The following is a 57,671-nucleotide window of genomic DNA, read 5'->3' as shown; positions in this document are numbered from 1 at the left end:
TGCGGGCGCTGCTCGGGCTCGAACCGCACCGGGTGGCCCTCGTCCCCGGCGGCCAGGACGTCAACCAGGCGGCCTGCCAGGCCTACTTCAGCACGTGCGAGGCCGACGAGATGCCGCCCCGGCCGCCGTACTGGCCCAAGTGGCGGCACTTCGCCCGGCTGTTCCAGGAGCTGTACCAGGGGCTCGACGTCGTCTTCGACAGCGATCAGCCGTGGACCCTGTTTCCCGTGCCGGAGCTGCACACCGTGGTCGCGGGGCTCAACTCCTCCATGGCGTACAGCCATCGGCGCGACGACCAGTACGGGATGGTCGGGCGCGAGCAGGCCGCCTGGTTCGCGCAGGCGCTGCGGCCCCATGAGACCGAGGGGTGGCTGAGGATCGGAGTGGTGCGGCACTCGCCGGGTGCCGCCCGCGTGACCGCCCCCGGAGTGCGCCGCGCCGGGACGGCCGCCCTGGACGGCGCCGGGCCGCTGCGGGACACCGATGTGCTGACCCGGCTGACCGGGCCACGGCTGCATCTGCTCCTGCACGGTCCCGCCGAGCCCGGCGCGTCGCTGCCCCACCTGGCCACCGCCTCCGGCGAGGTGCCGGTGATCGGCGCCGGCAGGCCCGGTGCGCACCAGCTGGTGCGGGTCGGCCGCGAGGGGCTGGCCGTCTGGCAGGGGCCGGGGGAGCCACGGCGGCGGGCGGTCCAGTGGCGGCGGGCCGACCGGGCCTTCGGGACTGAGGCCGCGCCCGCCGACGACCGCGACGGCACTCCCGTGCCCGCCGCCGAGCCCGAGCCGCGCGCCGTACAGACCCCCGCCGAGATACTGCTCGCCCGGGTCGCCGAGGTCTGCCGCACCCGGCACGAGGGCGCCCAGATCCGCCCGGTGGACGGGCCGGTGCCACAACTACTCGTCACCTGGAGCCAGTCGGGCTTCGTGCGGCAGCAGCGGGTGGCGGTCCACACCGGCACCCCGACCGCGCAGGACGTCGACCGGTTCGTGGCCCTCGTGCACGCCGCCGACGCCGAGGCGGAGGCCGAACTCGTGCACGACGGGCCGCCGCCCGCCCGGGAGCTGCGCGACGCGGCCCGCCGGCGGGGCGTGCGGGTGCGCAGCTTCACCGAGTTCCAGGGGCTGCTGGACCTGCGCGGCTATGTCGCCGGGCAGAGCGAGCGGCTGCGCACCGATCCCCGCTATCCCCCGGGCATGTATCTGCCGCAGCGGTACCGGGAGGTGGAGCGCCTCGACGCCGAGGACCGCGACGGGCTGGTCGACGAGATGCTGCGGCTGCTCGACTCGGACCAGGGGCGCTTCCTGCTGCTCCTCGGTGACTTCGGGCACGGCAAGACCTTCGCGCTGCGCGAGCTGGCCCGCCGGATCCCCGGGGAACTGCCGCACCTCGTCCCGCTGTTGATCGAGCTGAACGCCCTGGACCGGGCCTATTCGTTCGAGGGTCTCGTCGCCGCGCACCTCGCCGCCCACGGTGTCGACAACATCGATCTGCGGGCCTTCCGCTACATGCTCCAGCAGGGGCGGATCGTGCTGCTCTTCGACGGCTTCGACGAACTCGTGAACCAGGTGACGTACGACCGCGCCGCCGAGCGGCTGCAGGTGCTGCTGGACTCCGCCGTGGACAGCGCCAAGATCGTGGTGTCCAGCCGCACCCAGCACTTCCGCTCCCAGGGCCAGGTGCTCACCGCGCTCGGCGAACGCGTCGGGCTGCTCCCGCACCGCCGGGTGCTGGCCGTCCAGGAGTTCAGCCCGCGGCAGATCCGCGCCTACCTGGTCAACCGCTACGACGGTGACGACCGCGCCGCCGACCACCGGATCCGGCTGCTGGACGCCATCCCCGACCTGCTCGCCCTGTGCCGCAACCCACGGTTGCTCGGTTTCGTCGCCGACCTGGACGACGACCGGCTGCGCGCGGTCGCCGGCGCCGGGCGCGCCCTCAGCCCCGCCGGGCTGTACGAGGAGGTCCTCACCGCCTGGCTGGGCTTCGAGGCGCAGCGCGGCAGCGGCAGCCCCGGCCGGGCGCCCGGGCTCAGCCTGGACCAGCTGTGGGACGCGGTCACCGCGCTCGCCCTGCGGCTGTGGGAGAGCGGCCAGGACTCGCTGCGGCTCGACGAGCTGACCGATGTCGCCGAGACCCTGACCGGGCTCGCGGACGCCCGGCTGTCGGTGCCGCAGACCGCCCACGCCATCGGCTCCGGCAGCCTGCTGGTGCGCAGCGACGACGGTGTGTTCCGGTTCATCCACGGCTCGGTGGTGGAGTGGCTGGTCGCCCGGGAGTGCGCCCGCAGGATCACCGACGGCGACAGCGGTCTGCTCGGCCGGCGCCAGCTCAGCCAGCTCGCCGTGGAGTTCCTGTGCGACCTCGCCGACCACCGGATCTGCCAGGCGTGGGCCGAGCGGGAGCTGTCCGGGACCTCCTCGGACACCGCGGCGGACGCCGCCCGCGCCAACGCCGTGAAGATCCTCAGCCGGCTCCGCGTGCCCGCCCACACCGATCTGCGCGGCGCCGCCCTGGCCGGGGAGGACCTGTCCCACCGCGACTTCTCCGGCGTGGACCTCACCCGCGCCGACCTCACCGACGCCCGGCTGGTCGGCGCCAACCTCTCCGGCGCCGTGCTGCGCGGCGCCCGCCTGGTCGGCGCCCGGCTCGACGGCGCCGATCTGACCGGCGCCGACCTGCGCGGCGCCGACCTCAGGCGGGCCCGGCTGATCGGCACCGACCTGACCGGCGCCCGGGTCGAGGGCGGCCGGTGGCGGCGGGCGGCGCTGATCGCTGCGACGACCGGCCCCCTGGACCGCAGCCCCGAGCTGGCCACCGCGGCGATCGCGCCCGGCATGGCCGTCGACTCCGGCTTCCGGCCCTCCGCGGTCGGTGTGCCGTACGGCTTCGACATGCGCACCAGCCGGCTGCCCGAACCCATCTCCTACAGCCCCGACGGCGAACTGCTCGCCGTCGGCAGCGAGGACGGCGGCGTCCTGGTCTGCGAGGCCGCCACCGGCATCCCGCTGCGCACCCTGCAGGGCCACACCGGCCGGGTCTACGCCGTCAAGTTCCGCGGCCGCGTCCTGGCCACCGGCAGCTCCGACGGCACCGTACGCCTGTGGGACCCGGTCTCCGGCCGCTGTCCGCACCGGCTGGAGATCCACGCCGACGGCGTCTGGCCGGTCGTCCTCGACGCCGAGGGCGCCCTGCTCGCCACCGGCGACGCCGACGGCGTGGTCACCGTCTGGGACACCGCCTCGGGCACCCCGCTGCACCGGCTGCCCGGTCACTCCGCGCCCGTCTACACCGTGGCGTTCGGGCCGGGTGACACCACCCTGGTCACCGGGGACGCCTCCGGGGCCGTACGCCTGTGGGACCTGGAGAGCGGGCGGCGGACCGGCGAACTGCCCGGCCATCGGGGCGCGGTGTACCGGGCGCGGTTCAGCCCGGACGGCACCCTGCTGGCCACCACCGATCAGGGCGACGACCGGGACGGTGGCACGGTCCGGGTGTGGGACCTCGCCACCGGCACCCCGCGGCACGAGTTCACCGGGCACTCCGGCCGGGTCTACACCCTGGACTTCCACCCCGGCGGCGCCCTGCTGGTCAGCGGGGACACCGAAGGGGAGGTACGGCTGTGGGACCTGGCCGGCGGGCGCTCCGCCGGGCTGCTCGGTGGCTGCCGCGGGGCCGTGTACCAGGTGCTGTTCGACCCCGAGGGGGGCCTGCTCGCCGCCGGGGACAGCGCCGGGGTGGTCCGGCTGTGGGGGGTCGACCCGGAGGCCGACCCGGTCGCGGCGCCGCTGCACCGGCAGCCCGCCGAGCACCGCGGCTCGGTGTGGGTGTGCAAGTTCCGTCCGCACGGCGACACACCCGTCCAGGGCCCCGGCGCGCTGCTGGTGACCGGCGGCAACGACGGTGTCGTACGGCTGTGGGAGCCGGCCACCGGCCAGGGCCGGCGCATTCTGCGCGGCCACGGGCGGCGCGTCGGCACGCTGTCCTTCAGCGCCGACGGCTCGATGCTGGCGGCGGGCGGCAACGACGGCGTGGTCCGGGTGTGGCACGCCACCTCCGGCCGCCGGCTGCGGGAACTCACCGGCCAGAGCGACCGCCTGGTGTCGGCGGCGTTCGGCCCGGCCGGGCCCCTGCTGGCCACCGCGAGCAGTGACGGCGACCTCTATCTGTGGAACGCGGCCACCGGCGAGTACGAGCGCGAACTGGACGTCGAGACCGACCATGTGTGGGCGGAGGCGTTCAGCGCCGACGGCGAACTCCTCGCCACGGCCAACGACGACGACACGGTCCGGCTGTGGTACCGCGCCACCGGGGCGCACGTCGCCACCATCACCGAGCACTACGGCCGGGTCCGCGCGATCGCCTTCCGGTCCGACGGCACGGTCCTGGCCACCGGCTGCGACGACCGCAAGCTGCGGATCTGGGACATGGACGGCCGCCGCATCACCGCCGAACTCGCCGGCCACGACGACCGGGTGTACGCCGTGGCCTTCGCCCCCGACGGCTCCTGGCTGGCCAGCGCCTCCTGGGACGGTACGGCGGTGATCTGGCGGGACGGCGAGATCGGCCACCGTCTCACCGGCCACACCGGCAAGCTCTGGACGGCGGCGGTGCATCCGTCGAGGCCTTTGCTGGCGACGGCGGGCGACGACCGGACCGTCCGCCTGTGGCACCCGGACACCGGCCGGGAGACGGCTCGGCTGAGGGGCCACACCGGCCGGATCCTCGCCGTGGCCTTCAGCCCCGACGGCTCCCTGCTGGCCAGTGGTGGCGAGGACGGGACGGTACGGCTGTGGAACGTGCCCGCCGACGGCCCGGCCACGCTGCGGGTCACCCTGGTCGGCATGCCCGGCGGCTGGGCGGCGCTGTCCGCGTCCGGTGGCTACAAGTACGAGGGAGATGTCACCGGCGAGTTCTGGCACGCGGTCGGTATGTGCCGCTTCGAACCGGGTGAGCTGGACGGTCATCTGCCGGGCATGTGGCAGGTGCCGCTGGACGACCCGCTGGAGTAGGGGAGGAGGGAGGGGCCTTTTTGAACGCGTTCAACTCTGGGCGTACGCTCCTCCCATGAGCGACAGAACCGCCCTGCTCAAGGGCATTCGCGTCTGGCTGGTCTTCTTCGTGGTGTGCCTCGTCCTCAGCGGGGCCACCGCCTTCCCCCTGGTGCACGAACTGCGCTGGACCGAGAGCGCGTTGCGCGCGCTGTCCGTGCCGGACCGACTGCCCGGGCTGATGGCCTGGATCTCCCGGGTGCGGGACGGGCTCGACACCGCCGACGCCGACTACCCGTTCCTGCTCTACGGCACCGACTGGCTGGCCTTCGCCCACCTGGTCATCGCCGTCGCCTTCTACGGTCCGTACCGCGACCCCGTCCGCAACATCTGGGTCGTCGAGTTCGGGATGATCGCCTGCGCCGGGATCGTCCCGCTCGCCCTGGTGTGCGGACCGATCCGGGGCATCCCCTTCTGGTGGTCGCTGATCGACATGTCCTTCGGGGTGTTCGGGGTCGTCCCGCTGTACGTCGTACGGCAGAAGATCAAGCGACTGGAGGCGCTCACGGCCGCTTGAACCGTGCCGTGATCAGCGGCAGAAAAACTGTTGTCCACCGGGCCCGCGCTCCGTCTCCTGCACGTCCCGCCTCCTCACGCACGGAGCCACTACGACGTGCTGCCGCCCGGCACCCAGCAGATGTGGCAGAACGAGTACTTCCACCTCGACGGGACCGTCACCCTCACCGTGAACGAACGCGGCGCCGACTACGGCCTGAGCGTGTTCCCGACGACCTGGGCCGCGGTCGAGAAGGACATCACGACCGGTCCCGCCCAGGGCGCCATCCGCTACGGTCTGGTCCGCGACACCGGCCAGGACTCCGCGCCCGTCCCGCAGTACCTCACCCGAGCCAGCCCGGCCGACGCGTCGACGGTGCCTCAACGCTCACGGGTGTAGTGCTCCTGCGCGGCCATGACCTCGTCCCCGTGCTCGAACGCCCAGGCGCCGAAGGCGTCGATCGGCCCGAGGAGCGTCCGCCCGAGCGGGGTGAGTCCGTACTCCACACGGGGCGGCGAGCCACCGTGGTCCCGCCGCTCCACCAGGCCGTTGAACTCCAGCCGCCGCAGCGTCTCGGTCAGCACCTTCTGGCTGATCCCGCCGATCCGCTCACGCAGTGCGACCGGCCGGCTGGGGCCGTCCCGCAGCGCCCAGAGGACCACCGAGTTCCAGGTGTTGGCGAGCAGGTCGAAGGCGAGCCGGGCCCGGCAGTCGGCGAGAAAGGCGTGGTCGTCGGTCACACACCGAATGGTGCCCGAGCGGCTTCCTACTGTCGTCCCCGTATCCAACAGGCGGGTAGAAGGAGGCACTTGTGCGCATAGGCATCATCGGGGCCGGCGCGATGGCGGCCGCGCTCGGCGGGCAGTGGGAGCGGGCCGGACACCAGGTGGTCGCGGCCGGCAGGTCGCGCGGCGAGGTGCGGGCGGCGGTGGAGCACGGCACCGACGCCGTTCTGCTGGCGGTGCCCTACGCGGCGGCCGTGGACCTGGCCACCGGGCTCGAAGCCGCCCTGCGCGGACGGGTGTTGATCGACTGCACCAATCCGGTGGGCGGCCCTGACTTCGGACTGCTCACGGCCGGCGGCCCGGCGGCGGCCCAGCGCATCGCCGCCGCCGCGCCCGCCGCCCACGTGGTCAAGGCGTTCAATCTGTGCCACGAGAGCGTCTGGCGCCTGACCCCGCCGGTGTTCGGGGGCCGCCCGCTCGCCGTACCGCTGTGCGGGGACGACGAGGACGCGCTCACCGTCGTACGACGGCTGGTGCGGGACCTCGGCTGCACGCCGCTGAACGCCGGGGGACTGCACCGGGCCGGGCTGCTGGAGGCGACGGCGGCGCTGCTGATCGGGCTGTGGGTGGGAGAGGGGGCGGACGCCCAGGCCATCGCGCCTCCACTGGAGTTCGCCGGTTCCTAACGGCTGCCGGTGCCGCCGATGCCGCCGCCGTTGCGCAGGGCGTGCAGGACGTCGACCCGGTTCGTGGTGATCGAGTCGACGCCCAGGTCCAGCAGGCGGCTCATCGAACGGCGGGTGTCCGGGGTCCAGACGGACAGCAGATAGCCGTCGTGGTGGACGCGGGCCGCCAGCTCCCGGCTCACCAGGGAGAAGCGGTAGTTGAGCCAGCGCGGGCGGACCACCTCCAGCAGCGCGGGCCGGGGCGGGGCGAGGCTCGTCCAGGTCAGCGCGATCTCGGCGGCCGGGTCGGCGGCGCGGACGGCGAGCATCGCCTCCGCGCCCGCGCAGTAGTAGACGCGGTCCTGGGCCCCGCTCTGCCGGACCACGTCCATGACCCGGTCCACCATCCGCCGCTCGACCCGCCCGCACAGGTCCACCATCACCCGGCAGTCGCCGGTCGCGGCCAGCGTGTCCGCCAGCGTTGGCACACCGCCCGCCGTGAGCTCGCGCACCTCTTCCGCGGACAGCGCGCCGAGCGGCCGGCCGAGTTCCCACAGCCGCTCCAGCGTCTCGTCGTGCAGCAGCACGGGGACGCCGTCGCGGGTGAGCCGTACGTCGATCTCCACCGCGTCCGCGCCCCGGTCGAGCGCGGAACGCAGCGAGTCGATGGTGTTCTCACGGACACGGTAGGGGTCGCCGCGATGGGCCACGGCGGTCACGGTCTGCATGCCCCCCATTGTGGGGGTGCCCCCTTGTGGGCCGTGTCAGGAGGCGAGCCAGGTACTGGTGTACGTGTCGATCTCCGCCGCGATCCGGGCCTTGCCGGCGGCGTCCAGGAACGACGCCTCCACGGCGTTCTTCGCGAGGTCGGCGAGGCCCCGCTCGTCCAGGTCGAGCAGCCGGGCGGCCACCGCGTACTCGTTGTTGAGGTCGGTGCCGAACATCGGCGGGTCGTCGGAGTTGATCGTCACCAGCACCCCGGCCCGGGTGAACTCCTTGATCGGGTGCTCGTCCAGGGTGCGGACCGCGCGGGTGGCGATGTTCGAGGTCGGGCAGACCTCCAGCGGGATGCGCCGCTCGGCGAGATGGGCGAGCAGCTTCGGGTCCTGCGCGGAGCTGGTGCCGTGCCCGATGCGTTCGGCGCGCAGTTCATTGAGCGCGTCCCACACGGTGTCCGGGCCCGTCGTCTCGCCGGCGTGCGGGACCGAGTGCAGACCGGCGGCGATGGCCCGGTCGAAGTACGGCTTGAACTGCGGCCGGGGCACGCCGATCTCGGGCCCGCCGAGCCCGAACGACACCAGTCCCTCCGGCCGGATCCGGTCGTCGGTGGCCAGCCGTGCCGTCTCCTCGGCGGACTCCAGCCCCGCCTCGCCGGGAATGTCGAAGCACCAGCGCAGTACGGTCCCGAACTCGGCCTCGGCCGCCTTGCGGGCGTCCTCGATCGCCGCCATGAAGCCCAGCTCGTCGATGCCGCGCCGGGTGGAGGAGAAGGGGGTGACGGTCAGCTCGGCGTAGCGCACCTGCTGCCTCGCCAGGTCGCGGGCGACCTCGTAGGTCAGCAGCCGGATGTCCTCGGGGGTGCGGATGAGATCGACGACCGACAGATACACGTCGATGAAGTGCGCGAAGTCGGTGAAGGTGAAGTAGTCGGCGAGGGCCTCGGGGTCCGTCGGCACCTTGGAGTCGGGGTGCCGGGCGGCCAGTTCCGAGACGATGCGCGGGGAGGCGGAGCCGACGTGGTGCACGTGCAGTTCGGCCTTGGGCAGTCCGGCGATGAAGGTCCGCAGATCGCGGTCGGCCGTGCCGACGGCGGGTACGGAACTGTCGGTCATGGGGTCCTCCCCGAGCAGGGCGCCGGCGGCCCGGTGCGGGCGCGGCGCGGGTGATCGGCTGATCGTGGTACGGACGACATCGTAGGCGGGCGGCGAGCGCGGACCGCTCAGCGGAGGGCCGGTGCGGCCGGTGCCGGCGCCGGGTGCGGTCCGAGGGGTGCGGTGTGGGGCGATCGGTGCGGGGGCGCCTGGTCGGCGGGTCGGTCACGTGGTGGAGGTGCTGTCTGTGGATGTCTGTGGGTGTGCCTGCCGGGGTCCGGTGTCGGGGCTCTGGTGACCTTGGTGGGGCGGGGCCGCGGGGGCGGGGCGGTGCGGCCGGTGCCGGCGCCGGGTGCGGTCCGAGGGGTGCGGTGTGGGGCGATCGGTGCGGGGGCGCCTGGTCGGCGGGTCGGTCACGTGGTGGAGGTGCTGTCTGTGGATGTCTGTGGGTGTGCCTGCCGGGATCCGGCATCGGGGCTCTGGTGACTTCGGTGGGGCCGGGCCGTGGGGGCGCCGCGGCGAGGCCTTAGCATGGCGGCACGAACGATCGAGGGGGACATGCCAGTGAGCGACGGAGCGCAGCCGAGTGGCGTCCCGGGGGGCGACCACAACCCGTGGGCGCCGCCCGAGCACCGCACTTCGCTGGAGAAGAAGCAGCCGGAGCCGCAGGACCAGCCTCCCGCGCAGCCGCCGTCCGTGCACGACCAGGCGACCATGACCTCCCTGCAGGCCGACGCCTTCGCCCCGCCCGCGGCTCCTCCCGGCTTCCCGCCGTCGGCCGCCTCCGGATTCGGTGTGCCTGGCACGGCCCCGCTGGGCGGCGAGGCGGTACCGCCCCCGCCGATCGCGCCCTCGGGACCCGGCATACCCGTACCGCCCGCTTCCGGTGGCTACGGCTACCCCGGCTACCCCGCGGGCTACGGCTGGCCCGGCATGCCGATGGCCCCGCAGAACGGCATGGGCACCGCGGCGATGGTGCTCGGCATCCTCTCCCTGTGCCTGTTCTGCATGTACGGCGTCGTCTCGGTGGTACTGGGCATCCTCGCGGTGGTCTTCGGCATCAAGGGCCGCCGGCGGGCCGATCGCGGCGAGGCCACCAACCACGGTCAGGCCCAGGCGGGTCTGATCATGGGCATCATCGGCATCGTGCTCGGCATCGCCGTGATCGTCCTGCTAGCTATCGGCATCACCGCCGCCATCCATGACACGCACTCAGGCCCCTACGACGACAACTCCGCCCGCGGCGCCTCGGTGACAGTAGCCGCCGACCGCTGAGTCCGGGGGGCCGTGGCCTTGCGGCACCCGTCGGCCGGAACCCGCCCCTCCCCTCGTGGGCGCCATTACGATGCCTTGATCGTCAACGGAGGGGAAACCGCTTCATGTCCAGCATCAACCCAGAAGCCGGTGGTTTCGGACAGCCGGCTCCGCAGCAGCCGCCGGGGTACGGACACCCGCAGCAGCCGGGGCCCGGCTACGGCTACCCCCAGTCGGGGCCGCCGTCCTACCCGCCCGCGCCGCCCGCGGCATATCCGCAGGCCCCCGGCTATGGGATGCCGATGCAGCCGAGCAACGGCATGGGCACCACGGGACTGGTGCTGGGCATCATCGGCGTGGTGTGCAGCCTCACCATCGCCATGGAGATCCTCGGGATGATCCTGGGCATCCTGGCCATCATCTTCGGTGCCATCGGCCGGGGTAAGGCCAATCGGGGTGAAGCCACCAACAGGGGCGCGGCGACCGCCGGTCTCGTCTGCGGCATCATCGCCACCGTGCTGCTGCCGCTGCTGGTCTTCCTGTTCTTCGCCAGCATGTTCAGCGCCGGCACGTTCTGACGAAGCCCGGCCCTGGTGCCGCGACGGACAGGGATCCGGCCCCGGGGGCCGCCCTTCAGGGCAGGCCCCCTCAGACCCCGGCCCGACGCTGGGCTCACGCCCACGCTGGGCTCACGCCCACGCTGGGCTCACGCCCACGCTGGGCTCACGCCCACGCTGGGCTCTGGCCCGCTCGGGCTCCGGCCCCCGCCAGGTTGCGGCCCGACGCAGGGTTCCCGGCCCCTCAGACCCCGGCCAGTCGCAGCGCTCCGGCCCGCAGTCGGGCCCCGGCCAGTCGCCGCGATCAGGCCAGTCGCAGAGCCCCGGCCCGTCGCAGCGCCCTGCCCCCCTTAGACCCCGGCCCCACACAGGGCCCCGACCCGCAAGCAGGACCCCACCCCCCTGCAGCGCCCTGGCCTCCTTCACGCCCCAGCCCGCTGCCGCGCCCCGGCCCCCGTCACGCCCCGGCCCCCGACAACCGCTCGCGCGCCTCCATGAGTGCGAACCCCAGCAGGTTCGGCCCCCGCCAGCGCTCCGGGTCCGAGGCCGCCTCGTCGTCCGCAGCGAGGCCGATGCCCCATATACGGTCCACCGGGCTCGCCTCCACCAGCACCCGGTCGCCCGTGCCCAGCAGGAACCCGCGCAGATCGTCGTCCGACGCGAACTTGTGCACGCTGCCCTCGACCACGATCCGGAAGCGCTCCCGCTCCCACACCCCGTCATCGAAACCTTGGACCAGCCGCCCCGCCTTCTTCGCCTCGGCGGGATGTCCCGCGGCGAGCACCCGGCGCTCCGCCTCCGCGTCCCCGAACAGCCGCGCCTTGCCGGCCATCATCCAGTGCTCGGCCGTCGCGTATTCGACCCCGTCCACCGTGAACGGTGAGGGCCACCACTGGCTCAGACAGCTCGCCCCGAGCCTGCCGTCCGGCCTCGGCCGGTGCCCCCAGAAGTGGAGGTACTTGATCCCAGACCCCGCCCGGACCTCTCTGATCAGGGATTCCACCCCGTCGATCTTTCCCATGCACGCGAGTCTGGCACGCACCACTGACAATCCGTCCGCCCTTTTCCACCCCCACTCGACATCTGGTCGACAGATTCCGTCGCGTAACCAAAAGGCAACAACGGAATCACTTGTTGGAGTCCTATTGCTCTGTCAGGATCGGCACTCAAATCGAGCTGGAGCTACGCCACCCACCCCCCGGGACGGGGCGAAACGGCGGAGGAGAGCGACATGCACAACCCGGGCACCGCCACCCCGGAACGATTCCCCGCCGAGGAGCGATTCGCCGAGGGCGCGCAGTTCATCGCGGGCCGGCCGACGAAGGGCACCTCGGGCCGTACCCACGCCGTGGTCGACCCCGCCACCGGCGCGGAGGTGTACACCTACGAGCTGGCCGGCACCGACGACGTCGACGCGGCCGTCGCCGCCGCGCGCGAGGCCTTCCCCGGCTGGGCCTCGGCCACCCCGGGCGAGCGCTCCGACGCCCTGCACCGGTTCGCCGCCGTGCTCGCCGACCGCGCGGAGGATTTCGCCCGCGCCGAGTCCCTGCAGTGCGGCAAGCCGCTGAAGCTCACCCGTGAGTTCGACGTGCCGGGGACCATCGACAACACCGCCTTCTTCGCGGGCGCCGCCCGGCACCTGCAGGGGCAGTCCGCCGGTGAGTACTCCGGGGACCACACGTCGTACGTCCGGCGCGAGCCGATCGGTGTCGTCGGGTCGATCGCGCCCTGGAACTACCCCCTCCAGATGGCCGCCTGGAAGATCCTCCCGGCGATCGCCGCCGGCAACACCATCGTGCTGAAGCCCGCCGAGCTGACCCCGCTCACCTCGCTGCTCTTCGCCCAGGCCGCCACGGACGCCGGCCTGCCCGACGGTGTCGTCAACGTCGTGACCGGGACCGGGAGAGAGGCGGGGGAGCACCTGGTCGGCCACCCGCATGTCGCCATGACCTCCTTCACCGGGTCCACCGCCGTCGGCAGGCGCGTCGCCGAGGTGGCCACCGCCACCGTCAAGCGCATCCACCTGGAGCTGGGCGGCAAGGCTCCCTTCGTCGTCTTCGACGACGCCGACCTGGAGGCCGCCGTCCACGGCGCCGTCGCCGGTGCGCTCATCAACACCGGGCAGGACTGCACGGCCGCCACGCGCGCGTACGTGCAGCGGCCGCTGTACGAGGCCTTCGTGGAGCAGACCGCCGCCCTGATGGAGAGCGTGCGGCTCGGCGATCCCTTCGCACCCGGCACCGACCTCGGGCCGCTCATCTCGCACGTCCAGCGGGACCGGGTCGCCGGCTTCGTGGACCGGGCGCGTGCCTACGCGCGCGTGGTGACCGGCGGCGAGGCCCCGAAGGGCGACCTGGAGCAGGGCGCCTACTACCGGCCCACCCTGATCGCCGACGCCGCCCAGGACAGCGAGATCGTCCAGTCCGAGATCTTCGGCCCGGTCCTGGTCGTCCTGCCCTTCGACAGCGACGACGAGGGCATCCGGCTCGCCAACGACACCCCGTACGGCCTCGCCGCCTCCGCGTGGAGCACCGACGTGTACCGCGCCAACCGGGCCACCCGCGAGATCAAGGCGGGCTGTGTGTGGATCAACGACCACATCCCGATCATCAGCGAGATGCCGCACGGCGGATACAAGGCATCCGGCTTCGGCAAGGACATGTCGGCGTACTCCTTCGAGGAGTACACGCAGGTCAAGCACGTAATGTTCGACAACACCGCGGTCGCCAGGAAGGACTGGCACCGCACGATCTTCGGGGACCGGTAGCAACCGGACATCAGCAGGAGCCGGCCGCCGCCGGGTGTGACGTTCCGGCCCTCGACCAGGCCGACCACCCATTCCTCCCGAAAGGGCACCACGCGCATGGAGCAGTACGAGCCCGACCGCTTCACACCGGTCGAACTGGCCGCCATACGGCGCAGCTTCCGCAATGGCCGGGCCGCGATGACCCGCCGGTCGCTGTTGCGCGCCTCCGCGGGCGGCGCGCTCGCGGTCGGCGGACTTGGGGCGCTGAGCGCCTGCGGCATCCCCGCGGCGACGAAGACACAAGGAGGCGTGTCCGCCGACGACCACTCGGCCAAGGAGAAGGTCGTCAACTTCTCCAACTGGCCCGAGTACATCGACGTGGACGACAAGACGAAGCGGCACCCCACGCTCGACGCCTTCGCCAAGCGGACCGGCATCCAGGTCAAGTACACCGAGGACATCAACGACAACGACGAGTTCTTCGGCAAGATCCAGCCGGAGCTCGCGGCCGGCCAGGACACCGGCCGTGACCTCGTCGTGCTCACCGACTGGCTGGCCGCGCGCATGATCCGCCTCGGGTATGTCCAGAAACTGGACCCGGCCAACCTGCCGCACGCCTTCGCCAACCTGTCGGACCAGTTCCGCGCCCCCGACTGGGACCCGGGCCGGGCGTACTCCTACCCCTGGCAGGGCATCTCGACCGTCATCGCCTACAACAAGAAGGCACTCGACGGCATCGAGGTGAAGTCGGTCTCCGACCTGCTCGACAATCCCAAGCTCAAGGGCCGCGTCGGCTTCCTGACCGAGATGCGCGACAGCATCGGCATGACCATGCTCGACATGGGCAAGGACCCGGCGAAGTTCACCGACGACGACTACGACGCGGTGATCGCCCGCCTGCAGAAGGCCGTCGACAAGGGCCAGATCCGCCGTTTCACCGGCAACGACTACACCTCGGACCTCACCAAGGGCGACTTCGCCGCGTGCGTGGCCTGGGGCGGCGACATCGTCCAGCTCCAGGCGGACAATCCGGACGTCGGCTACGTCATCCCCGACAGCGGCTACATGACGTCGACCGACAACATGCTGATCCCCAACAAGGCGCGCCACAAGACGAATGCCGAGCGGCTCATCGACTTCTTCTACGAGCCCGAGCCGGCCGCCGAGCTCGCCGCATACGTCAACTACGTGAGCCCCGTCGGGGGAGTGCAGCCCTATCTTGCGAAGATCGACAAATCGGCGGCGAGCAACCCGCTGATCCTTCCCGACAAGGCCATGCAGGCGAAGTCCCACGCCTTCCGCGCGCTGACGCAGAAGGAAGAGACGGCCTACCAGCAGAAGTTCTCGAAGCTCACAGGGGCGTGACGACGACGATGACGACACCAGACAACAGCGGCGACGTCCGCCTCTCCGGTATCTCCAAGACCTACGGCGCCTTCACCGCCGTACACCCGCTGGACCTGACCGTGCCGCAGGGCTCATTCTTCGCCCTGCTCGGCGCCTCCGGCTGCGGCAAGACCACCACCCTGCGCATGATCGCCGGCCTGGAGGATCCTTCCTCCGGCACCGTGCACCTCGGCGACCAGGAAGTGACCCATCTGCCGTCGTACAAACGGCCGGTGAACACGGTCTTCCAGTCCTACGCCCTCTTCCCGCACCTCGACATCTTCGAGAACGTCGCCTTCGGCCTGCGCCGACGCGGCATCAAGAGCGTGAAGAAGCAGGTCGAGGAGATGCTGGAGCTGGTCCAGCTCGGCGAGCAGGCGCGCAAGAAGCCGCACCAGCTCTCGGGCGGCCAGCAGCAGCGTGTCGCCGTCGCCCGCGCCCTCATCAACCACCCCAAGGTGCTCCTCCTCGACGAGCCGCTCGGCGCCCTCGACCTCAAGCTGCGCCGCCAGATGCAGCTGGAGCTCAAGCGCATCCAGACCGAGGTCGGCATCACCTTCGTCCATGTCACGCACGACCAGGAGGAGGCCATGACCATGGCCGACACGGTCGCCGTGATGAACGCGGGCCGCGTCGAGCAACTCGGCTCCCCGACCGACCTGTACGAGAACCCGAACACCACCTTCGTCGCGAACTTCCTCGGCACCTCCAACCTCATCGAGGCCGAGGTCGACACGAAGAACGGCGACGACATCGTGCTCAAGGCGGGCGACGGCAAGCTGGTGCTGCCCAAGGCGCGATGTTCGGCCCCGGCGACGGCCGGCGGCAAGGTGCTGGTCGGAATCCGCCCGGAGAAGATCTCCCTCACGCACGCCGACGACGCGGGGGACATCCCCGAGGGCCGCAACCGGCTGACCGGCAAGATAGCCGACGCGAGCTTCATCGGCGTCTCCACCCAGTACGTGATCGACAGCCCGGTCTGCTACGAACTCTCGGTGTACGTCCAGAACGTCGAGCGCGACGGCCGGCTCGTGCCCGGCGCCGACGTCGTCCTGCACTGGAGCCCGGCGCACACCTTCGGCCTGGACGCCACCCAGGACATCGACGCGGGCACCGAGGAAGAGGCGGCCGCCTGATGACGACCCTGACCGAAGCCGAGGCGCCCCCGCCCCTCGCGCCCGCGACCGAGGAGAAGAAGCCCCCGCGGGGGCGCGGCCGGTTCACCCCGTACTGGCTGCTGCTGCCCGGCCTGCTGTGGCTGATCGTCTTCTTCGCGCTGCCGATGATCTACCAGGCCTCCACGTCCGTGCAGACGGGCTCGCTGGAGGCGGGCTACAAGGTCACCTGGCACTTCGCGACCTACTGGAACGCGCTCAGCGAGTACTGGCCGCAGTTCCTGCGGTCCGTCTTCTACGCGGCCGCCGCCACGGTCCTGTGCCTGCTGCTCGGCTACCCGCTGGCCTATCTGATCGCCTTCCGCGCGGGCCGCTGGCGGAACCTGATCATGATCCTGGTGATCGCGCCGTTCTTCACCAGCTTCCTGATCCGCACCCTGGCCTGGAAGACGATCCTCGCCGACAACGGCCCGGTGGTGCACACCCTGAACTCGCTGCACCTGCTGGACCTCACCGCCTGGCTCGGCTGGACGTCCGGCGACCGCGTCCTCGCCACACCGCTCGCGGTGGTGTGCGGACTGACGTACAACTTCCTGCCGTTCATGATCCTGCCGCTGTACACCTCGCTGGAGCGGATCGACGGACGGCTGCACGAGGCGGCCGGCGACCTGTACGCCAAGCCCTGGACCACCTTCCGCAAGGTCACCTTCCCGCTGTCGATGCCGGGCGTGGTCTCCGGCACGCTGCTGACCTTCATCCCGGCGGCCGGCGACTACGTCAACTCCGAACTGCTCGGCTCCACCGACACCCGCATGATCGGCAACGTCATCCAGACGCAGTTCCTGCGGATCCTGGACTACCCGACCGCCGCGGCGCTCTCCTTCATCCTCATGGCCGCCATCCTGGCCATGGTCACGATCTACATCCGCCGGTCCGGGACGGAGGACCTGGTCTAAATGCCCTTCGTCAACTGGCTCAAGCGCCATCTCGTCGTCATCGCGGGAACCCTGACGCTCGCGTACCTGCTGCTGCCCAACGTCATCGTGACGGTGTTCTCCTTCAACAAGCCGAAGGGACGCTTCAACTACCAGTGGCAGCAGTTCTCCCTGGACGCCTGGAAGCAGCCGTGCGGTGTCGCCGACATGTGCGGTTCGCTGTCCATCAGCCTCCAGATCGCCGTGTGGGCGACGGCCGGCGCCACCCTGCTCGGCACGATGATCGCCTTCGCGCTGGTCCGCTACCGCTTCCGGGCCCGCGGCGCCGTCAACTCGCTGATCTTCCTGCCGATGGCGATGCCCGAGGTCGTCATGGCCGCCTCGCTGCTCACCCTGTTCCTCAACATGGGTGCTCAGTTGGGGTTCTGGACGATCCTCATCGCCCACATCATGTTCTGCCTCAGCTTCGTCGTCACCGCGGTCAAGGCGCGTGTGATGTCGATGGACCCGCGCCTGGAGGAGGCCGCCCGGGACCTGTACGCCGGCCCCGTGCAGACCTTCCTGCGGGTCACCCTGCCCATCGCGGCACCGGGCATCGCCGCGGGTGCGCTGCTGTCGTTCGCGCTGTCCTTCGACGACTTCATCATCACGAACTTCAACGCCGGCTCGACCGTCACCTTCCCGATGTTCGTGTGGGGTTCGGCGCAGCGCGGCACGCCCGTCCAGATCAATGTCATCGGTACGGCCATGTTCCTCGTCGCCGTCCTCATCACGCTGTTCTCGATGCTCGTCGGCAACAGCCGTAACAAGCAAAAGGCATAAGCCTTGTAGGGAGTTGAAATCATGGCCCCAAGCGCCATGAGTCGTGGCAAAGACAACTGGATCGCCTCTCTCTCCGAAGCCCAGCCGGTCCCGTACTGGCTGGAAGACCCCGGCAAGCCGCCCGCCGAGCCCGCCCTCACCGGCACCGACACCTGCGACCTGCTGGTCGTCGGCGGCGGCTACAGCGGGCTGTGGACCGCGCTGAATGCCAAGGAGCGCGACCCGCAGCGCGACGTGGTCCTGCTGGAAGGCCGCGAGGTGGGCTGGGCCGCCTCCGGCCGCAACGGCGGCTTCTGCGCCGCCTCCCTCACCCACGGCCTGCCCAACGGCCTCACCCGCTGGCCCGACGAGATCCAGAAACTGGAGGAGCTGGGCCGGCGCAACCTCGACGAGATCGAGGCCGCGCTCGCCCGGCACGGCATCGACTGCGACTTCGAGCGCACCGGCGAGATCGACGTCGCCACCGAGACCTACCAGGCCTGGGAACTGAAGGACTGGCACCGGGAGCTGGCGGAGAAGGGGCTCGCGGACGGCATCGAGTTCCTGGACGCCGACGCCGTGCGCGAGCAGGTGAACTCGCCCACCTTCGAGGCCGGCCTGTGGGACCGACGGGGCGTGGCGATGCTGCACCCGGCGAAGCTGGCCTGGGGCCTGAAGAAGGCGTGCCTGAAGCTCGGGGTGCGGGTGTACGAGCACACGCCCGCGCTGACCCTGAAGCCGTACGGCGCCGGCATGGCCGTACGCACGCCGTACGGCGCGGTCCGCGCCCGCCGGGTCGCGCTCGGCACCAACATCTTCCCCAGCCTGCTGCGCCGCGTGCGCTCCTACACCGTCCCGGTCTACGACTACGCGCTGATGACCGAGCCGCTGAGCGACGCGCAACTGGAGTCGATCGGCTGGAAGAACCGGCAGGGACTCGGCGACTCGGCCAACCAGTTCCACTACTTCCGCCTCTCCGCCGACAACCGGATCCTGTGGGGCGGCTACGACGCGATCCACCACTACGGCGGCCGGGTGCGCGCCGAGTACGACGACCGGCCGGAGACGTACGCCAAGCTCGCCGGCCACTTCTTCACCTGTTTCCCGCAGCTGGAAGGCGTCCGCTTCACCCACGCCTGGGGCGGCGCGATCGACACCTGCTCGCGCTTCTCGGCGTTCTTCGGCACGGCGCACCAGGGGAAGGTCGCGTACGCGGCCGGGTACACCGGCCTGGGCGTCGGCGCCACCCGCTTCGGCGCGGACGTGATGCTCGACCTGCTGGACGGGGAGCGCACCGAGCGGACCGAGCTGGAGATGGTCCGCAAGAAGCCGCTGCCGTTCCCGCCCGAGCCGTTCGCCTGGACCGGGATCGCCCTCACCAAGTGGTCCCTGGCCCGCGCGGACGCGCACGGCGGCCGCCGCAATCTGTGGCTGCGGACGATGGACCGGCTGGGGCTGGGCTTCGACAGCTGAGGCAGGGCCGGGGCTTTTACCCGCCCCTCATGGCTGCGTCAAGCCCCGAGATTACGGAGCATGACCCTGCTCCCGTGATCCGGCGTACTGGAAGCACGGGCCTCACCGGGAGGCACCGACTTCGACACACCGGATCAGCAGGAGAAGATCATGAGTCTCATCACTCGCGTCACCCGCAAGCACGACGACAGCCGGTCCAGGCGCCGCCTGGCCGGCCTGGCGACGGCGGTGGCCTCCGCCGCCGTCGTCGCCGGAGGCGTCATGCTGCCGGCGGCGGCCGCCACGGCGGCGCCGATGCACCCGGCGTCCGCGGTCTCCATGACTCCCCGGCACGACCATCACGACGGGGACTACTGGGACGACCACGATGGGGACCAGTGGGAGCACCACGACCACTGGCACTACTACTGGGACCACGATCACCACTGCTACTACTGGGTGTACGACTGGGGCCCGAACTACGACTAGGCCGTTTCTGACGGCTCTGCCGAGCGGGCGCGCACGGCGCGCCGGCTCGGCAGAGCCGGCGTTCGTGCGTGTGGGGGAACAGCAGTGACACCGCGGCCCTGCATCGTGCACGGGCCACTTGAACCTGCAGCGGACGCCCTGGTGGGGGAGCAGGTGCCCTGCGACCGGGCATCGGCGCTCGCCGTCGCGGCGGAACTGGCGGATGGTTCGGACGGTGAGGAGGCCGTCGAGCTGGGGAGGACGTCCGTCGTCTGCTCTCCCCGCCCCTCTCCGAACAGGTCCTGCACACCGTGTGGCCGGCAGCAGCCGGGGCACGCTTCGACCCGGCAGGCCACGGGATGGACACGCGTGCCTGGCTGGCGGAGCTCTCGGAGCTGTCCACGGACCGCATCCGGCGCGCCCAACGCTCCTACGTCCTGCCGCCAGTACGGCCGGTGCGGGACGAGGCACTGTGCCGGGCGGTCGAAACGGAGATACGGGATCACGCAGTCGGCCTGGACCGCACAACTTTGGGCCTGGCCTCCGCCCTGGAGCAGGTCGCCGTCCAGGCCGACGCCGATCTCGGCTTCCGTCTCTTCCTGCGGGCGCTGAAGGCGTCCGGCACGGAGATCGGAAAGGAACGCCACGACCGGTTCCTCGCCTTGGCCGAGCGGCTGGAATACCCACTCGCGGTCGTGCACGACGGACTCGACGTGCGCTGGCCGCCTGTCGACTCCCGGCGGCGGGATGCCTCGGGGGACTTCGGCCTGTCCGGACTCGCCGCGCGCTTCGCCGGTCCGTGGCACAGCCACACGGCCCGGGAGACCGTCAGTGACCACGTTGCCTTTGCCGCTATGGGACGGGGCAGGCCATCGAGCTGTCCGGCATCGACGCACGCCGATGGCTGGAAGAGATCGCCGAGGTGTGCGAGGAGCGGCTTCGCCAGGTCGCTCCGGCATACACCCCTGGCCTGCAACTCGTCGACGCCGAACTGGCCGAGATCGTGCCCAGTGCGAGGGCATCGCTCGGCGGTTCGGATACGGCGAGTTCCACCTCCTCCAGATCGAGCACCTGATCCGGCGTTTCCAAGCGAGCCCAGGGGACGGGGACGGCTAGCGTCCGGAAACCTTGACAACAGGATTGGTCTGGACCAAGTTGAGTGCGCTCCACCCTCCAACTCCCCCGACACCGGAGGCTCTTGTGGAACGCGCCCCCCTTGCCCCACGCGGCCCACGCCCCCCGCGCGCACGACGTCCCAGATCCGTCCTCGCCCTCCTCACGGCCGCCCTGCTGGCCGTGCCCGGCATCACCGCGCTCTCGGCGGCCGCCCGCGCGGCCGACGCGAACATCGCGCGGAACGGCGGATTCGAGTCCGGTCTCGACGGCTGGACCTGCACGTCGGGTACGACGGTCGACTCGCCCGTGCACAGCGGCAGTTCCGCGCTGCGGGCGACCCCGGCCGGCAGTGACGACGCCCAGTGCACACAGACGGTGACCGTCCAGCCCAACGCGCAGTACACGCTGTCCGGTTACGTCCGTGGCTCGTACGTCTACCTCGGCGCGAACGGCACCGGCACCACCGACGTCTCCACCTGGACCCAGTCCGCCCCCGACTGGCAGCAGCTGACCACCACCTTCACCACCGGCGCGACCACCACGCAGGTCACCGTCTACACGCACGGCTGGTACGGCACGGGCACCTACTACGCCGACGACATCTCCCTCGTCGGCCCCGCCGGCAGCGGCACCGGACAGCCGCCCGCCGCGCCCACCGGCCTGAGGACCACCGCGGTCACCTCGTCCTCCGTGGCCCTGTCCTGGTCGGCGGTCAGCGGCGCCACGAGCTACACCGTCTACCGCGACGGGACCAAGTCCCAGACGGTGAGCGGCACTTCGGCCACCGTGACCGGGCTGTCCGCCTCGACCGCGTACGGCTTCCAGGTCACCGCGAGCAACGACGCCGGCGAGTCCGCGAAGTCCGCCGTCGTCACCGCCACCACCAGCGCGGGCACCGGCACCGGCGGCGGCTCCGCCGACCTGCCCACCCACGCCCTCGTCGGCTACCTGCACGCGAGCTTCGCCAACGGCTCCGGCTACACCCGCCTGGCCGAGGTACCCGACAGCTGGGACGTCGTCGACCTGGCCTTCGGCGAACCCACCTCGCCCACCTCGGGAGACATCCGCTTCAACCGCTGCCCGGTCACCGAGTGCCCGAACGTGGAGAGCGACGCCGACTTCAAGGCCGCGATCAAGGCCAAGCAGGCGGCCGGCAAGAAGGTGCTGATCTCCATCGGCGGCCAGAACGGCCAGGTCCAGCTCACGACCACCGCCGCCCGGGACACCTTCGTCTCCTCGGTCTCGAACATCATCGACACCTACGGCCTCGACGGCCTCGACATCGACTTCGAGGGCCACTCCCTGTCCCTCGACACGAGCGACACCGACTTCAAGAACCCGACGACCCCCGCGATCGTCAACCTCATCTCCGCCCTGAAGACCCTGAAGGCGAAATACGGGTCGAAGTTCGTGCTCTCGATGGCACCGGAGACGTTCTTCGTGCAGATGGGCTACCAGTACTACGGCACCGGCAAGTGGGGCGGCCAGGACCCGCGCTGCGGGGCGTACCTCCCGGTCATCTACGCGCTGCGCGACGACCTCACGCTCCTGCACGTCCAGGACTACAACTCCGGGCCGATCATGGGCCTGGACAACCAGTACCACTCCATGGGCGGCGCCGACTTCCACATCGCCATGACCGACATGCTGCTCACCGGCTTCCCGGTCGCGGGCGACCCGAACAACGTCTTCCCGCCGCTGCGCCCCGACCAGGTGGCGATCGGCATGCCGGCGTCCACGAACGCGGGCAACGGCTATGTGGCCCCCTCCGAGGTCACCAGGACCCTGGACTGCCTGACGAAGAGGACGAACTGCGGCTCCTATCCGACTCATGGGACCTGGCCCGCGCTGCGCGGTCTGATGACGTGGTCGGTGAACTGGGACCGCTACTCGAACTGGGAGTTCCAGGACACCTTCGACGCGTACTTCGGCTGACGACCAGGCTCAGCGTGGTCAGCAGCACGGTGGACAGGCACCAGCTGGCCACCACGTCCAGCGGCCAGTGATAGCCGTGGCGGACCAGGCCGTACGACACCCCGAGGACCAGCAGCGTGCAGCCGGCCACCAGGAGCCGGCGGGTGACGGCCGACCGGAGCCAGGGGAGCAGCAGCAGGGTCGCGGAGCCGTAGGCGACCGCCGCCGTGGCCGTGTGCCCGGAGGGGAAATAGCCGACGGTCGGGGGCACCACGGGAGTCCCCGGCCGTGCGGTCCAGTCCTTGAGCGGTATGACGATCGCCGGGACCAGCGCCATCGCGACGGCTGCCGCGGCGGGCGGCAGCCACCACCGCGCCGTACCGGCCCTGCGGCCCCGGCCGGCGACGTGGCCGAGCGTGGTGGCGAGGACCAGGCCCGCGACCTGGATGTCGCCCAGATGGGAGAGCAGCCCGGAGAACCGGTCCGGGTGGACGAGGGCCCGGCTGAGCCGGGCGTCCGGGTGCAGCAGCGGGCCGTGGCTGACGACCTGCCAGGTGATCAGGACGAGGAGGACGGCCGGGACACCGAGGAGCAGGCAGCGGCGGGTTGAGGACGACACGGTGCCCAGCTTCGCAGGTCCGCTTCCGTTTCCTGAGCGTGTCACATGGTCCTGCAGGATGAAATTCTGCAGTTTCGTGCCCGTTCTGCTCCGGAGTCACGAGCCCATGTGAAGGGGCCCCGACCACTCGGCAGGAGTGGTCGGGGCCCCTTCGATGTTCACGGACCGGTGTTCACGGAAGAAGGAAGGAGGTCGGCCGCCCCGGAACAGGGGGGGTCGTTCCGAGGCGGCCGTCCGGATCGGAACGTCGCGCGCCCCGGGGGGTTTGGGGCGGCGACCGTCCGATCGGTGAGGAGATCCCGGAGCCGTCAGGCGCCGGTTGTGTGCGCGAGGGCACGACCAGGTCGAAGCTGGGGAGGCCCCGGCCTGAGATCGCCCACAGTCCCCTGTGGGCGGGGTGTATCTCTCATCTGGGTAGAACCTACGGCAGGCCGGGCCGCTTGGGCAGACGGAATCGGCTCCCGCCATCCACCTCGCACACCTTCTTCACACGGCCTGCCGCAGGCACCCCTCAGCGGGGCGGACCAGTCGCTCGGAGGCGCGGCCTCAGATGCGGGCGAAGGCCTGCTCGATGATGTCGAGACCCTCGTTCAGGAGGTCCTCGCCGATCACCAGCGGGGGCAGGAAGCGCAGCACGTTGCCGTAGGTGCCGCAGGTCAGGACCAGCAGACCCTCGGCGTGGCAGGCCTTGGCGAGGGCAGCGGTGGCCTCCGGGTTCGGCTCCTTGGTGGTGCGGTCCTTGACCAGCTCGATGGCGATCATCGCGCCGCGCCCACGCACGTCACCGATGACGTCGAACTTCTCGGCCATGGCGGTGAGGCGACCCTTCATGATCTCCTCGATGCGCTTGGCCTTGCCGTTGAGGTCGAGCTCCTTCATGGTCTCGATGGCGCCGAGCGCACCCGCACAGGCGACGGGGTTACCGCCGTACGTACCACCGAGGCCACCGGCGTGCGCGGCGTCCATGATCTCGGCGCGCCCGGTCACGGCGGCGAGCGGAAGCCCACCGGCGATGCCCTTGGCGGTCGTGATCAGGTCGGGAACGATCCCCTCGTCCTCGCACGCGAACCACTGTCCGGTCCGGCAGAAGCCGCTCTGGATCTCGTCGGCGACGAAGACGATCCCGTTGTCGGCGGCGAACTGCCGGATCGCCGGGAGGAAGCCCTTGGCCGGCTCGATGAAGCCGCCCTCACCGAGCACCGGCTCGATGATGATCGCGGCCACGTTGTCCGGGCCGACCTGCTTGGTGATCTGGTCGATGGCCTGCGCGGCGGCCTCGGGACCGGCGTTCTCCGGCCCGGTCGGCCAGCGGTACGCGTACGCCACCGGCACCCGGTACACCTCGGGCGCGAACGGCCCGAACCCGTGCTTGTACGGCATGTTCTTGGCGGTGAGCGCCATGGTCAGGTTGGTCCGGCCGTGGTACCCGTGGTCGAACACGACCACGGCCTGCCGCTTGGTGTAGGCACGCGCGATCTTGACGGCGTTCTCGACGGCCTCGGCACCGGAGTTGAACAGCGCGGACTTCTTGGCGTGGTCACCGGGCGTCAGCTCGGCGAGCGCCTCCGCGACCTCCACGTACCCCTCGTACGGGGTGACCATGAAACAGGTGTGGGTGAAGTCGGCGAGCTGGGCGCTCGCGCGCCGTACGACGGCCTCGGCGGAGGCACCGACGGAGGTCACGGCGATACCGGACCCGAAGTCGATGAGCCGGTTGCCGTCGACGTCCTCGATGATCCCGCCGCCCGCGCGCTGGGTGAAGACCGGCAGCACGGAGCCCACGCCCTGCGCGACCGCGGCGGTACGGCGGGCCTGCAGCTCCTGCGACTTCGGGCCGGGGATGGCGGTGACGACGCGGCGCTCCTGCGGAAGTGCGGTCATGGGGGCTCCTGATGATCTTGCGTACCGAGCGGTCTGATCTGGTGTCCCGGACAGTCCGGGGCGGTGAGTTTTCGGCCGCTTACCTACTCTTTCTTCGCAGGCTAGGGCCGGGGGTGGGGGGTGGGCATGCTCCATGTGGGCGTTGTCGGTCACCCTGGTTGTCCGTGATGGACATAGCCGCGTGGCCGGGGTACGCGCGGTCGGCGGGTGCTCTCGGCCGCGTAAGCGGTGAACTCCCCTTGCCGGGGCGTTAGATTGCTCGCTGATGGTGGACGGAACGGCTGGTCAGGGGGCAAGGGCGATGGACGGCGACGGCATGCGCGACGCACGCGGCACGCACGCGAATCCTGTACCCCGCCCAGCGGCACCACGCGAGGACAGCGCCGTACCACCCATGCCACCGATGCCACCCAGTGTGCCGCCGACGGCCGCTCAACCGGGGTACGCCCCCGATCCACGGCATCCCCGCTCGCCCCTCGCCGACTGGCTCGACGAGCCGCGCCCGTCCGTCGAGCCCGGTATCTGGCGCTTCGGCTACCGCCGGCCCGCGGCCGCACGCCAGGGACAGCGCCTGGCCCCCGTCACCATCGTCGGCTTCGTCGTCCCCCTGGCCGCGGGACTGCTTCTGTGGTCACTGTGGCGGCACGGCGGCCTCCCCTACCAGTGGACCATCCTCAAGCTGCTCACTCCCGACGACTGGTGGTGGCCCGGCACCACATCACCGAAGGGCTACCAGGGCCACGAGGTCAAGACGGTCGCCGACGGTGTCTTCTTTGCGATCCTCGTCTACGCCATGGCGCGCCTGGGCAGCTGGTCCGACGTCATCCGGCACTTCGTCACCCGGCGCGAACAACCCGCTCGCGCCCTCGTGGCCGCCCTCGGCGCGCTGATCGCGCTGGCCTTCGTCTTCCCGAGCTGGTTCGGCCTCGGCTGGGACGCCCTGCCCGTCCAGGATCCGCTGTTCTCCCTGATCGTCCTGCTCAACGGCGGCGACTACGGCGTGTTCGCGTCGAAGCTGCTCACGGACGGGCTGTACACGCTCATCAGCCTGCTGGTGCTGTGGCCGTTCGCCCGGATCGGCGGCTGGTGGCCCCTCGCGAAGGAGGCGCTCGGCGCGCGGGCGCGGGCCAGGACGGCCGAGGCCGCGGAACCGGCCGTGGACCGGCGGCCGTCGCAGTGGCCGGAACTGCGTGAGGCCGGTCAGCACGGGGCCGCGGACGTGCTGACCGCCGAGGTCGAGGCCGGCCGGATGAACGACGTGGACTGCGCCAGGGTCGGCCACATGTGGACCGTGGCGCGTGCCCGGGCCCGGCTGTCCTCCTTCACCGACACCGTTCTGCGCGAGGGCGCCGCCGCCTGGACCCACCCCTCCGGGGACCGCGACCTGCCCGGCCGGGCCGCCCGGCATGATCTGCTCGCCGGGCAGGTACGCATCGGGCAGTGGGTGGCGGGAGAACGCACCCCGCTCGCCTACGGCGGCGCCGGCGCGGCACTCGCGCCGGACACCCTGGGCACCTCGCTGCTGGCCGTCGGGCCCTCGGGCTCCGGCAAGACACGCCACCTGATCCGGCCCGTCGTGGAGACGCTCGGCCTGCAGGCACTGGCCGGACAGTGCGCCGTCGTGGCTGTGTGCGCGGCCGGCACCCCGCTGGGACCCGACTCGGCCTACGACGTGGTCGTACGCCTCGGCGACCCGGGGTCCGTGCACGACCTCGACCCGTACGCGGAGTCCGACGACCCCGACGAGGCGGCCGCCTTCCTGGCGGAGGGGCTGGCCGGCGACCTGGACACCGTGAGCGGCCAGCGCTCGGTCACCGCGCTCGCCCAGCTCCTCGGCCCCTACCGGGCGGCCTACGGACGCTTTCCGACCCTGCCCGTGCTGCGGGAGCTTCTCGAAGGCGATTCCTCGGCCCTGGCCGCGTTGCGTGACGCGCTCGCCGGGGACGAGCACGCCGTGATGCGCCGCGAACTCGAGGCGCGTGCCCGTCAGTCGGGCAGCGCCGGCGATCCCGGGCCGGTCCTGGCCGACCGGCTCGCCGTACTGGACCGGCCGGCGTTCGCCGAGTTCTTCGGCGGGGACGGCGCAAGCGCCCGGCCGTTCTCGTTGCGCGCCGTCGCCCACCATCCGTTGCGCGTCCGTATCGACCTGCCCGACCGCGGACACGAGGAGGCGTCCCGGATCGTCACCCGGCTGCTCCTCGCTCAGTTCGGCGCCGTGGCCTCGACAGGTGAACGGGCCCACTTCATCTGCCTCGTCCTGGACGATGCCACCGGCGCGGTGACCGCCGAGTCCGTCCGCCGTATCCAGCGCCTGCGCTCCCGCAACGCGGGCGTGGTGCTCGCCCTGCGCACGGTCGGTGATGTCCCCGAGGCGCTGCACGGGCCGCTGTACGCGGCCGTCGGCTGCCATATGGCGTTCTCCGGGGTGACCACATGGGACGGCGGCAGGTTCGCGGACGCCTGGGGCACCCAGTGGGTGGAGACCCGGGACGTGGCCCGGCACACGGTCTTCGCGGACCAGCCGATGACACGCGCCATCCATGCCCTGCGCAAGCTGGTGACCGGCAAGGCGGTGACGACCGAGGCCGTCACCGTCCGGCAGGTGGAACGCGAGCGTTGGTCGGCGTCCGAGTTGGCTCATGGGGTGCCCGCGGGGCATGCGGTGGTGTCGTTGACGAGTGTGCGGGGTGAGCACGCGCCGCCGTTGTTGGTGGATCTGAGGGGGTGAAGCGCGGCGGGGGACCGTTACGGTGAGGCAGAATCGGTGTAGGTCGTTCATACGGATCGGCCAAATGATCCATCCGGATGGACCCCGGTTCCCGTCACCTGAAGGCCCCATGCCCCCCACCCTCGCCTCGCTCGTCCACCACTCCGCGCTGAAGCTGACCGTGCGCGCGGGCGAGGACCGTCTCGACGTGCCCGTCCGCTGGGCCCACGTCAGCGAGCTGGCCGACCCCGTGCCGTACATGGAGGGCGGGGAGCTGCTGCTGATCACCGCGCTCAAGCTGGACGCGGAGGACCCGGAGGCCATGCGGCGGTATGTGAAGCGGCTGGCCGGGGCCGGTGTCGTGGGGCTCGGGTTCGCCGTCGGGGTCAATTACGAGGACATCCCGGCGGCCCTCGTCGACGCCTGCCGGCAGGAGGGGCTGCCGCTGCTGGAGGTCCCCCGCCGCACTCCCTTCCTCGCCATCAGCAAGGCCGTGTCCGCCGCCATCGCCGCCGATCAGTACCGGGCCGTCACGGCGGGGTTCGCCGCCCAGCGCGAGCTGACCAAGCAGGCCCTCAACGCCGGCCCCGAGGGGCTGCTCGGCGCGCTCGCCGCGCAGGTCGACGGATGGGCCGCCCTGTACGACGCCTCCGGCTCCGTCGTCGCCGCCGCGCCCGAGTGGGCCGGGCGGCGCGCCGCCCGGCTGACGGCGGATGTCGAGCGGCTGCGGGAGCGGCCCGCGCCGGCGTCGTCCGTCGTCGGCGGGCCCGAGCACGAGGACCGGGTCGAGCTGCACTCCCTGGGCACCGGACGGCGGCCGCGCGCCGCACTCGCCGTAGGCACCGCCGCGGCCCTCGGCACCGCCGAACGCTACGCCGTGCACTCCGCCATCGCCCTGCTCACCCTCACCACCGAACGCTCCCGGTCCCTGCACGCGGCCGAGCAGCGCATCGGCACGGCGGTGCTGCGCATGCTTCTCGCCGGAGAGCCCGACCACGCCCGGGCCGTGGCCGGGGACCTGTACGGCGGCCTGCTCGACGCGCCGTTCCGGATGATCGTCGCCGAGTCGGTGCCGGGCTCCGCCGCTCGGGCGCACGCCTCCGCACCCGCCGCCGGCCCGGGCGGCGATCCGCTGGGCGGGCTGACGGAGAGCGTGGAGTCGGCCGCCGCGCGCTCCGGCGAGGCCGTGCTGGTCGTGCCCGAGGGGGAGCGGCTGGTGGTGCTCGCCGCCGACGGAGGCGCGGCGGTGGCCGCCTGCACGAGTCACGCGGCGGCGCTGGAGGCCGCGCGGGCGGTGCCCGAGCAGGCCGGGGGTGACGAGGAGGAGCTGGTGGTCGGACTGTCCGCGCCGGCCGGGCCGATCGCCGCCGCGGCCGCCTACAAGCAGGCCGAGCAGGCGTTGTCGGTGGCGCGGCGGCGGGGGCGGGTGCTGGTGGAGCACGAGCAGCTGGCCGCGGGGTCCGTGCTGCCGTTGCTGGCCGACGACGCGGTGAAGGCCTTCGCCGACGGGTTGCTGCGGGCGCTGCACGAGCACGACGCGACGGGGCGGGGGGATCTGGTCGCCTCGCTGCGGGCGTGGCTGTCGCGGCACGGGCAGTGGGACGCCGCCGCCGCGGACCTGGGGGTGCACCGGCATACGCTCCGTTACCGGATGCGGCGGGTCGAGGAGATCCTCGGGCGCTCCCTGGACGATCCCGACGTCCGCATGGAGCTGTGGCTCGCGCTGAAGGCGACCAGCCCCGAGTAGTCGAAACCGATAGTCGAAACAGATCGGCGGCGAGTAGTCCAAACAGTAGTGCGCGGCCCGGCTACTGCTACGACTCGGACAAGCGACCCCCGGCCGGGCCCGCCCTACCGTGGACCACGAAAGCCAAGCACACCTCCAACGCGGAAGGGCCGGGACTCGCAATGACTTCCACCCACGCCTTCTGGCTCGCCGGCCGCCAGGTCACCGGCGAGGACAGCTTCGACGTCACCTCCCCGTGGGACGGCCGGCTCGTCGGCAAGGTCAGCGTGCCGAGCGACGCCCAGGTCGAGGAGGCCGTGGCCGCCGCGTACGCCGTGCGGGACGAGTTCGCCGCCACCCCGGCCCACGTGCGCGCCGCCGCCCTCGACCACGTCAGCAAGCGGCTGGCCGAGCGCACCGAGGAGATCGCCCAGCTGATCTCCGCCGAGAACGGCAAGCCCATCAAGTGGGCCCGGGGCGAGGTCGGCCGTGCCGTCTCCGTGTTCCGGTTCGCCGCCGAGGAGGCCCGGCGGTTCAACGGCGGCGAGGCCCAGCGGCTGGACACCGACGCCGGCGGCCAGGGCCGGCTGGCGCTCACCCGCCGCTTCCCGAAGGGTGTCGTGCTCGGCATCGCGCCGTTCAACTTCCCGCTGAACCTGTGCGCCCACAAGGTCGCCCCGGCGATCGCCGTCGGCGCGCCGATCGTGCTCAAGCCCGCCCCGGCCACCCCGCTCTCCGGCCTGATCCTGGGCGAGCTGCTGGCCGAGACCGACCTGCCGGCCGGTTCCTGGTCGGTCCTGCCGGTGTCCAACGACCGCATGCCCGCGCTAGTCCAGGACGAGCGCCTGCCGGTCATCTCCTTCACCGGTTCCGACAAGGTCGGCTACGCGATCATGGACTCGGTGCCGCGCAAGCACTGCACGCTGGAGCTGGGCGGCAACGGAGCCGCGGTCGTCCTCGGCGACTACGCCTCCGACGCCGACCTGGACTGGGCCGCGACCCGCATCGCGACCTTCTCCAACTACCAGGGCGGCCAGTCCTGCATCTCCGTGCAGCGCGTGATCGCCGACGCGTCGGTGTACGACCGCCTGCTGCCGCGTGTCGTCGCCGCCGTCGAGGCCCAGGTCACCGGTGACCCGTCCGACGCCAAGACGGACGTCGGCCCGCTGGTCAGCGAGGACGCCGCCAAGCGTGTGGAGTCCTGGGTGAAGGAGGCGGTCGAGGCCGGCGCCACGCTGCACACCGGCGGCGACCGCGACGGCGCCTCGTACGCGCCGACCGTCCTCACCGACGTACCGGCGGACGTCACCCTCGCCTGCGAGGAGGTCTTCGGGCCCGTCCTCACCGTGCAGAAGGTGGACGGCGAGGCGGCGGCCTTCGCCGCGGTCAACAACTCCAAGTACGGCCTCCAGGCGGGCGTGTTCACCCACGACCTGCAGGTCGCCTTCCGCGCCCACCGCGCCCTGGAGGTCGGCGGCGTGGTGATCGGCGACGTCCCGTCCTACCGCGCCGACCAGATGCCGTACGGCGGCGCCAAGCAGTCCGGCGTGGGCCGCGAAGGCGTGCGGTTCGCGATGGAGGACTACACCTACGAGCGCGTGCTGGTCCTGACCGGCCTCGCGCTCTGACCTGCCACGGACAGGTCGGAAACAGAACGGCCGGTGCCCACTGTGCGGGGGCACCGGCCGTTCACGTTTCCCGCCCCTTGTTTCCTGCCCCTGTTTCCTGTCCCCTGGTAAAGGATTCGGCATCGGCGGTTCAAGAGTCCTGCCCTGAGTCTTGTTCTGTCCATGACTCACCCGATGTGATGCGCCTGACCACTTCGTCCTGCTCAGGCTCGTCCTGTCCAGGACGTCTCCGGATCACTCAGGGGACCACATGCACATAGCCCGAACCGGGCGCGGCCTCGCGGCGTCCGCCGCCACCGCCGCACTCGTCGCCGCAGGACTGGCGACCCTTTCCTCGGCCGGCACCACCACCGCCGCGCCCGCCGGCGTACCGCACACCTTCGCGCAGCCGGCCATCACGGGGCACACCCTGGTCCACGGCGTGGCCAGCCCCCTGCCCATCGCCCAGTGCCAGGCGAAATGGCACATCAACTGCTACAACCCGCTCCAGTACAGGACGGCGTACGACCTCAACCCGCTGTACAAGAAGGGCATCACCGGCAAGGGGCGGACGATCGTCATCGTCGACTCCTTCGGGTCCCCCACCGTCCAGCACGACCTGGACGTCTACAGCAAGCAGTTCGGGCTGCCCAGCACCAAGGTCAAGGTCGTCAAGTGGGGCAACGTCCCGAAGTTCGACCCCAAGAACTCCGACATGACGGGCTGGGCCGGCGAGACCACGCTGGACGTCGAGATGGCGCACGCCGTGGCGCCCGGCGCGAAGATCGTCCTGGTGGAGACGGCGGTCTCCGAGACCGAGGGCACCACCGGTCTGCCGGAGATGATGTCCGCCGAGAAGTCCCTGATCGACCACGGGGTCGGCGACGTCATCAGCCAGAGCTTCGGTGCCACGGAGAACACCTTCCCGGGCTTCGACAAGGGCGACTTCTCCAGCATCAAGAAGCTCCGGTACGCCTTCGAGGCGGCGCAGCGCAAGCACGTGACCGTGCTCGCCTCCTCCGGTGACGGCGGCGCCACCGACCTGAAGACGGACGGCAAGACGTACTACAACAAGCGCGTCAACTCCTGGCCGTCGTCCGACCCGCTGGTCACCTCCATCGGCGGCACCCAGCTCCACCTGAACGACAAGGGCGAGCGCGTCAAGCCGGACAGCGTCTACAACGACTACGGCTCGGGTGGCGGCGGCCAGTCCCACGTGTTCACCCGCCCGGCCTTCCAGGACGGGGTGAAGAACATCGTCGGCACCCGCCGCGGCACCCCGGACATCTCGATGGCCGCCGCGGTCAACGGCGGTGCCTGGGTGTACTCCAGCTACGACCCGACCGCCACCGGCTGGGACGTCTCCGGCGGCACCAGCGAGGCCAGCCCGCTGTTCTCGGGCATCGTCGCGCTCGCCGACCAGGCGGCCGGCCACCGCGTGGGCGACATCAACCCGGCCCTCTACACCCTGCTGAAGCACAAGAACCCGGGCATCGTCGACGTCAACGACGGCACCGACAACAGCTACCAGGGCGTCAAGGGCTACAAGGCCGTCAACGGCTACGACATGGCCACCGGCGTGGGCACGCTGGACGCCCTGCGCCTGGTGCAGGCTTTCGCCGCCAAGCACTGACGGAAGCCGTCTCCACCGAGGCTGAACGTCCTGCAGAAGGGGCCCGGCACCGCTGCCTTTCGGTGCCGGGCCCCTTCCCGTCGTCGGTCTCCTCCGGACCCTCAACCGGAGAAACCGACGTGCGCGAGCCGCAGCGGGCCGCGCAGTCCGAGGCGGACGTCGTGCACACCGCCGGCGGCGAGGCCGGCGCCCAGGGTGGTGTAGTCGTAGACGCCGGCGGTGGGGGTGGCCGGCGCCAGGGTGGCCGGCACCGGGCCGCCGTCCAGGGACACCTCCAGTACGCCCTCGCCCGCCACCTGCGCCGTCACCTGGCTCACCCCAGCACCGAAGTCGCAGGCGCGGTAGACCAGTTCGGCCGTTTTGCCGTGCGCCGGTGTCACCGCGTCGCCCGCCGTCCTGGTCCGGTCCACGAGCGCGATGCCGGACTGCTCGTCGAAGTCGGCCGCCGCCAGACCGCGTTGCACGACCGGGCGCGGGGCCGGGCGCGTGCCGTCGAGGTGCACGCTCGTGCGCAGCCGGATGTCTCGCTGGACGCGCCGAGCAACAGGTCGTACGGCCCGCCCTCCAGCCGTCGGCAGCCCTGCGCCACGTCCCGGAACTCCAAGGTACTCAGCGGGACTTCGAAGGAGACCGGGGCCGACTCGCCGGGGGCGAGGGTGAGCCGGCGGTGGGCCAGTAGCTCACGGCGCGGCCGGACCACCGACGGGTCCACGGCCCGGCCGTAGAGCTGCACCACCTCGTCCGCCGCCCGGTCCCCGGTGTTCGTCACCGCGCACGAGACGCGCACCGAGCCGTCCTCGATGCGGGCCGTGAGGTCGGCGTAGCCGAAGGACGCGTGGGTGCCCCGGACGCACCGGAGCACGGGATGGTGCGGTCAGGAGGCGGCCGGTGCCGGTCCCGAACTCGCCCGTACCGTCAGCTCGGGCGCGAGCAGCACGACCTCGTCGCCGCCCCGTCCGTCCAGCTTGGCCACCAGATGCTCGACCGCGTACCGGCCCATCTCCTGCGCCGGGATGGCGACCGAGGTCAGTCGCACCGAGGCCTGCACGGCGACCTGGTCCGGGCAGATCGCGACCACGGACACGTCCTCCGGCACGGCCCGGCCCTGCTGGCGCAGCAGCGCGAGCAGCGGCTCCACCGCCGACTCGTTCTGCACCACGAACCCGGTCGTCGCCGGGCGCTCGTCGAGGATCCGGGCCAGCGTCACGGCCATCGCGTCATAGCCGCCGTCGCACGGGCGGTGCAGCAGCCGTACGCCCGCCTCGCGGGCCCGGGAACGCAGTCCGTCCAGGGTGCGCTCGGCGAAACCGGTGTGCCGCTCGTAGACGGCCGGGGCCTCGCCTATGACAGCGATGTCACGGTGGCCGAGTCCCGCCAGGTGCTCCACGCACAGCGCGCCGGTCGCCGTCCAGTCCAGGTCCACGCAGGTCAGACGTGCAGTGTCGGCGGGCAGCCCGATCAGCACCGAGGGCTGGTCGGTCCGCCTCAGCAGCGGCAGCCGCTCGTCCTCCAGCTCGACGTCCATCAGGATCATCGCGTCGGCGAGACCGCTGCCGGTCACCCGGCGCACCGCGTCGGGGCCCTCCTCTCCGGTGAGCAGCAGGACGTCGTAACCGTGCATGCGGGCCGTGGTGGCCACCGCGATGGCGATCTCCATCATCACCGGCACATACATGTCGGTGCGCAGCGGGATCATCAGCGCGATGATGTTCGACCGCTTGCCGGCCAGGGCGCGGGCGCCGGCGTTCGGGTGGTAGCCCAGCTCCCGGATGCTCTGCTCGACCCGCTGCCGGGTGGTCGCGGAGATGGACCGCTTGCCGCTGAGGACATAGCTCACCGTGCTCGCCGAGACTCCGGCGTGCTGGGCGACCTCGGCGAGGGTGACCATCCGTGCTCCAAGCTGTGTGAAGCGCTTCGACTACCGCGCGTTGCCGACCGGGGGTGAGTGAGGGTGAGATTGACACTAGACTCAGCCGGGGCGGGGTGTCCAGAGGCTATCGAAGCGCTTCGACACCTTTTCCCGGGCGGCGCAAAGGAGCGCGCCTCGGAGCACCAGTACACACCCGCGTGACGGGTCCCCGGCCGGGCTTTCGGCCGGATGGACGCGCGAGGGGTGGTGGGGTCGGCCCGTTTCGGGTACCAACGATCCAGTAGCACTGGTCGGTAACGAACGGTCCAAATCGTCCCTCTTCGCGGCGAGGTGAGCCTCAATGTCCGCCCCCACCAAGTCACGCACCACCGTCACCGAGCGCGAGGCACGCCGGGTGGCGGAGGCCGCCCGGCAGCAGGACTGGCACAAGCCCAGCTTCGCCAAGGAACTGTTCCTCGGGCGCTTCCGGCTCGACCTCATCCACCCCCATCCGCTCCCGGACCCCGAGAGCGTCCGGCGCGGCGAGGAGTTCCTCGCCAAGCTCCGCGCGTTCTGCGAGTCCACGATCGACTCCGCCCGCATCGAGCGCGAGGCCCGCATCCCCGACGAGGTCGTCACCGGCCTCAAGGAACTCGGCGCCCTCGGCATGAAGATCGACCCCAAGTACGGCGGTCTCGGCCTCACCCAGCTCTACTACAACAAGGCCCTCGCCCTGGTCGGCTCCGCGAGCCCCGCCGTCGGCGCCCTGCTCTCCGCCCACCAGTCGATCGGCGTACCCCAGCCGCTGAAGATCTTCGGCACCCAGGAGCAGAAGGACGCCTTCCTGCCCCGCTGCGCCCGCACCGACATCTCCGCCTTCCTCCTCACCGAGCCGGACGTCGGCTCCGACCCCGCCCGCCTCGCCACCACGGCCGTACCCGACGGCGACGACTACGTACTCGACGGAGTGAAACTGTGGACCACCAACGGGGTGGTCGCCGACCTGCTCGTCGTCATGGCACGCGTGCCGAAGTCCGAGGGGCACAAGGGCGGCATCACCGCGTTCGTCGTGGAGGCGACCGCGGAGGGCATCACCGTCGAGAACCGCAACGCCTTCATGGGCCTGCGCGGCATCGAGAACGGCGTCACCCGCTTCCACCAGGTCCGGGTCCCGGCCGCCAACCGGATCGGCCCGGAGGGCGCGGGCCTGAAGATCGCGCTCACCACCCTCAACACCGGTCGGCTCTCACTGCCGGCGATGTGCGCGGGTGCCGGCAAGTGGTGCCTGAAGATCGCCCGCGAATGGTCGGCGGAGCGCGAGCAGTGGGGCAAGCCGGTCGCACTGCACGAGGCCGTCGGCGCCAAGATCAGCTTCATCGCGGCGACGACCTTCGCCCTGGAAGCCGTACTCGACCTGTCCTCCCAGATGGCCGACGAGGACCGCAACGACATCCGCATCGAGGCCGCCCTCGCCAAGCTCTACGGCTCCGAGATGGCCTGGAAGATGGCCGACGAACTGGTCCAGATCCGCGGCGGCCGCGGCTACGAGACCGCCGAGTCGCTGCAGGCGCGCGGCGAGCGCGGCGTCCCGGCCGAGCAGATCCTGCGCGACCTGCGCATCAACCGCATCTTCGAGGGCTCCACGGAGATCATGCACCTGCTGATCGCCCGCGAGGCCGTCGACGCCCACCTCTCCGTCGCCGGTGACCTCATCGACCCCGACAAGTCCCTGACCGACAAAGCGAAAGCGGGCGCCAACGCCAGCGTCTTCTACGCCAAGTGGCTGCCCAAACTGGTCGCCGGACCCGGACAACTCCCCACGTCCTACGGCAGGTTCAAGCACGGCATCGACCTGTCCGGGCATCTGCGCTATGTCGAGCGCACCGCCCGCAAACTGGCCCGCTCCACCTTCTACGCCATGTCCCGCTGGCAGGGCCGGATGGAGACCAAGCAGGGCTTCCTCGGGCGGATCGTGGACATCGGCGCCGAACTGTTCGCGATGAGCGCGGCCTGCGTCCGGGCCGAGCTGCTGCGCAGCCGGGGCGAACACGGCCGCGAGGCCTACCAGTTGGCCGACGCCTTCTGCCGCCAGTCCCGCATCCGCGTCGAGGAACTCTTCGACCGGCTGTGGACCAACACCGACGCCCTCGACCGCAAGGTGGTCAAGGGCGTGCTCGCCGGGTCCTACACCTGGCTGGAGGAAGGCGTCGTCGACCCGTCCGGAGACGGCCCGTGGATCGCCGACGCGACCCCCGGAGCGTCCAAGCGGGAGAGCGAGCGCCGCCCCTTCGGGGACTGAGCCGCCCTCCCGCCTGCCGACCGGGCGCCTGGGGCCGGTCAGTTGCCCCAGGTGCCCTGGTCCACGGCACACGTCCAACCCGAGCCGTGCAGGGTGAACTTCACCTTGTAGGTGTGGGTGTTGAGCAGATGCGTCTGCACCTTCACCCCGAGACTCGCCTTCGTGTTGAGCGTGCCCGTGTAGACGGTCACCGTCGTCGACGTCTTGTGCGTGACCTTGCCACCCGTGGCCCTGGCCGAGCCGAAACGGATGTTCTTCACGTCCGTGACCGTGAAGCTGACCTTCTTGAAGCTCTTCGTCGTGCTCTTGTTCTTGATGCCGAAGTACAACCCCCCGTTGGTCACCCAGCCCTGCGAGTTGATGTAGAAGCTGCTCGGATAGACCAGGTCGACCGGGCAACCGGAACTCTGCGGCGTCTGCGGGGCGGCCGACGCCGCTCCGGCCAGACCGAGTTGAGCAGCGGTCAGCATTCCGGCAGTGGCCAGGACGGCCGCGGTCGCGCGCATGCGATTCATGATGGTGGTACTCCCCCTTTTTCGCCCTCCAAGACGGGCTGCACCGGAAGGATGCCATCGACGGCCACCGCGTGCGCGTGATTTCCCATGGTTGCGTCCCAATGGGTTGATCCCGACCGGACGGACCCCGATCTTCACGGTGACCACAGAACAGGAGAACCATCGCAAACAGTGACGAAGAGTACGGACACACCCGCGCGAGGGACGCCGTGTCCGTGCCGTCACCGGTTGGGGCAACAATGGGGGGATGACCGACAGCCCCGCCCATCCGGCACCCCTCGCCGATCCCCACCTCGTCTACGACCCCCTCGCGGGCGACAGCCCCAAGGACGTGGTGATCCTCGGCTCCACCGGATCCATCGGCACCCAGGCCATCGACCTCGTGCTGCGCCACCCCGACCGGTTCCGGGTCACCGCCCTGTCCGCGAACGGCGGCCGCATCGCCCTCCTCGCCGAGCAGGCCCGCCGACTGCGCGTGCGGACCGTCGCCGTCGCCCGCGAGGACGTCGTACCCGCCCTGCGCGAGGCGCTCGCCGCCGAGTACGGCCCCGGAGAGCCGCTCCCCGAGATCCTCGCCGGACCGGACGCGGCCACCCAGATCGCCGCCTCCGACTGCCACACCGTGCTGAACGGCATCACCGGCTCCATCGGCCTCGCGCCCACCCTCGCCGCCCTGGAGGCCGGCCGCACCCTGGCGCTCGCCAACAAGGAGTCCCTGATCGTCGGCGGACCGCTGGTCAAGGCGCTCGCCAAGCCCGGCCAGATCATCCCGGTCGACTCCGAGCACGCCGCCCTCTTCCAGGCGCTGGCCGCCGGGACGCGGGCCGACGTACGCAAGCTGGTCGTCACGGCGTCCGGAGGGCCCTTCCGCGGCCGTACGAAGGCCGACCTGGCCCAGGTGACCGTCGAGGACGCCCTCGCCCACCCGACCTGGGCGATGGGCCCCGTGATCACGATCAACTCCGCGACCCTCGTCAACAAGGGCCTGGAGGTCATCGAGGCACACCTCCTCTACGACATTCCCTTCGACCGCATTGAGGTGGTCGTGCATCCCCAGTCGTATGTCCACTCGATGGTCGAGTTCACCGACGGATCCACGATCGCCCAGGCGACGCCCCCCGACATGCGCGGGCCCATCGCCATCGGTCTGGGCTGGCCCGAACGCGTCCCCGACGCGGCGCCCGCCTTCGACTGGAGCAAGGCCTCCACCTGGGAGTTCTTCCCACTGGACAACGAGGCCTTCCCCTCGGTGAACCTCGCCCGGCACGTGGGGCAGCTCGCGGGCACGGCCCCCGCGGTGTTCAATGCGGCCAACGAGGAGTGCGTCGAGGCCTTCCGCAACGGCGCACTGCCCTTCAACGGCATCATGGAGACCGTCACCCGGGTGGTCGAGGAGCACGGCACCCCGGCCGCGGGAACTTCACTCACCGTGTCGGACGTCCTCGAAGCGGAGGCCTGGGCCCGCGCCCGGGCCCGCGAACTCACAGCCACGACGGCGACCGCGGAGGCGCGTGCATGACGACCTTGATGTTCATCCTCGGCATACTGGTCTTCGCGGTCGGCCTGCTCGTCTCGATCGCGTGGCACGAGCTGGGGCACCTGTCCACGGCCAAGCTCTTCGGCATCCGCGTGCCGCAGTACATGGTCGGCTTCGGCCCGACCATCTGGTCGCGGAAGAAGGGCGAGACCGAGTACGGCATCAAGGCGGTCCCGCTCGGCGGCTACATCCGCATGATCGGCATGTTCCCGCCCGACGACCAGGGCCGCGTCTCCGCCCGCTCCACCTCCCCGTGGCGCGGCATGATCGAGGACGCCCGCTCGGCGGCCTTCGAGGAGCTCCAGCCCGGCGACGAGACCCGCATGTTCTACACGCGCAAGCCCTGGAAGCGCGTGATCGTCATGTTCGCGGGCCCGTTCATGAACCTGATCCTCGCGATCGCCCTGTTCTTCACGGTCCTGATGGGCTTCGGCATCCAGCAGCAGACCACCACCGTCGCCTCCGTCTCGCCCTGCGTCATCGCCCAGAGCGAGAACCGCGACAGCTGCAAGAAGTCCGACCCGGCGTCCCCGGCCGAGGCCGCCGGCATGAAGAAGCGCGACAAGATCGTCTCCTTCGACGGCAAGCCGACCCAGGACTGGAACACCCTCTCGGACCTGATCCGGGACAGCGCCGGCAAGACCGTCCCGATCGTCGTCCAGCGCGACGGCAAGCAGCTCACCCTGCACGCCAGGATCGCCACCAACCTGGTCGCCAAGAAGGACTCCAGCGGCCAGTACGTCCAGGGCAAGTACGTCAAGGCCGGCTTCCTCGGCTTCAGCGCCGCCACCGGCGTCGTCCACCAGGACCTCGGTCAGTCCGTGACCTGGATGACCGACCGGGTCGGCGACGCCGTCGACTCCCTCGCCGCCCTGCCCGCCAAGATCCCGGCCCTGTGGGACGCCGCCCTCGGCAACGCCCCGCGCCAGCCGGACTCCCCGGTCGGCATCATCGGCGCGGCCCGCATCACCGGCGACATCGCCACCCTGAACATCCCCGCCTCCCAGCAGGTGGCGATGTTCGTGATGCTGCTCGCCGGCTTCAACCTCTCCCTGTTCCTGTTCAACATGCTCCCGCTGCTCCCGCTCGACGGCGGCCACATCGCGGGCGCCCTGTGGGAGGCCCTGCGGCGCAACGTCGCCCGGGTACTGCGCCGCCCGGACCCCGGTCCGTTCGACGTGGCGAAGCTGATGCCGGTGGCGTATGTGGTGGCGGGGATCTTTGTTTGCTTCACGGTCCTCGTCCTGATTGCGGATGTCGTTAACCCGATCAAGATCAGTTAAGAATCGGTCGATTTCTGTCGCGATGTCCATGGGATGCGCCCTTCACTCGTGTAACTCAGACGAGTGAAGGGCGCGGCTTTTTCGTACGACGCGAAGGCGGACTTCGTACGTTCTTGCTGTTCATGGGTGACCCCAGCGGTGCGGCAACACCCTGGGGTCTGGCCAGTCTTGAAGGGACTGACATGCAGCAAGGTACTGCGCCGCGCGCAGATGACAAGGTCAAGGACGCTGAGATCATTGCCGTCGCCGCATACCTGCGGGTCTCCACGGCTGAACAGAAGGGGAAGTACGGAATTCCGGCTCAGGCGCAGGCCATCCGCGCGTGAAGCTCCTCGAGGGGGAGGGGGTGGGCACACCGGTCTTGAGTTACGCGGCAGCGCCGGAGCTGGCCATCCGTACGGCGCTCGACGCTGAAGCTGCCCAGAGCGCCCAAGACGGTCTGGACGTGGTTAACGCGGCGCACATCTCGTAGCCGTACGACGTTCTCGGCGGCCCGGAGGAGGATCTTTCGGGCCGCGTTCCATCGGGTGTGTTTACCGGGTGGGATGTGCTGGAGCCTAGGGCCGTACCGTAATCTCGAAGCCTGGAGCCCGCCCGTAGACGGGACCGGACCTTGATCCACGACTTGGGGTTGCACAGCAGATGACTGCGATTTCTCTCGGCATGCCGTCCGTTCCGACCAAGCTCGCCGAGCGCCGGAAGAGCCGGCAGATCCAGGTCGGAAGCGTGGCGGTCGGCGGAGACGCGCCCGTCTCGGTCCAGTCGATGACCACGACCCGTACGTCGGACATCGGCGCCACCCTCCAGCAGATCGCCGAGCTGACGGCGTCCGGCTGCCAGATCGTCCGTGTGGCGTGCCCCACCCAGGACGACGCCGACGCCCTGGCGACCATCGCGAAGAAGTCCCAGATCCCGGTGATCGCGGACATCCACTTCCAGCCCAAGTACGTCTTCGCCGCCATCGAGGCGGGTTGCGCGGCGGTCCGTGTGAACCCCGGCAACATCAAGCAGTTCGACGACAAGGTCAAGGAGATCGCCAAGGCCGCCAAGGACCACGGCACCCCGATCCGCATCGGTGTGAACGCCGGCTCCCTGGACAAGCGCCTGCTCCAGAAGTACGGCAAGGCGACCCCGGAGGCCCTGGTCGAGTCGGCCCTGTGGGAGGCGTCGCTCTTCGAGGAGCACGACTTCCGGGACATCAAGATCTCCGTCAAGCACAACGACCCGGTCGTCATGATCGAGGCCTACCGCCAGCTCGCCGAGCAGTGCGAATACCCGCTCCACCTCGGCGTGACGGAGGCGGGCCCGGCCTTCCAGGGCACGATCAAGTCGGCGGTGGCGTTCGGTGCGCTGCTCTCGCAGGGCATCGGCGACACCATCCGCGTGTCCCTGTCGGCTCCACCCGTCGAGGAGGTCAAGGTCGGCCTTCAGATCCTGCAGTCCCTCGGCCTGCGCCAGCGCGGCCTGGAGATCGTCTCCTGCCCGTCCTGCGGCCGGGCCCAGGTGGACGTCTACAAGCTGGCCGAGGAGGTCACGGCGGGCCTCACGGGCATGGAGGTCCCGCTGCGGGTGGCCGTCATGGGCTGTGTGGTGAACGGCCCGGGCGAGGCCCGCGAGGCCGACCTCGGTGTCGCCTCCGGCAACGGCAAGGGCCAGATCTTCGTCAAGGGCGAGGTCATCAAGACGGTCCCCGAGTCCAAGATCGTGGAGACCCTCATCGAGGAGGCCATGAAGCTGGCCGAGCAGATGCAGGACGAGGGCGTGGAGTCGGGCGAGCCGTCGGTGTCGGTGGCCGGCTGATCTTTTCTGCTTTCGTGAGTCCCGTCACCGCTCGGTGGCGGGACTCAGCCATACCTCCGCCCAGACGGATTTGCCGGGCTGCAGCGGCGTGACGCCCCACTTGTCGGCGAGCGCCCCGACCAGGACCAGCCCCCGCCCGGACTCGTCGGTCGGGACCCGCAGCTCGGGCAGCCGCTCGGTACGGGTGTCGGAGACCTCCAGGCGCAGGGTTCCGGACGACTCGGTGAGCCGGAGACGGAAGTCCCGCCCTGGTACGTGCCCGTGCCGGACCGCATTTGCCACGAGTTCGGCGGCGATCAGTGTGACGGCTTCGTTCACGGGGCCGTCGTAGGCGTGCCCCCACTCGTCCAGCCGGAGGGAGACGAGCCGCCGGGCGAGGCGTGCGCCGCGTGGGGTGGACGTGAAGCGCATGGCGAATTCGCGGGTGGAGATTCCTGACTTCATGTCGCTTACGCTCGCGCACGCTCAGTAACGTTGAACAGCGGCCGCACCTTGACCAACACGCGTTGTACGAGCGTGGGGTGCGGGTGTACGCAGGCGCGCCGTGACCGGCGGTGGCGCGAGGGTATTGGGGGTGTATGTGAGCGAGGAAGCGCAGGCGGAGCCTGAAGTGACGGAGCCGGAGGGCGAGTCCGGCCCCGATTCGGCTGTTCCGCTCATCTTCGGGCGGTTGTTGAAGCGGCTGCGGACTCAGGTCGGCATGGAACGCGCCGAACTCGGCTCCCGTACCGGGTACTCGGCGGCGACCATCGCTTCGTTCGAGCAGGGGAGGCGCATTCCATCGGCGAGGTTCATCAGGCACGCTGATGAGGTGCTGGGTGCGCAGGGGGTGCTGGTCGATTTCATCGAGGAGATGGAGAAGGCGCAGTACCCGGGGTTCTTCCAAGATGCGGCGGCGCTGGAGAAGAAGGCTGTCGCGTTGCACTTCTTCGCCGTGCAGACCGTGCCCGGTCTGCTTCAGACCGAGGACTACGCGCGGGCGGTCTTCATCGTCCGGCGTCCCCCGCTGGATGAGGCGACGATCGAACAGCGCGTGACGGCCCGGTTGGCTCGTCAGGAGATCTTCGGGCGGAAGCCGATGCCCACCATCAGCTTCGTGATGGAAGAGGCGGTTCTGCGGAAAGGGCTGGGTGGACGGGAGGTAGTGCGGGGCCAGTTGGAGCAGATCCTGCTCATCGGTCAACGGACCAACGTGGAGATCCAGGTAATGCCGGACGCCCGCGAGGAGCATGCGGCCCTCTCCGGTCGATTCACCTTGATCGAGACGACGAAAGGGCGCAGGATCGCGTACGTGGAGGCATACAAGAGCAGCCGCCTCTTCATCGATCGCTCGACGGTCAGGGAACTGGAGGAGCGGTACGGTCTCCTGCGGGCGCAGGCCCTGTCCCCGCGCGAATCACTGGCGCTCGTAGAGAAGTTGCTGGGAGAGACATGAACGTCGAAGAGCCGACCGAGTTGGTGTGGTTCAAGAGCAGCTACAGCGACGGCGAGGGCGGCGAATGCGTCGAGGTCGCCATCCGCCCCACCACCATCCACGTACGGGACTCCAAGCAGAACCCCGCCACGGCCCCCACCCTCGCCCTGCCCCCCGCTGCCTGGCAGGTGTTCCTCGATCTTGTGCAATCTTGATCGGAGCTTTACCGCCCCTTTGGTGCCGCTCCCAATTGCGAACTCGTCTTGCCTACTAGTGTTTTCGGGCTGATGTGCAGGCTGGCGGGGAGGGACGCGGCACCATGGGTGACCAGGGCGGCAGCGGCGGCGACGGCAAGATACTCGATATCAAGATCGCAGATCTGAAGCAGACGGCTCCGCATTTCCAGACGCACAGCCAGGATCTCACCAAGGCGCTGAACAAGCTCAAGACGGCGCTGGCGGCGGCGGGTTCGCCGTGGGGCGACGACAAGCAGGGCAAGGAGTTCCACAACGCCTACGGCCCGAACGTCACGAAGATCGAGCACGCGGCGGACATCCTCGCCCAGGGCCTGGCCAGCATCCATGAGGCGATGAGCGACATGGCGGACGGTCACATCGACAACGAGCAGCTGGTCCGCTCGATGTTCAGCCGGATCCATGTGCAGGGCCACGGGCAGGGCGGGGGCCAGCCGAAGTGAGCGCGGCCGACAAGGCGAAGCAGATCGTCCAGGACATGACCGGCATGTGGTGGCCGGCGGCCGACGAGCACGGGCTGCGGGAGGCGGCCAAGGCCTGGCGGGCCTTCGCCGACGACATCGAGAACGTGCTGTCCGCGGCGAACAAGACGGCGCGGCACATCATCGAGGACAACAAGGGCGAGGCGATCTCCGCCTTCGACGACCCGTTCTGGCGCCGCTACTACTACGACGGGCACGGCTGGCTGAAGGACATGGCCGACGCCGCCCGGGACATGGCCAAGGCGCTCGACAAGTACGCCGACGCCGTGCACAAGGCGGTCAAGCGCCTGGAGCACGAGCTGGAGATCGTGGGCGCGACCATCGTCGCGGGCACCGCGCTGGCCATCTTCACGGCCGGTATCTCCGAGGGCGCGGCAGCGGCGGCCACGGCGGGCATCGTGGAACTGGCCGGGACCCTGGGCATCGAGGTCTCCACCGAGATCGCCACGATCGCGGGTACGACCCTGGCCACGGCCGCGATCGGCGGCGTGGAGTCAGTCACCGTGGACCTGGCGGTCAGCCAGCCGGTCGCCATCGCCACCGGCGAGAGCAAGGGCTTCAGCCTGGACGAGGCGAGCGACGCGGCAACGTCCGGGATGGTCTTCGGCGGCATGTTCGGCGGGGCCGGCGCCATGGCCAAGGTCGCGGGCGAGGCGGGCGGCTTCGGAGCCCTCTTCGACGGCATCTCGATCCCCGGTGCCCGTGCGCTGCCCAGCGAACTCGACGGCCTGGGCGACGTGGCCGCAGGCGACGCGCGGAGCACGGCCCGCCAGGCCGCGGGCGAGGACCCGGAGGGCGCGGCGGAGAACCCGGGCAACAAGGTCCAGGACGACAACACCGACCCGGTCGACCTGGTCACCGGCAAGATGTACCTGCCGCAGACCGATGTCGTCCTGCCCGGCGCCCTGCCACTGGTCTTCACCCGCCGGGTGGAGTCCGGTTACCGCCTGGGCCACTGGTTCGGCCCGTCCTGGTCCTCGACGGTCGACCAGCACCTGGCGATCGACACCGAGGGCGTCATCTTCGTCACCGAGGACGGCCTCCTCCTGACCTACCCCCACCCCCAGCCCGGCGCCCCCACGCTCCCCACCCACGGCAGCAACCGCTGGCCGCTGGCCCGGGTGGAGGGCGGTTACACGGTCACGGACCCCCGTTCGGGCCGGGTGTGGCACTTCGCCGACCAGGGCGAGGACCGGGCGGTCCTGGAGCAGATAGACGACCGCAACGGCAACTGGCTGACCTTCGAGTACGACGCCGAGGGCACCCCGCTGGCGATCGTCTCCTCCGGTGGCTACCGTCTGAAGATCACGACAGCCGACGACCGGGTCACGGCCCTCCATCTGACGGGCGCGGCGCCCGACGGCACGGACCAGGAGATCAAGCGCTACGCCTACTCACCCGAAGGCCACCTGACGGAGGTCATCAACTCCTCGGGCCTGCCCCTGCGCTTCGGCTACGACGACCGCGGCCGGGTGGTGTCCTGGACGGACACGAACAACCGCAGCTACACCTACGAGTACGACGACCGGGACCGCTGCATCGCCGAGAGCGGCTCCCACGGCCACATGGCCCTGCGCCTGTCGTACGACGAAACGGACCCGGCGACCGGCCACCGCGTCACCACCACGGTGACCGGCGAGGGCCACACCCGCCGCTATCTGATCAACGCCAACAGCCAGGTCGTCACGGAGACAGACCCGCTGGGCGCGGCCACTCACTTCACCCGCGACCGCTACAACCGCCTGCTGTCCACGACGGACCCCCTGGGTCACACGACGACGTTCCGCTACGACGACGAGGGCAACCTGCTCTCGGTCATCCGCCCGGACGGCCGCGAGGCGAGAGCGGAGTACAACGACCTGGGCCTGCCGGTGAAGGTGACCGGCACCGACGGCAACACCCACCGCCGTGCGTACGACGAGCGGGGCAACCGCACGTCGATGACGGACCCGGCGTCCCAGGCAACGCACTTCACCTACACGCAGGCCGGCCACCTGACATCCGTCACGGACCCGCTGGGCCACACGACCAGGGTGCTCTGCAACCGCGCGGGCCTGCCGATCGAGGTCACCGACCCACTCGACGCGGTCACCCGCTACACCCGGGACGCCTTCGGACGCCCGATCGCGATCACGGACCCCACCGGCGCGACGACCCACCTGCAATGGACGGTGGAAGGCCAACTGGCCCGCCGCACGGCCCCGGACGGCACGTCGGAGAGCTGGACGTACGACGGTGAGGGCAACTGCACCAGCCACACCGACCCCCTCGGTGGCGTCACCCACTTCGAATACACCCACTTCGACCTCCTGTCGGCCCGCACGGGCCCGGACGGCGTCCGCTACGAATTCGCCCACGACGCGGAACTGCGCCTGACGAAGGTGACGAACCCCCAGGGCCTGACGTGGGAGTACGACTACGACCCGGCCGGCCGCCTGCTGTCGGAGACGGACTTCGACGACCGCACGCTGACGTACGAATACGACCCGGCGGGCCTCCTGACCACACGCCGGAACGCCCTCGGCGAGGTGACGACCTTCGAACGCGACGTCCTGGGCCGCATCACCACGAAGAACGCCGCAGGCGCCGTCACTACCTACGCCTACGACTTCACCGACAACCTCGCCCAGGCCACGGGCCCGGACGGCACCACACTGAGCCTGCTGCGCGACCGCTACGGACGCCTGCACTCGGAGACGGTCAACGGCCGCACGGTGACGTACGCCTACGACACCCTGGGCCGCCGCACCGGCCGCACGACACCGACAGGTGCCGTCTCCACGCGGTCGTACGACGCAGCGGGCAACCGCACCCAGCTGACCACCAACGGCCGCACGATCGACTTCGCCTACGACGAGGCGGGCCGCGAACTGACCCGCCACATAGGCGAAACCATCACCCTGGCCCACACCTTCGACCCTCTTGGCCGCCTGACCACCCAGTCGGTGACCGGCACACAGGGCCGCACGCTGCAAAGCAGGGCGTACACCTACCGCGCCGACGGCAACCTGACCGCCATAGACGACCACCTCTCCGGCACCCGCCGCTTCGACCTGGACGCGACGGGCAGGGTCACAGCGGTCCACGCGGCGAACTGGACGGAGCGCTACGCCTACGACGAGGCGGGCAACCAGACCGATGCAACCTGGCCGACGAACCACCCGGGCACGGAGGCAACGGGCCCCCGCACCTACACGGGCACCCGCATCACCCGAGCCGGCAACGTCCGCTACGAACACGACGCCCTGGGCCGCATCACCCTCCGCCAGAAAACCCGCCTGTCGAGGAAGCCGGACACCTGGCACTACGAGTGGGACGCCGAGGACCGCCTGACCTCGGTAGTGACCCCCGACGGCACCCGCTGGCGCTACACGTACGACCCCCTGGGTCGCCGCACGGCCAAACTCCGCCTGGGCGGGGACGGCGAAACGGTCCTGGAACGGGTGGACTTCACCTGGGACGGCACCACCCTCTGCGAACAGACCACAACCTCTGAGCACCTCCCCAACCCGGTCACCCTCACGTGGGACCACCAAGGCCTCCGCCCCCTCGCTCAAACGGAACGCATCACGGCGGCGGATGCCTCACAGGAGGAGATCGACTCCCGCTTCTTCGCCATCGTCACCGACCTCGTCGGCACCCCCAACGAACTCATTGACGAACAGGGCGAGATCGCCTGGCGCACCCGCAGCACGCTCTGGGGAACAACGGCATGGGCGGCAAACAGCACCACCTACACACCCCTCCGCTTCCCGGGCCAGTACTACGACCCCGAGACCGGTCTCCACTACAACTACTTCCGGCACTACGACCCTGAAACCGCCCGGTACCTCACCCCCGACCCCCTCGGCCTCGCACCGGCGCCCAACTCCTCTACGTATGTGCCAAACCCCCTGTCGTGGACGGACTACCTGGGGCTGGCGCCGGACTACATTGCGATCTACCGGACCCCGAAGGGAGCGCATGCGGAATACGAACTCGCTAACGGCCCAAATCCGGCCAACCACCAGCCTGGGGTGGACATCGGCGGCGGCATCATGTCCGACGGGAAGATCTACTTTGGTGAACGGGCCGTCGCAGCGGAGTACGCCGGGCCGACAGGCGCCAACTTCGCCAAGGGGATGGTTAAATATGACATGGATCCGTCGTTCCTTGAGGAATTCGGCGAGCATGCGAAGATTCACGACTACAACGGCCCCAATGGGGCGCCTCGCCTGGAGTTCGAAATTCCGGTGGAAAAGCTGGATCGGTTCAACGAGCTGACCCGGGGGCGCAGTTGGGTTTCCATATTCGGAGGACCGAAATGACGTTCCGCAATCATCAGGAGCTTGACGTGACCGTGGTCGCGGTGGCCCCTGTGGGGGCAAAGGTCGACGCCGGCGGTGAGACCGGATTCATCGATCAGGTGAAGCATCCTTCCTGGTGGGATCAAAGCACCGCACCACCCCAGGTCGGAGATCGGCTGCATGTCGTCGTCCTCGACGCCAGCCGAGAGCCGCCTCGGCTCAGCGCACTCCAGCGGGACATCGACATCGCGCGGCGGCTTCGGGGCATTGACGCATGACCTGATGATTCCGAACTGGGCTGACACAGGCTCGAACGAATATTCACTTGCTCGCGGACGGAACCGTGTACGGGGTGACGTGTAATTCCATGGGTCGGTCAGGCAGGGCCCACGAATTGCATCAAGCTGCGGCACCGCCCGAGTCAATGGTCCATGGGGCGGCGACCATGGAACCCAGCACGAACTGCGGCTGGTCCGCAAAAACGGCCCTCACCGGCCTGATCCACTCGGCCCGAATGCAGGGCCAGGCGATGCGCGACTCCGACGGAGTGTTCACCCAGTTCCACGAGGCGCTGCGCCTCCCCGGCTACTTCGGCTGGAACTGGGACGCCTGCTGGGACTGCCTGTGCGATCTCCACTGGCTCAAGGCCGCACACTTCCTCGTCACCATCGATGACGCCGATGCCGTTCTCTCGGAAGCCCCGGAGGAGCGCGGGATCCTCTGGCGCGCCCTGGACGACGCCGTGACGTTCTGGGCGGGGAAACCCGACTACCGGGACAGGAGAAGATCACCTTCGGCGTTGTACTGCTGTGCCCGCGCGAGGCCCAGGAAGACCTCCGTCGAGAGCTTCCTCGCAGGTAGGTCCCCCTTTCCTCACCCTGAGGCGCCGCACAATCGCACGAGGTACAGTGCCGGGACCAGCAGAACCCCAGGGTGAGGCCCCGCACGTGTTGACCCAGACCACCTCACGGGTGCTCGAACCGAGCGACCTTGACGCCGCGCTCGCCGTCCTCGGCCGCGAGCCGGTCGCGAACGCCTTCGTGACCTCCCGGGTGCAGGTCGCGGGCCTCGACCCCTGGCGGCTCGGCGGCGAGATGTGGGGCTGGTACGAGGACGGCATGCTCACGTCCCTGTGCTACGCGGGCGCCAACCTGGTCCCGGTCTGCGCCACCCCGCGCGCCGTCCGCGCCTTCGCGGACCGGGCGAGAAGGGCCGGCCGCCGCTGCTCCTCGATCGTCGGGCCCGCCGAAGCCACCGCCGCGCTGTGGCGCCTGCTGGAACCCCACTGGGGCCCCGCCCGCGAGGTGCGCGCCCACCAGCCGCTGATGGTCACCGACCGCATGCCCGCCGACATCGCCCCGGACCCCTATGTCCGCCGCGTCCGCAAGGACGAGATGGAGGCGATCATGCCGGCCTGCGTGGCGATGTTCACCGAGGAGGTCGGCGTATCGCCGATGGCCGGTGACGGCGGCCTGCTCTACCAGGCCCGCGTCGCCGAACTCGTCGGCTCCGGCCGCTCCTTCGCCCGCCTCGACGAGCACGGCAAGGTCGTCTTCAAGGCGGAGATCGGCGCGGCGACCAGCCAGGCCTGCCAGATCCAGGGCGTCTGGGTGGCCCCCGAGTACCGGGGGAGGGGCCTGGCCGGCCCCGGCATGGCGGCGGTCCTGCGCTATGCCCTCGCCGACGTGGCCCCGGTCGTCAGCCTGTACGTGAACGACTTCAACACGGCGGCGCGAAGGACGTACCGCCGCGTGGGCTTCCAGGAGGTCGGCGCCTTCATGAGCGTCCTGTTCTGAAGCCGCTGTACGCTCCCGGCATGGACCTCGTGATCGGCCCCCTGGACCTCGTTGCCCGCGTCGACGAGGCCCTGGCCGTCCAGGCCGTAGCCTTCGGACTCGGCCCCGACGAGGTCGCCGTACGCCGGCAGATCGTCCAGCGCCATATGCAGTTCCCGGGCGCGCGAGCCCTCGGCGCCACCGTCGGCGGTCACCTCGTCGGCTTCGTCTACGGCATGCCGAACTCCCGCACCCACTGGTGGTCCACCGTCGTGGAGCCGTACCTCCGCGCGACCGGCAACGACTTCTGGCTGGACGACTCCTTCGTGATCACGGAGCTGCACGTCCACCCCCGTCACCAGAACCGGGGCATCGGGCGCCGCCTGATCACCGCGATCACCGACACCGCCGCCGAGCCCCGCTCGATCCTCTCCGCGATCGACACCGACAGTCCCGCCCGCGGTCTGTACTTCTCCCTCGGCTATGTCGACCTCGCCCGCCAGGTCCACTTCCCGAGCGCGCCGAAGCCGTACGCCGTGATGGGCGCCCACCTGCCGCTGCGCCGCAGATAGAGCGGGGGCGAATCCGATTTCCACCGGCACAGGCAGCCCGGCTAACCTCCTATGCCATCACCCTTACCCGGCAGGAGTACGAGAACCATGGCCAACGCACCGGTCCAGCGCATGTCCCAGTTGATGGCGAAGACGCTGCGCGACGACCCGGCGGACGCCGAGGTCCTCAGCCACAAGCTCCTCGTCCGCGCCGGTTACGTCCGCCGCACGGCCGCCGGCATCTGGAGCTGGCTGCCCCTCGGCAAGAAGGTCCTCTCCAACGTCGAGCGGATCGTCCGCGAGGAGATGGACGCCATCGGGGCCCAGGAGGTCACCCTCCCCGCCCTGCTGCCCCGGGAGCCGTACGAGGCGACCGGCCGCTGGGACGAGTACGGCCAGGAGCTGTTCCGCCTGAAGGACCGCAAGGGCGGCGACTACCTCCTCGGCCCCACCCACGAGGAGATCTTCACCCTCCTGGTCAAGGACCAGTGCACGTCCTACAAGGACCTGCCGGTGATCCTGTACCAGATCCAGACCAAGTTCCGTGACGAGGCCCGCCCCCGCGCCGGCATCCTGCGCGGCCGCGAGTTCCTGATGAAGGACTCGTACTCCTTCGACCTGGAGGACGAGGGGCTCGCGCAGTCGTACGCCCTGCACCGCGAGGCCTACCAGCGGATCTTCGAGCGCCTCGGTCTGGACTACCGCATCTGCGCGGCCACCGCCGGTGCGATGGGCGGCTCGAAGTCGGAGGAGTTCCTGGCCCCGGCCGAGGCCGGCGAGGACACCTTCGCCGACTGCCCGAACTGCGACTTCGCCGCCAACACGGAGGCGATCACCTACGCGCTCAAGCCGGTCGACGCCTCGGACGTGCCCGCGCTGGAGGAGATCCCCACCCCGGACACCCCGACCATCGAGACCCTGGCCGCCTCCCTCGGCGTCCCCGCCTCCGCCACGCTGAAGAACCTGCTGGTCAAGGTGGACGGCGAGATCGTCGCCGTCGGCGTGCCCGGCGACCGCGAGGTCGACCTGGACAAGGTCGAGGCGCACTTCGCCCCGGCCGTCGTCGAGATGGTCACCGAGGCGGACTTCGCCGGCCGTCCCGACCTGGTCCGCGGCTACGTCGGCCCGCAGGGCCGGGGCGAGAAGGTCAAGTACATCGCCGACCCGCGCGTGGCCCCCGGCACCTCCTGGATCACCGGCGCCAACAAGGACCAGACCCACGCCAAGAACGTCGTCGCCGGCCGTGACTTCGAGGTCGACGACTACGTGGACGTCGTCGTGGTGCGGGAGGGCGACCCCTGCCCCAAGTGCGGCACCGGCCTGAAGCTGGACCGCGCCATCGAGATCGGCCACATCTTCCAGCTGGGCCGCAAGTACACCGACGCCCTCAAGCTCGACGTCCTCGGCCAGAACGGCAAGCCGGTCCGCGTGACCATGGGCTCCTACGGCATCGGCGTCTCCCGCGCGGTCGCGGCCATCGCCGAGCAGAGCGCCGACGACAAGGGCCTGGTGTGGCCCAAGGAGGTCGCCCCGGCCGATGTGCACGTGGTGGCCGCCGGCAAGGCCCTGCAGACCGAGCTGGCCCTCGACGTCGCCGAGAAGCTGGCCGCCGCGGGCCTCCGCGTCCTGGTCGACGACCGGGCCGGCGTCTCCCCAGGCGTGAAGTTCACCGACGCCGAGCTGATCGGCGTCCCGCAGATCCTGGTCGCCGGCCGCCGCTCCGGCGAGGGCGTCCTGGAACTGAAGGACCGCAAGACCGGCGAGCGCGAGGAACTGACCGTCGAGGACGCGATCGCCCGTCTGGCGGCGTAGCACGCAAACGTCGACAAGCCCCCTGAGATGCGCTCAGGGGGCTTCGACGGCTCTACAGCCACCCGGCGAACTCCAGCAGAAGCTCCCCGTCCTTCGGCCGCCCGACCCGGCGCGCCCGCACCCCGGACTCCACCGCCCGGAACAGCGTCCACCCCCGCAGCCGCTCCTGATCCACCTCAAGCGACTCGGCGAGCCGCTTGATGCGGCGCCGCGTCGTCGCCGCACCCGCCGGTGCCGCGATCAGGTCCTCCACCCGGTCCCGCACCAGCCGCGCCAGGTCGAACGCGCACTCACCCACCACCGGATCAGGGCCCACCGCGAGCCACGGCCACCGCTCCCCGGCCAGCACCTTGCTCTGCCGGAACGTGCCGTGCAGCAACCGGTGTTCGGGCGGCGCCGCCAGCAGCTCCTCACGGGCCGCGAGCGCCGCGTCGACCAGCGGCGCCACCTCGGGGTCGGCCGCCGCGCCCGCCCGCATCGCCGCCGCCTGGCGCCCCGTGCGCTCGGCGACGGTCTCGAAGGCATGACCGGCCGGCGGCTCGACCCACAGCCGCCGCAGCGTGCCCGCGGCCTCCAGCAGCGCCTTCGCCTCCGGCAGCGACCGCACGGACACATCCGGGTGCAGCCGCTCCAGCAGCAGCACACCGTCCTCCGCACCGGCTTCCAGCAGCTGTACGGCGCTCAGCCCGCCCCAGTGCGCCAGCGCCGCCCGCTCGCTCTCCGGGCGGGCCCGGGGCGGGGCCAGCTTCAGCACGGCCGGAGTCCCGTCGGCCCGCCGCACCAGCACCACCAGGCTGCTGCGCCCGCCCGGCACCTGAACTCGCTCCACCGTCAACTCGCGCCTGGCAACGGCCTGTTCGGCGATCGTGGGCAGCCGGGCGAGCCAGTCGTCCCCGGCCGGTGCCGTCTCACCGAGCGCCCGTACCAGGCGCGGCGGCGGTTCGAAAGCCATGCGCGAGTCGTTTCCTTCCAGTCCGGGTCCTGTCGTACGAGGTGTCTACGGCCTCACGGGCTCACGGGGTCGCCGAGGCGGAGGCAGAGGGTGTCGTACCGGCCGCGCCGGTCCCTTCGCCGGAGGACCGCTCGGCGAGCCCAGGGAAGGCTACGCTCTCCCCGCTCCAGCGCACCGCGCGCACCGCGGCCTCCCGCAGCGCGGCGGCGGCCGCACCGCGCCGCGCGCCCGTCGCCGCCCGCACCAGATCCGCGTAGACGCCCGCCACCCGCTCCTCCAGCCGGGCGGCGAGCCGCACGGCCGCCGTCGCGTCGGGCACCGGGAACGGCAGCGCGTACGCGGCGTTCGCGGCGACCGGCTGCCCGCCCAGATCGCGGACCTCGCGGGTCAGCGCGTCCCGGCGCGCCCGGTGGGCGTCGTACGCCGCCCGTGCCTCGGTCCGGCGGGCCGCGCTGATCTTGCCGCCGACGACACCGTAGCCGTACACCGCCGCGTGCTCCGCCGCCAGCGCCGCCTGCAGCGCCCTCAGCTCGGCCGACCTCGCCTCGCCGCTCACTTCGCCCCCTCCGTCAGCAGGTACGCGTGCGTGGCCCCGGCCGCCGCCACCGACGCCAGCAGCCGCGCCAGCTCGCCCGGCACCTCCAGCAGGGCCTTGGCACGCCGGTCGGCCAGCGTGCGCTCGGCGGCGGCGAGGCCGGCGAGGGCGTCCTTCTCGGCGGCCGGGACGGCCGGCCCGGCGGACGGGGAGGCCGAGGACTTCGCGGGCGTGGGCGTCGTACCCTCCGTGAACGCCCGGACATGCGCGGCCACCTGGGCCCGCAGCGGGCCCAGCCGCTGCGCCAGCCCCGGGTGCGCGGCGAGCACGGCGTCGTACCGCTCCAGCAGCGCCTGGCTGTCCCGCGCGGCACGCGCGCGTGCCCGCTCAGAAGCCGACAGGGCGCTGCTGCCACCGGAGTCCGGCTCAGCCGAACACCCCACCAGCAGGGCGGCCCCGGCGGCCGAGGCGAGCAGGGTTCTTCTGCGCGGCCCCGAGGGGGCGCGCAAGGGCGGGGGGTACGGCACGGCTGACGTCCTCGGGGGGCTCGTACGAACACACGGGCGGGAGGGCAGCCCGCCGTGATCACGGTACCCGCGCATTCCCCCGCCTCATGTCACCGGCTCAGCGGACCCACCTCGAGGGGCGCGGGGCTGTATCGATATCGGGCTCCGCCGCGTGGGCGCGACCAGCCCCCATGACCCGCACCCGCCAACGAACAACAGCCTCCCGAGCTGGAAGGCGCCCGCCCCACCGCCGGAGGCACACGCACGCAACAGTGCCCGCGACCGGATACCCTTTGACCAGACACGCGACCCATCCCACAACAGCACACGCGGCCGAGGAGTCACCCGGATGAGCACCACCCAGAGCGAGAGGCTGCGAGAGCTGCTCGAACCGCTCGTCACCTCCCAGGGACTGGATCTCGAAGAGATCGCCGTGGACTCCGTCGGACGCAAGCGGGTGCTGCGCGTGGTCGTCGACTCCGACACCGGGGCCGATCTGGACGCCATCGCCGATGTGAGCCGTGCGCTCTCGGCGAAGCTCGACGAGACCAACGCGATGGGCGACGCGGCGTACGACCTGGAGGTCGGCACCCCCGGCGCGGAGCGCCTCCTCACCGAACACCGGCACTTCGTGCGCGCCACCGACCGGCTCGTGAAGTTCCAGCTGACCGAGGGCGGCGAGCTGATCGCCCGGATCCTGACGGTCGACGAGGACGGTCTCGACGTCGAGGTTCCCGGGGTCAAGGGCCGCAAGGCCACCAGCCGCAGGCTCGGCTTCCCGGAGATCGCCAAGGCGCGCGTGCAGGTCGAGTTCAGTCGCAAGGACGACAAGGTCAAGAAGGACATGACGGAAGAGGAGGAGGCGTAGCCGTGGACATCGACATGAGTGCCCTGCGGGGCTTGGTTCGGGAGAAGGAGATCTCCTTCGACCTGCTGGTCGAGGCGATCGAGTCGGCCCTCCTCATCGCCTACCACCGCACCGAGGGAAGCCGCCGACACGCGCGCGTGGAGCTCAACCGGGAGACCGGGCATGTGACCGTGTGGGCGAAGGAGGACCCCGAGGACCTGGAAGAGGGGCAGGAGGCCCGCGAGTTCGACGACACCCCGTCGGGCTTCGGGCGGATCGCCGCCACCACCGCCAAGCAGGTGATCCTGCAGCGGCTGCGCGACGCCGAGGACGACGCCACGCTCGGCGAGTACGCCGGCCGCGAGGGCGACATCGTCACCGGCGTGGTCCAGCAGGGCCGCGACCCGAAGAACGTGCTGGTCGACATCGGCAAGCTGGAGGCCATCCTGCCGGTGCAGGAGCAGGTGCCGGGCGAGACGTATCCGCACGGCATGCGGCTGCGCTCGTACGTCGTCCGGGTGGCCAAGGGCGTCCGCGGTCCGTCGGTCACCCTGTCCCGTACGCACCCCAACCTGGTGAAGAAGCTCTTCGCCCTGGAGGTGCCGGAGATCGCCGACGGCTCGGTGGAGATCGCCGCGATCGCCCGTGAGGCCGGTCACCGCACCAAGATCGCCGTACGGTCCACCCGATCGGGCCTGAATGCCAAGGGCGCCTGCATCGGCCCGATGGGCGGCCGGGTGCGGAATGTGATGGGCGAGCTGAACGGCGAGAAGATCGACATCGTCGACTGGTCGGACGACCCGGCCGAGATGGTGGCGAACGCCCTGTCACCCGCTCGGGTGAGCAAGGTGGAGGTCGTGGACCTGGCCGCCCGCTCCGCCCGGGTGACCGTGCCGGACTACCAGTTGTCCCTCGCGATCGGCAAGGAGGGGCAGAACGCCCGCCTCGCCGCCCGGCTCACCGGCTGGCGGATCGACATCCGGCCGGACACCGAACAGGTGGCCGAATAAGAGCGAGTAACAGCCGGTAACCGGGTGACTCCGGGAATAGATCCAAGCCGCGGGTCGCTTGGTTTACGACAACAACCGTTCGATCTTTCCCCCGAAGGGGTGAGGTCGGTACGGGGAGGTAGACTTAACTGTGTCTGGCCGGACGCACGCCCGAGCATGCCCTGAGCGCACCTGTGTGGGGTGTCGGGAGCGGGCGGCCAAGGACGATCTACTGCGGATCGTGAAGATCGAGGACGCGTGCGCCCCCGATCCTCGCGGTACGCTGCCCGGCCGGGGTGCCTATGTACACCCCGCACTGGTCTGTCTCGACCAGGCGGTACGCCGCCGGGCGTTCCCGCGGGCACTGCGCGCCCCGGGGCCGCTCGACACAAAGGCGTTGCGCCGATACGTCGAGCAGACAACAGTTGCCGAGCAGGCAACACCGTAAGACGTGCCGTACGGAACCCCGTGCGGCCTGGTACCTCGCGAGTCGAAAGCAGGTCGAGATTGCGATGAGCACTCGATGAGTACGCGATGAGTACGCCCATGAACTAGCGACGGTCCGGCTTCACCCGGACCTCAAAGGAGCGAAGTGGCTAAGGTCCGGGTCTACGAACTCGCCAAGGAGTTCGGCGTTGAGAGCAAGGTCGTCATGGCCAAGCTCCAGGAGCTCGGTGAATTCGTCCGTTCGGCGTCTTCGACCATCGAAGCGCCCGTAGTACGCAAGCTGACCGACGCCTTCCAGGGCGGTGGCAACGGCAAGTCCGCCGCGAAGCCCGCCCCGCGCAAGGCTGCCCCCAGGCCCGCGGCGCCCTCTCCGGCGCAGGCGGCCCGTCCGGCTGCCCCGAGGCCGGCCCCCAAGCCTCCGACGGCGCCCGCTGCCCAGCAGCCGGCCGCCCCGGCGGCCGCTGCGGCGCCCGCGCCCGCCCCGGGCCCGCGTCCGGTGCCGGGTCCCAAGCCCGCGCCGCGTCCGGCTCCGGCCGCCCCGGAGTTCACCGCTCCGCCGGCCGCCCAGGCCCCGCAGGCCCCGGCCGCGCAGGGTCCGCGTCCCGGCGCCCGTCCGGGTGCCCCGAAGCCCGGCGGTGCCCGTCCGGGCGGTCCCGGTCAGGGCCAGGCCCGTCCGGGCCAGGGTGCCCCGCGTCCCGGTGGCCAGGCCCCGCGTCCGGGTGCCCGTCCGGCCGGTCCGCGTCCGGGCAACAACCCCTTCACCTCCGGTGGCTCCACCGGCACGAGCGCGACCCCCGATGATCAAGGTTGTCGAAGCCGCGCCCTCACCCCCGAGCTCTGCGTGGTGGTGCCGATCTTTGAGCCGGGACAGCCGGC

Annotated in this window: 46 protein-coding genes and 4 pseudogenes (1 of these 50 running past the window's edge); 36 read left to right on the top strand and 14 right to left on the bottom strand. The window is 70.8% G+C overall.

The annotated features are described in order from the left end of the window. From ACWCQS_RS42875 to ACWCQS_RS42865, 3 genes and pseudogenes are all read left to right on the top strand, one after another. Positions 1 to 5,009 carry the 3' portion of a WD40 domain-containing protein gene (locus ACWCQS_RS42875; RefSeq protein WP_451009546.1) on the top strand. 823 nt of this gene lie to the left of the window's left edge, so only the last 5,009 of its 5,832 coding nucleotides appear in the window; the start codon falls outside the window, past its left edge; the stop codon is at positions 5,007 to 5,009. 55 nt (positions 5,010 to 5,064) lie between these two features. Further along, complete coding sequence (locus tag ACWCQS_RS42870) at positions 5,065 to 5,565, top strand: hypothetical protein (protein ID WP_451009545.1); 501 nt, start codon at positions 5,065 to 5,067, stop codon at positions 5,563 to 5,565. 90 nt (positions 5,566 to 5,655) lie between these two features. Next, positions 5,656 to 5,943 (top strand): annotated as a pseudogene (locus ACWCQS_RS42865) (sigma-70 family RNA polymerase sigma factor); the annotation flags it as partial. Here ACWCQS_RS42865 and ACWCQS_RS42860 read toward each other — a convergent pair. Further along, the gene (locus ACWCQS_RS42860) at positions 5,925 to 6,284 is read right to left on the bottom strand and encodes a winged helix-turn-helix transcriptional regulator (protein WP_451009544.1); all 360 of its coding nucleotides are present in this window, start codon (positions 6,282 to 6,284) and stop codon (positions 5,925 to 5,927) included. The pseudogene ACWCQS_RS42865 and the gene ACWCQS_RS42860 sit on opposite strands and share 19 nt — an antisense overlap. 71 nt (positions 6,285 to 6,355) lie before the next feature. On the opposite strand from ACWCQS_RS42860, the gene ACWCQS_RS42855 reads away from it, so the two are divergent. After that, positions 6,356 to 6,955 carry an NADPH-dependent F420 reductase gene (locus ACWCQS_RS42855; protein WP_451009543.1) on the top strand — a complete coding sequence of 200 codons (600 nt, stop codon included), beginning with the start codon at positions 6,356 to 6,358 and terminating at the stop codon, positions 6,953 to 6,955. On the opposite strand, the gene ACWCQS_RS42850 is transcribed toward ACWCQS_RS42855, so the two are convergent. Continuing rightward, positions 6,952 to 7,662: a glycerophosphodiester phosphodiesterase gene (locus ACWCQS_RS42850; RefSeq protein WP_451009542.1), complete on the bottom strand. Its 711-nt coding sequence runs from the start codon at positions 7,660 to 7,662 to the stop codon at positions 6,952 to 6,954. The genes ACWCQS_RS42855 and ACWCQS_RS42850 overlap by 4 nt on opposite strands. 36 nt (positions 7,663 to 7,698) lie before the next feature. After that, positions 7,699 to 8,766 (bottom strand): adenosine deaminase, encoded by a 1,068-nt coding sequence (locus tag ACWCQS_RS42845; protein WP_451009541.1) that lies wholly within the window; start codon positions 8,764 to 8,766, stop codon positions 7,699 to 7,701. A gap of 537 nt (positions 8,767 to 9,303) precedes the next feature. Between ACWCQS_RS42845 and ACWCQS_RS42840 the strand changes: the two genes are divergently transcribed. Next, positions 9,304 to 10,020, top strand: a complete 717-nt coding sequence (locus ACWCQS_RS42840; protein ID WP_451009556.1) for a DUF4190 domain-containing protein — start codon at positions 9,304 to 9,306, stop codon at positions 10,018 to 10,020. Between the two features lie 104 nt (positions 10,021 to 10,124). Next, positions 10,125 to 10,577, top strand: a complete 453-nt coding sequence (locus ACWCQS_RS42835) for a DUF4190 domain-containing protein (RefSeq protein WP_451009540.1) — start codon at positions 10,125 to 10,127, stop codon at positions 10,575 to 10,577. Positions 10,578 to 11,013: 436 nt separating this feature from the next. Here the strand turns inward: ACWCQS_RS42835 and ACWCQS_RS42830 are convergent, their stop codons facing one another. Then, positions 11,014 to 11,577 carry an NADAR family protein gene (locus ACWCQS_RS42830; protein ID WP_451009539.1) on the bottom strand — a complete coding sequence of 188 codons (564 nt, stop codon included), beginning with the start codon at positions 11,575 to 11,577 and terminating at the stop codon, positions 11,014 to 11,016. Positions 11,578 to 11,787: 210 nt separating this feature from the next. On the opposite strand from ACWCQS_RS42830, the gene ACWCQS_RS42825 reads away from it, so the two are divergent. From ACWCQS_RS42825 to ACWCQS_RS42790, 8 genes are all read left to right on the top strand, one after another. Further along, positions 11,788 to 13,323: a gamma-aminobutyraldehyde dehydrogenase gene (locus ACWCQS_RS42825; protein ID WP_451009538.1), complete on the top strand. Its 1,536-nt coding sequence runs from the start codon at positions 11,788 to 11,790 to the stop codon at positions 13,321 to 13,323. A gap of 96 nt (positions 13,324 to 13,419) precedes the next feature. Next, a complete protein-coding gene (locus ACWCQS_RS42820) occupies positions 13,420 to 14,667 on the top strand; it encodes an ABC transporter substrate-binding protein (protein WP_451009537.1) in 1,248 nt (415 codons plus the stop codon). Between the two features lie 8 nt (positions 14,668 to 14,675). Further along, positions 14,676 to 15,824, top strand: coding sequence for an ABC transporter ATP-binding protein (locus ACWCQS_RS42815; RefSeq protein ID WP_451009536.1), 1,149 nt, complete (start codon positions 14,676 to 14,678; stop codon positions 15,822 to 15,824). Further along, positions 15,824 to 16,759: an ABC transporter permease gene (locus tag ACWCQS_RS42810; RefSeq protein ID WP_451009535.1), complete on the top strand. Its 936-nt coding sequence runs from the start codon at positions 15,824 to 15,826 to the stop codon at positions 16,757 to 16,759. The genes ACWCQS_RS42815 and ACWCQS_RS42810 overlap by 1 nt, the downstream gene beginning before the upstream one ends. Continuing rightward, positions 16,760 to 17,560 (top strand): ABC transporter permease, encoded by an 801-nt coding sequence (locus ACWCQS_RS42805; RefSeq protein ID WP_451009534.1) that lies wholly within the window; start codon positions 16,760 to 16,762, stop codon positions 17,558 to 17,560. It begins immediately after the preceding gene. Between the two features lie 21 nt (positions 17,561 to 17,581). Next, a complete protein-coding gene (locus tag ACWCQS_RS42800; RefSeq protein ID WP_451009533.1) occupies positions 17,582 to 19,012 on the top strand; it encodes an NAD(P)/FAD-dependent oxidoreductase in 1,431 nt (476 codons plus the stop codon). 150 nt (positions 19,013 to 19,162) lie between these two features. Then, positions 19,163 to 19,480, top strand: a complete 318-nt coding sequence (locus ACWCQS_RS42795) for a hypothetical protein (protein WP_451009532.1) — start codon at positions 19,163 to 19,165, stop codon at positions 19,478 to 19,480. A gap of 1,179 nt (positions 19,481 to 20,659) precedes the next feature. Beyond that, positions 20,660 to 22,510: a chitinase gene (locus ACWCQS_RS42790; RefSeq protein ID WP_451009531.1), complete on the top strand. Its 1,851-nt coding sequence runs from the start codon at positions 20,660 to 20,662 to the stop codon at positions 22,508 to 22,510. Between the two features lie 49 nt (positions 22,511 to 22,559). On the opposite strand, the pseudogene ACWCQS_RS42785 reads toward ACWCQS_RS42790, so the two are convergent. The 3 genes and pseudogenes from ACWCQS_RS42785 to gabT all read right to left on the bottom strand — a co-directional run. Beyond that, positions 22,560 to 22,826 (bottom strand): annotated as a pseudogene (locus ACWCQS_RS42785) (phosphatase PAP2 family protein); the annotation flags it as partial. A 469-nt stretch (positions 22,827 to 23,295) separates the two neighbouring features. Continuing rightward, a pseudogene (locus ACWCQS_RS42780) lies at positions 23,296 to 23,518 on the bottom strand (phosphatase PAP2 family protein); the annotation flags it as partial. Positions 23,519 to 23,654: 136 nt separating this feature from the next. After that, positions 23,655 to 24,989: a 4-aminobutyrate--2-oxoglutarate transaminase gene (gene gabT, locus ACWCQS_RS42775; RefSeq protein ID WP_388627882.1), complete on the bottom strand. Its 1,335-nt coding sequence runs from the start codon at positions 24,987 to 24,989 to the stop codon at positions 23,655 to 23,657. Positions 24,990 to 25,290: 301 nt separating this feature from the next. Here gabT and ACWCQS_RS42770 point away from each other — a divergent pair, with 301 nt between their 5' ends. The 4 genes from ACWCQS_RS42770 (at position 25,291) to ACWCQS_RS42755 (ending at position 32,662) form a co-directional block, all read left to right on the top strand. Next, on the top strand, positions 25,291 to 27,717 hold the full coding sequence (locus tag ACWCQS_RS42770) for an ATP/GTP-binding protein (RefSeq protein ID WP_451009530.1): 2,427 nt from the start codon (positions 25,291 to 25,293) through the stop codon (positions 27,715 to 27,717). A gap of 109 nt (positions 27,718 to 27,826) precedes the next feature. Continuing rightward, entirely contained in the window at positions 27,827 to 29,443 is a 1,617-nt protein-coding gene (locus tag ACWCQS_RS42765) for a PucR family transcriptional regulator (protein WP_451009529.1), read from the top strand. A 161-nt stretch (positions 29,444 to 29,604) separates the two neighbouring features. Then, a complete protein-coding gene (locus ACWCQS_RS42760; protein WP_451009528.1) occupies positions 29,605 to 31,050 on the top strand; it encodes an aldehyde dehydrogenase family protein in 1,446 nt (481 codons plus the stop codon). Between the two features lie 250 nt (positions 31,051 to 31,300). Beyond that, entirely contained in the window at positions 31,301 to 32,662 is a 1,362-nt protein-coding gene (locus ACWCQS_RS42755) for a S53 family peptidase (protein WP_451009527.1), read from the top strand. Positions 32,663 to 32,763: 101 nt separating this feature from the next. Here the strand turns inward: ACWCQS_RS42755 and ACWCQS_RS42750 are convergent. After that, positions 32,764 to 33,503, bottom strand: a pseudogene (locus ACWCQS_RS42750) (fibronectin type III-like domain-contianing protein); the annotation flags it as partial. 33 nt (positions 33,504 to 33,536) lie between these two features. Continuing rightward, on the bottom strand, positions 33,537 to 34,550 hold the full coding sequence (locus ACWCQS_RS42745) for a LacI family DNA-binding transcriptional regulator (protein ID WP_451009526.1): 1,014 nt from the start codon (positions 34,548 to 34,550) through the stop codon (positions 33,537 to 33,539). 322 nt (positions 34,551 to 34,872) lie between these two features. Between ACWCQS_RS42745 and ACWCQS_RS42740 the strand changes: the two genes are divergently transcribed. Continuing rightward, positions 34,873 to 36,810 (top strand): acyl-CoA dehydrogenase family protein, encoded by a 1,938-nt coding sequence (locus ACWCQS_RS42740; protein ID WP_451009525.1) that lies wholly within the window; start codon positions 34,873 to 34,875, stop codon positions 36,808 to 36,810. 38 nt (positions 36,811 to 36,848) lie between these two features. Here the strand turns inward: ACWCQS_RS42740 and ACWCQS_RS42735 are convergent, their stop codons facing one another. Further along, entirely contained in the window at positions 36,849 to 37,316 is a 468-nt protein-coding gene (locus ACWCQS_RS42735) for a hypothetical protein (RefSeq protein ID WP_451009524.1), read from the bottom strand. A 256-nt stretch (positions 37,317 to 37,572) separates the two neighbouring features. On the opposite strand from ACWCQS_RS42735, the gene dxr reads away from it, so the two are divergent. The 4 genes from dxr to ispG all read left to right on the top strand — a co-directional run bounded on the left by dxr (position 37,573) and on the right by ispG (position 41,945). Beyond that, positions 37,573 to 38,844, top strand: a complete 1,272-nt coding sequence (gene dxr / locus ACWCQS_RS42730; protein WP_451009523.1) for a 1-deoxy-D-xylulose-5-phosphate reductoisomerase — start codon at positions 37,573 to 37,575, stop codon at positions 38,842 to 38,844. Then, entirely contained in the window at positions 38,841 to 40,145 is a 1,305-nt protein-coding gene (locus tag ACWCQS_RS42725) for a M50 family metallopeptidase (protein WP_451009522.1), read from the top strand. The genes dxr and ACWCQS_RS42725 overlap by 4 nt, the downstream gene beginning before the upstream one ends. 122 nt (positions 40,146 to 40,267) lie before the next feature. Then, positions 40,268 to 40,471, top strand: coding sequence for a hypothetical protein (locus tag ACWCQS_RS42720; protein ID WP_451009521.1), 204 nt, complete (start codon positions 40,268 to 40,270; stop codon positions 40,469 to 40,471). 316 nt (positions 40,472 to 40,787) lie between these two features. Then, positions 40,788 to 41,945 carry a flavodoxin-dependent (E)-4-hydroxy-3-methylbut-2-enyl-diphosphate synthase gene (gene ispG / locus ACWCQS_RS42715; protein WP_451009520.1) on the top strand — a complete coding sequence of 386 codons (1,158 nt, stop codon included), beginning with the start codon at positions 40,788 to 40,790 and terminating at the stop codon, positions 41,943 to 41,945. Between the two features lie 24 nt (positions 41,946 to 41,969). Here the strand turns inward: ispG and ACWCQS_RS42710 are convergent, their stop codons facing one another. Further along, positions 41,970 to 42,389, bottom strand: coding sequence for an ATP-binding protein (locus ACWCQS_RS42710; protein WP_451009519.1), 420 nt, complete (start codon positions 42,387 to 42,389; stop codon positions 41,970 to 41,972). A 136-nt stretch (positions 42,390 to 42,525) separates the two neighbouring features. Between ACWCQS_RS42710 and ACWCQS_RS42705 the strand changes: the two genes are divergently transcribed. From ACWCQS_RS42705 to ACWCQS_RS42665, 9 genes are all read left to right on the top strand, one after another. Beyond that, the gene (locus tag ACWCQS_RS42705; protein WP_451009518.1) at positions 42,526 to 43,380 is read left to right on the top strand and encodes a helix-turn-helix domain-containing protein; all 855 of its coding nucleotides are present in this window, start codon (positions 42,526 to 42,528) and stop codon (positions 43,378 to 43,380) included. Then, positions 43,377 to 43,574, top strand: a complete 198-nt coding sequence (locus ACWCQS_RS42700) for a DUF397 domain-containing protein (RefSeq protein ID WP_451009517.1) — start codon at positions 43,377 to 43,379, stop codon at positions 43,572 to 43,574. Before ACWCQS_RS42705 ends, ACWCQS_RS42700 begins: the two co-directional genes overlap by 4 nt. Positions 43,575 to 43,678: 104 nt before the next feature. Next, the gene (locus ACWCQS_RS42695) at positions 43,679 to 44,056 is read left to right on the top strand and encodes a WXG100 family type VII secretion target (RefSeq protein WP_451009516.1); all 378 of its coding nucleotides are present in this window, start codon (positions 43,679 to 43,681) and stop codon (positions 44,054 to 44,056) included. Further along, positions 44,053 to 48,402, top strand: coding sequence for a DUF6531 domain-containing protein (locus tag ACWCQS_RS42690; protein WP_451009515.1), 4,350 nt, complete (start codon positions 44,053 to 44,055; stop codon positions 48,400 to 48,402). Before ACWCQS_RS42695 ends, ACWCQS_RS42690 begins: the two co-directional genes overlap by 4 nt. Beyond that, positions 48,399 to 48,659 (top strand): hypothetical protein, encoded by a 261-nt coding sequence (locus ACWCQS_RS42685; RefSeq protein ID WP_451009514.1) that lies wholly within the window; start codon positions 48,399 to 48,401, stop codon positions 48,657 to 48,659. Before ACWCQS_RS42690 ends, ACWCQS_RS42685 begins: the two co-directional genes overlap by 4 nt. A gap of 251 nt (positions 48,660 to 48,910) precedes the next feature. Beyond that, entirely contained in the window at positions 48,911 to 49,318 is a 408-nt protein-coding gene (locus ACWCQS_RS42680; RefSeq protein WP_451009513.1) for a barstar family protein, read from the top strand. Between the two features lie 10 nt (positions 49,319 to 49,328). Next, positions 49,329 to 50,177, top strand: coding sequence for a GNAT family N-acetyltransferase (locus ACWCQS_RS42675; protein ID WP_451009512.1), 849 nt, complete (start codon positions 49,329 to 49,331; stop codon positions 50,175 to 50,177). A 20-nt stretch (positions 50,178 to 50,197) separates the two neighbouring features. Further along, a complete protein-coding gene (locus ACWCQS_RS42670; protein WP_451009511.1) occupies positions 50,198 to 50,728 on the top strand; it encodes a GNAT family N-acetyltransferase in 531 nt (176 codons plus the stop codon). A gap of 87 nt (positions 50,729 to 50,815) precedes the next feature. Next, on the top strand, positions 50,816 to 52,519 hold the full coding sequence (locus ACWCQS_RS42665; protein WP_451009510.1) for a proline--tRNA ligase: 1,704 nt from the start codon (positions 50,816 to 50,818) through the stop codon (positions 52,517 to 52,519). A 52-nt stretch (positions 52,520 to 52,571) separates the two neighbouring features. Here the strand turns inward: ACWCQS_RS42665 and ACWCQS_RS42660 are convergent, their stop codons facing one another. The 3 genes from ACWCQS_RS42660 to ACWCQS_RS42650 form a co-directional block, all read right to left on the bottom strand. Next, on the bottom strand, positions 52,572 to 53,471 hold the full coding sequence (locus tag ACWCQS_RS42660) for an aminoglycoside phosphotransferase family protein (RefSeq protein WP_451009509.1): 900 nt from the start codon (positions 53,469 to 53,471) through the stop codon (positions 52,572 to 52,574). Between the two features lie 61 nt (positions 53,472 to 53,532). Beyond that, the gene (locus tag ACWCQS_RS42655; protein WP_451009508.1) at positions 53,533 to 54,027 is read right to left on the bottom strand and encodes a ferritin-like domain-containing protein; all 495 of its coding nucleotides are present in this window, start codon (positions 54,025 to 54,027) and stop codon (positions 53,533 to 53,535) included. Further along, positions 54,024 to 54,533: a hypothetical protein gene (locus ACWCQS_RS42650; RefSeq protein WP_451009507.1), complete on the bottom strand. Its 510-nt coding sequence runs from the start codon at positions 54,531 to 54,533 to the stop codon at positions 54,024 to 54,026. Before ACWCQS_RS42650 ends, ACWCQS_RS42655 begins: the two co-directional genes overlap by 4 nt. Positions 54,534 to 54,861: 328 nt before the next feature. Between ACWCQS_RS42650 and rimP the strand changes: the two genes are divergently transcribed. From rimP to ACWCQS_RS42630, 4 genes are all read left to right on the top strand, one after another. Next, entirely contained in the window at positions 54,862 to 55,380 is a 519-nt protein-coding gene (gene rimP, locus ACWCQS_RS42645; RefSeq protein ID WP_451009506.1) for a ribosome maturation factor RimP, read from the top strand. 2 nt (positions 55,381 to 55,382) lie between these two features. Beyond that, positions 55,383 to 56,369 (top strand): transcription termination factor NusA, encoded by a 987-nt coding sequence (gene nusA / locus ACWCQS_RS42640; protein ID WP_450980285.1) that lies wholly within the window; start codon positions 55,383 to 55,385, stop codon positions 56,367 to 56,369. Positions 56,370 to 56,499: 130 nt separating this feature from the next. Further along, positions 56,500 to 56,796 (top strand): YlxR family protein, encoded by a 297-nt coding sequence (locus ACWCQS_RS42635; protein ID WP_451009505.1) that lies wholly within the window; start codon positions 56,500 to 56,502, stop codon positions 56,794 to 56,796. Between the two features lie 144 nt (positions 56,797 to 56,940). Further along, on the top strand, positions 56,941 to 57,671 hold a 731-nt coding region (locus tag ACWCQS_RS42630; protein WP_451009504.1), incomplete at its 3' end, for a translation initiation factor IF-2 N-terminal domain-containing protein.

It is taken from the genome of Streptomyces sp. NPDC002076, from assembly GCF_053593835.1.
This window is presented reverse-complemented; position numbering and strand designations above follow the sequence as displayed.

Bases quoted from the DNA above. Each gene is read 5' to 3' on its own strand.
- ACWCQS_RS42870 (WP_451009545.1), top strand. From the start codon at position 5,065: ATGAGCGACAGAACCGCCCTGCTCAAGGGCATTCGCGTCTGGCTGGTC.
- ACWCQS_RS42850 (WP_451009542.1), bottom strand. From the start codon at position 7,662: ATGCAGACCGTGACCGCCGTGGCCCATCGCGGCGACCCCTACCGTGTC.
- ACWCQS_RS42845 (WP_451009541.1), bottom strand. From the start codon at position 8,766: ATGACCGACAGTTCCGTACCCGCCGTCGGCACGGCCGACCGCGATCTG.
- ACWCQS_RS42840 (WP_451009556.1), top strand. From the start codon at position 9,304: ATGCCAGTGAGCGACGGAGCGCAGCCGAGTGGCGTCCCGGGGGGCGAC.
- ACWCQS_RS42835 (WP_451009540.1), top strand. From the start codon at position 10,125: ATGTCCAGCATCAACCCAGAAGCCGGTGGTTTCGGACAGCCGGCTCCG.
- ACWCQS_RS42830 (WP_451009539.1), bottom strand. From the start codon at position 11,577: ATGGGAAAGATCGACGGGGTGGAATCCCTGATCAGAGAGGTCCGGGCG.
- ACWCQS_RS42825 (WP_451009538.1), top strand. From the start codon at position 11,788: ATGCACAACCCGGGCACCGCCACCCCGGAACGATTCCCCGCCGAGGAG.
- ACWCQS_RS42820 (WP_451009537.1), top strand. From the start codon at position 13,420: ATGGAGCAGTACGAGCCCGACCGCTTCACACCGGTCGAACTGGCCGCC.
- ACWCQS_RS42815 (WP_451009536.1), top strand. From the start codon at position 14,676: ATGACGACACCAGACAACAGCGGCGACGTCCGCCTCTCCGGTATCTCC.
- ACWCQS_RS42810 (WP_451009535.1), top strand. From the start codon at position 15,824: ATGACGACCCTGACCGAAGCCGAGGCGCCCCCGCCCCTCGCGCCCGCG.
- ACWCQS_RS42805 (WP_451009534.1), top strand. From the start codon at position 16,760: ATGCCCTTCGTCAACTGGCTCAAGCGCCATCTCGTCGTCATCGCGGGA.
- ACWCQS_RS42800 (WP_451009533.1), top strand. From the start codon at position 17,582: ATGGCCCCAAGCGCCATGAGTCGTGGCAAAGACAACTGGATCGCCTCT.
- ACWCQS_RS42795 (WP_451009532.1), top strand. From the start codon at position 19,163: ATGAGTCTCATCACTCGCGTCACCCGCAAGCACGACGACAGCCGGTCC.
- gabT (WP_388627882.1), bottom strand. From the start codon at position 24,989: ATGACCGCACTTCCGCAGGAGCGCCGCGTCGTCACCGCCATCCCCGGC.
- ACWCQS_RS42770 (WP_451009530.1), top strand. From the start codon at position 25,291: ATGGACGGCGACGGCATGCGCGACGCACGCGGCACGCACGCGAATCCT.
- ACWCQS_RS42765 (WP_451009529.1), top strand. From the start codon at position 27,827: ATGCCCCCCACCCTCGCCTCGCTCGTCCACCACTCCGCGCTGAAGCTG.
- ACWCQS_RS42760 (WP_451009528.1), top strand. From the start codon at position 29,605: ATGACTTCCACCCACGCCTTCTGGCTCGCCGGCCGCCAGGTCACCGGC.
- ACWCQS_RS42755 (WP_451009527.1), top strand. From the start codon at position 31,301: ATGCACATAGCCCGAACCGGGCGCGGCCTCGCGGCGTCCGCCGCCACC.
- ACWCQS_RS42745 (WP_451009526.1), bottom strand. From the start codon at position 34,550: ATGGTCACCCTCGCCGAGGTCGCCCAGCACGCCGGAGTCTCGGCGAGC.
- ACWCQS_RS42740 (WP_451009525.1), top strand. From the start codon at position 34,873: ATGTCCGCCCCCACCAAGTCACGCACCACCGTCACCGAGCGCGAGGCA.
- ACWCQS_RS42735 (WP_451009524.1), bottom strand. From the start codon at position 37,316: ATGCGCGCGACCGCGGCCGTCCTGGCCACTGCCGGAATGCTGACCGCT.
- dxr (WP_451009523.1), top strand. From the start codon at position 37,573: ATGACCGACAGCCCCGCCCATCCGGCACCCCTCGCCGATCCCCACCTC.
- ACWCQS_RS42725 (WP_451009522.1), top strand. From the start codon at position 38,841: ATGACGACCTTGATGTTCATCCTCGGCATACTGGTCTTCGCGGTCGGC.
- ACWCQS_RS42720 (WP_451009521.1), top strand. From the start codon at position 40,268: ATGGGTGACCCCAGCGGTGCGGCAACACCCTGGGGTCTGGCCAGTCTT.
- ispG (WP_451009520.1), top strand. From the start codon at position 40,788: ATGACTGCGATTTCTCTCGGCATGCCGTCCGTTCCGACCAAGCTCGCC.
- ACWCQS_RS42710 (WP_451009519.1), bottom strand. From the start codon at position 42,389: ATGAAGTCAGGAATCTCCACCCGCGAATTCGCCATGCGCTTCACGTCC.
- ACWCQS_RS42700 (WP_451009517.1), top strand. From the start codon at position 43,377: ATGAACGTCGAAGAGCCGACCGAGTTGGTGTGGTTCAAGAGCAGCTAC.
- ACWCQS_RS42695 (WP_451009516.1), top strand. From the start codon at position 43,679: ATGGGTGACCAGGGCGGCAGCGGCGGCGACGGCAAGATACTCGATATC.
- ACWCQS_RS42685 (WP_451009514.1), top strand. From the start codon at position 48,399: ATGACGTTCCGCAATCATCAGGAGCTTGACGTGACCGTGGTCGCGGTG.
- ACWCQS_RS42680 (WP_451009513.1), top strand. From the start codon at position 48,911: ATGCGCGACTCCGACGGAGTGTTCACCCAGTTCCACGAGGCGCTGCGC.
- ACWCQS_RS42670 (WP_451009511.1), top strand. From the start codon at position 50,198: ATGGACCTCGTGATCGGCCCCCTGGACCTCGTTGCCCGCGTCGACGAG.
- ACWCQS_RS42665 (WP_451009510.1), top strand. From the start codon at position 50,816: ATGGCCAACGCACCGGTCCAGCGCATGTCCCAGTTGATGGCGAAGACG.
- ACWCQS_RS42660 (WP_451009509.1), bottom strand. From the start codon at position 53,471: ATGGCTTTCGAACCGCCGCCGCGCCTGGTACGGGCGCTCGGTGAGACG.
- rimP (WP_451009506.1), top strand. From the start codon at position 54,862: ATGAGCACCACCCAGAGCGAGAGGCTGCGAGAGCTGCTCGAACCGCTC.